The organism is Paraburkholderia piptadeniae (assembly GCF_900007165.1).
In the GTDB taxonomy this organism is placed as follows: domain Bacteria; phylum Pseudomonadota; class Gammaproteobacteria; order Burkholderiales; family Burkholderiaceae; genus Paraburkholderia; species Paraburkholderia piptadeniae.
Genome location: NZ_CYGY02000025.1, coordinates 113498 through 171168, shown reverse-complemented (window position 1 = coordinate 171168; position 57671 = coordinate 113498). Strand labels below are relative to the sequence as shown.

The 57671-nt window shown below is 63.3% G+C and carries 51 protein-coding genes and 1 pseudogene (2 of these 52 running past the window's edge); 31 read left to right on the top strand and 21 right to left on the bottom strand.

All coding sequences use genetic code 11. The annotated features are described in order from the left end of the window. The 14 genes from BN2476_RS13725 to BN2476_RS13660 form a co-directional block, all read left to right on the top strand. A protein-coding gene (locus BN2476_RS13725; RefSeq protein WP_087734710.1) for an SDR family oxidoreductase crosses the window boundary here: on the top strand, positions 1 to 300 show its end. The gene continues 486 nt to the left of window position 1, outside the view; the window shows 300 of its 786 coding nt (coding positions 487-786); the start codon falls outside the window, past its left edge; it ends in the stop codon at positions 298 to 300. After that, positions 290 to 1684, top strand: a complete 1395-nt coding sequence (locus tag BN2476_RS13720; RefSeq protein WP_087734709.1) for an MmgE/PrpD family protein — start codon at positions 290 to 292, stop codon at positions 1682 to 1684. Before BN2476_RS13725 ends, BN2476_RS13720 begins: the two co-directional genes overlap by 11 nt. 31 nt (positions 1685 to 1715) lie before the next feature. Further along, positions 1716 to 2639: an NAD(P)-dependent oxidoreductase gene (locus BN2476_RS13715; RefSeq protein ID WP_087734708.1), complete on the top strand. Its 924-nt coding sequence runs from the start codon at positions 1716 to 1718 to the stop codon at positions 2637 to 2639. A gap of 53 nt (positions 2640 to 2692) precedes the next feature. Beyond that, entirely contained in the window at positions 2693 to 3019 is a 327-nt protein-coding gene (locus BN2476_RS13710) for an NIPSNAP family protein (RefSeq protein WP_087734740.1), read from the top strand. 12 nt (positions 3020 to 3031) lie between these two features. Further along, positions 3032 to 3943 (top strand): NAD(P)-dependent oxidoreductase, encoded by a 912-nt coding sequence (locus BN2476_RS13705; protein WP_087734707.1) that lies wholly within the window; start codon positions 3032 to 3034, stop codon positions 3941 to 3943. 22 nt (positions 3944 to 3965) lie between these two features. Further along, positions 3966 to 5396 (top strand): aldehyde dehydrogenase family protein, encoded by a 1431-nt coding sequence (locus BN2476_RS13700; RefSeq protein WP_087734739.1) that lies wholly within the window; start codon positions 3966 to 3968, stop codon positions 5394 to 5396. Between the two features lie 159 nt (positions 5397 to 5555). Next, the gene (locus BN2476_RS13695; protein ID WP_087734706.1) at positions 5556 to 5951 is read left to right on the top strand and encodes a carboxymuconolactone decarboxylase family protein; all 396 of its coding nucleotides are present in this window, start codon (positions 5556 to 5558) and stop codon (positions 5949 to 5951) included. 73 nt (positions 5952 to 6024) lie between these two features. Then, positions 6025 to 7374, top strand: coding sequence for an MFS transporter (locus BN2476_RS13690; protein ID WP_087734738.1), 1350 nt, complete (start codon positions 6025 to 6027; stop codon positions 7372 to 7374). Positions 7375 to 7404: 30 nt separating this feature from the next. Further along, positions 7405 to 8337 (top strand): NAD(P)-dependent oxidoreductase, encoded by a 933-nt coding sequence (locus tag BN2476_RS13685; RefSeq protein ID WP_087734705.1) that lies wholly within the window; start codon positions 7405 to 7407, stop codon positions 8335 to 8337. Next, entirely contained in the window at positions 8334 to 8729 is a 396-nt protein-coding gene (locus BN2476_RS13680; protein ID WP_087734704.1) for a cupin domain-containing protein, read from the top strand. Before BN2476_RS13685 ends, BN2476_RS13680 begins: the two co-directional genes overlap by 4 nt. Positions 8730 to 8814: 85 nt before the next feature. After that, the gene (locus tag BN2476_RS13675; RefSeq protein WP_087734703.1) at positions 8815 to 9606 is read left to right on the top strand and encodes a carboxymuconolactone decarboxylase family protein; all 792 of its coding nucleotides are present in this window, start codon (positions 8815 to 8817) and stop codon (positions 9604 to 9606) included. 7 nt (positions 9607 to 9613) lie between these two features. Continuing rightward, positions 9614 to 9826, top strand: a complete 213-nt coding sequence (locus tag BN2476_RS13670; protein ID WP_087734702.1) for a hypothetical protein — start codon at positions 9614 to 9616, stop codon at positions 9824 to 9826. 12 nt (positions 9827 to 9838) lie between these two features. Continuing rightward, positions 9839 to 10597: a 2,3-bisphosphoglycerate-dependent phosphoglycerate mutase gene (locus tag BN2476_RS13665; protein ID WP_087734701.1), complete on the top strand. Its 759-nt coding sequence runs from the start codon at positions 9839 to 9841 to the stop codon at positions 10595 to 10597. Positions 10598 to 10654: 57 nt separating this feature from the next. Continuing rightward, positions 10655 to 11332, top strand: coding sequence for a GntR family transcriptional regulator (locus BN2476_RS13660; RefSeq protein WP_087734700.1), 678 nt, complete (start codon positions 10655 to 10657; stop codon positions 11330 to 11332). Between the two features lie 73 nt (positions 11333 to 11405). Here the strand turns inward: BN2476_RS13660 and BN2476_RS13655 are convergent, their stop codons facing one another. The 5 genes and pseudogenes from BN2476_RS13655 to BN2476_RS13635 form a co-directional block, all read right to left on the bottom strand. Further along, entirely contained in the window at positions 11406 to 12584 is a 1179-nt protein-coding gene (locus BN2476_RS13655; RefSeq protein ID WP_087734699.1) for a CaiB/BaiF CoA transferase family protein, read from the bottom strand. Positions 12585 to 12596: 12 nt separating this feature from the next. Then, positions 12597 to 13760 (bottom strand): acyl-CoA dehydrogenase family protein, encoded by a 1164-nt coding sequence (locus tag BN2476_RS13650; protein WP_087734737.1) that lies wholly within the window; start codon positions 13758 to 13760, stop codon positions 12597 to 12599. 31 nt (positions 13761 to 13791) lie between these two features. Then, positions 13792 to 14640 carry an HTD2 family dehydratase gene (locus BN2476_RS13645; protein ID WP_087734698.1) on the bottom strand — a complete coding sequence of 283 codons (849 nt, stop codon included), beginning with the start codon at positions 14638 to 14640 and terminating at the stop codon, positions 13792 to 13794. Positions 14641 to 14959: 319 nt separating this feature from the next. Further along, on the bottom strand, positions 14960 to 16621 hold the full coding sequence (locus BN2476_RS13640; protein ID WP_438942878.1) for a ShlB/FhaC/HecB family hemolysin secretion/activation protein: 1662 nt from the start codon (positions 16619 to 16621) through the stop codon (positions 14960 to 14962). A 383-nt stretch (positions 16622 to 17004) separates the two neighbouring features. Next, a pseudogene (locus BN2476_RS13635) lies at positions 17005 to 17463 on the bottom strand (collagen-like triple helix repeat-containing protein); the annotation flags it as partial. 328 nt (positions 17464 to 17791) lie between these two features. Here BN2476_RS13635 and BN2476_RS13630 point away from each other — a divergent pair. The 3 genes from BN2476_RS13630 (at position 17792) to BN2476_RS13620 (ending at position 21054) form a co-directional block, all read left to right on the top strand. Continuing rightward, positions 17792 to 19000 carry an NAD(P)/FAD-dependent oxidoreductase gene (locus BN2476_RS13630; RefSeq protein WP_087734695.1) on the top strand — a complete coding sequence of 403 codons (1209 nt, stop codon included), beginning with the start codon at positions 17792 to 17794 and terminating at the stop codon, positions 18998 to 19000. Positions 19001 to 19304: 304 nt separating this feature from the next. After that, a complete protein-coding gene (locus BN2476_RS13625; RefSeq protein WP_087734694.1) occupies positions 19305 to 20219 on the top strand; it encodes a LysR family transcriptional regulator in 915 nt (304 codons plus the stop codon). A 76-nt stretch (positions 20220 to 20295) separates the two neighbouring features. Further along, positions 20296 to 21054: a lipoyl protein ligase domain-containing protein gene (locus BN2476_RS13620; protein ID WP_235850815.1), complete on the top strand. Its 759-nt coding sequence runs from the start codon at positions 20296 to 20298 to the stop codon at positions 21052 to 21054. Between the two features lie 85 nt (positions 21055 to 21139). Here the strand turns inward: BN2476_RS13620 and BN2476_RS13615 are convergent, their stop codons facing one another. After that, positions 21140 to 21724, bottom strand: coding sequence for a hypothetical protein (locus BN2476_RS13615; RefSeq protein ID WP_087734693.1), 585 nt, complete (start codon positions 21722 to 21724; stop codon positions 21140 to 21142). Between the two features lie 208 nt (positions 21725 to 21932). Next, positions 21933 to 23000 (bottom strand): sugar-transfer associated ATP-grasp domain-containing protein, encoded by a 1068-nt coding sequence (locus BN2476_RS13610; protein ID WP_087734692.1) that lies wholly within the window; start codon positions 22998 to 23000, stop codon positions 21933 to 21935. Positions 23001 to 23578: 578 nt separating this feature from the next. On the opposite strand from BN2476_RS13610, the gene BN2476_RS13605 reads away from it, so the two are divergent. The 9 genes from BN2476_RS13605 (at position 23579) to fba (ending at position 33373) form a co-directional block, all read left to right on the top strand. Continuing rightward, complete coding sequence (locus BN2476_RS13605; RefSeq protein ID WP_087734691.1) at positions 23579 to 25063, top strand: form I ribulose bisphosphate carboxylase large subunit; 1485 nt, start codon at positions 23579 to 23581, stop codon at positions 25061 to 25063. Positions 25064 to 25077: 14 nt separating this feature from the next. Further along, the gene (locus BN2476_RS13600; RefSeq protein WP_087734735.1) at positions 25078 to 25497 is read left to right on the top strand and encodes a ribulose bisphosphate carboxylase small subunit; all 420 of its coding nucleotides are present in this window, start codon (positions 25078 to 25080) and stop codon (positions 25495 to 25497) included. 52 nt (positions 25498 to 25549) lie between these two features. Next, positions 25550 to 26428, top strand: coding sequence for a CbbX protein (cbbX, locus tag BN2476_RS13595; RefSeq protein WP_087734734.1), 879 nt, complete (start codon positions 25550 to 25552; stop codon positions 26426 to 26428). A 12-nt stretch (positions 26429 to 26440) separates the two neighbouring features. After that, on the top strand, positions 26441 to 27520 hold the full coding sequence (locus BN2476_RS13590; protein ID WP_087734690.1) for a class 1 fructose-bisphosphatase: 1080 nt from the start codon (positions 26441 to 26443) through the stop codon (positions 27518 to 27520). Positions 27521 to 27560: 40 nt separating this feature from the next. Further along, positions 27561 to 28439, top strand: coding sequence for a phosphoribulokinase (locus BN2476_RS13585; protein WP_087734689.1), 879 nt, complete (start codon positions 27561 to 27563; stop codon positions 28437 to 28439). Positions 28440 to 28475: 36 nt separating this feature from the next. Beyond that, positions 28476 to 30521, top strand: a complete 2046-nt coding sequence (gene tkt / locus BN2476_RS13580) for a transketolase (RefSeq protein ID WP_235850814.1) — start codon at positions 28476 to 28478, stop codon at positions 30519 to 30521. Further along, positions 30521 to 31186: a phosphoglycolate phosphatase gene (gph, locus tag BN2476_RS13575; RefSeq protein ID WP_160111713.1), complete on the top strand. Its 666-nt coding sequence runs from the start codon at positions 30521 to 30523 to the stop codon at positions 31184 to 31186. The genes tkt and gph overlap by 1 nt, the downstream gene beginning before the upstream one ends. A gap of 35 nt (positions 31187 to 31221) precedes the next feature. Beyond that, positions 31222 to 32238: a type I glyceraldehyde-3-phosphate dehydrogenase gene (gene gap, locus BN2476_RS13570; protein WP_087734687.1), complete on the top strand. Its 1017-nt coding sequence runs from the start codon at positions 31222 to 31224 to the stop codon at positions 32236 to 32238. Between the two features lie 88 nt (positions 32239 to 32326). Continuing rightward, positions 32327 to 33373 carry a class II fructose-bisphosphate aldolase gene (gene fba, locus BN2476_RS13565; protein WP_087734686.1) on the top strand — a complete coding sequence of 349 codons (1047 nt, stop codon included), beginning with the start codon at positions 32327 to 32329 and terminating at the stop codon, positions 33371 to 33373. 106 nt (positions 33374 to 33479) lie between these two features. On the opposite strand, the gene BN2476_RS13560 is transcribed toward fba, so the two are convergent. The 10 genes from BN2476_RS13560 to BN2476_RS13515 all read right to left on the bottom strand — a co-directional run bounded on the left by BN2476_RS13560 (position 33480) and on the right by BN2476_RS13515 (position 46084). After that, the gene (locus tag BN2476_RS13560) at positions 33480 to 35153 is read right to left on the bottom strand and encodes a phospholipase C (protein ID WP_087734685.1); all 1674 of its coding nucleotides are present in this window, start codon (positions 35151 to 35153) and stop codon (positions 33480 to 33482) included. 440 nt (positions 35154 to 35593) lie between these two features. Beyond that, positions 35594 to 36490: a hypothetical protein gene (locus BN2476_RS13555; protein WP_087734684.1), complete on the bottom strand. Its 897-nt coding sequence runs from the start codon at positions 36488 to 36490 to the stop codon at positions 35594 to 35596. A gap of 101 nt (positions 36491 to 36591) precedes the next feature. Continuing rightward, positions 36592 to 36843, bottom strand: coding sequence for a type 1 periplasmic-binding domain-containing protein (locus tag BN2476_RS13550; RefSeq protein WP_087734683.1), 252 nt, complete (start codon positions 36841 to 36843; stop codon positions 36592 to 36594). A gap of 68 nt (positions 36844 to 36911) precedes the next feature. Next, positions 36912 to 39332: a penicillin acylase family protein gene (locus tag BN2476_RS13545; protein WP_438942877.1), complete on the bottom strand. Its 2421-nt coding sequence runs from the start codon at positions 39330 to 39332 to the stop codon at positions 36912 to 36914. A 168-nt stretch (positions 39333 to 39500) separates the two neighbouring features. Beyond that, the gene (locus BN2476_RS13540) at positions 39501 to 39782 is read right to left on the bottom strand and encodes a DUF3459 domain-containing protein (protein WP_235850813.1); all 282 of its coding nucleotides are present in this window, start codon (positions 39780 to 39782) and stop codon (positions 39501 to 39503) included. Positions 39783 to 39845: 63 nt separating this feature from the next. Then, positions 39846 to 41147 carry a four-carbon acid sugar kinase family protein gene (locus BN2476_RS13535; protein WP_087734682.1) on the bottom strand — a complete coding sequence of 434 codons (1302 nt, stop codon included), beginning with the start codon at positions 41145 to 41147 and terminating at the stop codon, positions 39846 to 39848. Continuing rightward, positions 41144 to 42430 (bottom strand): ribulose-bisphosphate carboxylase large subunit family protein, encoded by a 1287-nt coding sequence (locus BN2476_RS13530; protein ID WP_087734681.1) that lies wholly within the window; start codon positions 42428 to 42430, stop codon positions 41144 to 41146. Before BN2476_RS13530 ends, BN2476_RS13535 begins: the two co-directional genes overlap by 4 nt. After that, the gene (locus BN2476_RS13525) at positions 42427 to 42966 is read right to left on the bottom strand and encodes a VOC family protein (RefSeq protein ID WP_087734680.1); all 540 of its coding nucleotides are present in this window, start codon (positions 42964 to 42966) and stop codon (positions 42427 to 42429) included. The genes BN2476_RS13530 and BN2476_RS13525 overlap by 4 nt, the downstream gene beginning before the upstream one ends. 91 nt (positions 42967 to 43057) lie before the next feature. Then, on the bottom strand, positions 43058 to 44968 hold the full coding sequence (locus tag BN2476_RS13520; protein ID WP_087734730.1) for a TRAP transporter large permease: 1911 nt from the start codon (positions 44966 to 44968) through the stop codon (positions 43058 to 43060). Between the two features lie 93 nt (positions 44969 to 45061). Next, positions 45062 to 46084: a TRAP transporter substrate-binding protein gene (locus BN2476_RS13515; RefSeq protein ID WP_087734679.1), complete on the bottom strand. Its 1023-nt coding sequence runs from the start codon at positions 46082 to 46084 to the stop codon at positions 45062 to 45064. Positions 46085 to 46291: 207 nt separating this feature from the next. On the opposite strand from BN2476_RS13515, the gene BN2476_RS13510 reads away from it, so the two are divergent. From BN2476_RS13510 to BN2476_RS13505, 3 genes are all read left to right on the top strand, one after another. Then, the gene (locus BN2476_RS13510) at positions 46292 to 47347 is read left to right on the top strand and encodes a LacI family DNA-binding transcriptional regulator (RefSeq protein ID WP_087734678.1); all 1056 of its coding nucleotides are present in this window, start codon (positions 46292 to 46294) and stop codon (positions 47345 to 47347) included. A gap of 30 nt (positions 47348 to 47377) precedes the next feature. After that, positions 47378 to 47653, top strand: a complete 276-nt coding sequence (locus tag BN2476_RS46465) for a hypothetical protein (protein WP_160111712.1) — start codon at positions 47378 to 47380, stop codon at positions 47651 to 47653. Positions 47654 to 47852: 199 nt separating this feature from the next. Further along, complete coding sequence (locus BN2476_RS13505; protein WP_087734729.1) at positions 47853 to 50258, top strand: phosphoketolase family protein; 2406 nt, start codon at positions 47853 to 47855, stop codon at positions 50256 to 50258. A gap of 116 nt (positions 50259 to 50374) precedes the next feature. Here BN2476_RS13505 and BN2476_RS13500 read toward each other — a convergent pair whose 3' ends face one another. After that, a complete protein-coding gene (locus BN2476_RS13500) occupies positions 50375 to 51313 on the bottom strand; it encodes a LysR family transcriptional regulator (protein ID WP_087734677.1) in 939 nt (312 codons plus the stop codon). 229 nt (positions 51314 to 51542) lie between these two features. Here BN2476_RS13500 and BN2476_RS13495 point away from each other — a divergent pair, with 229 nt between their 5' ends. Beyond that, on the top strand, positions 51543 to 53192 hold the full coding sequence (locus tag BN2476_RS13495; RefSeq protein ID WP_087734676.1) for a sulfatase-like hydrolase/transferase: 1650 nt from the start codon (positions 51543 to 51545) through the stop codon (positions 53190 to 53192). A gap of 51 nt (positions 53193 to 53243) precedes the next feature. Next, a complete protein-coding gene (locus BN2476_RS13490) occupies positions 53244 to 54371 on the top strand; it encodes a formylglycine-generating enzyme family protein (RefSeq protein ID WP_087734675.1) in 1128 nt (375 codons plus the stop codon). 92 nt (positions 54372 to 54463) lie between these two features. Here BN2476_RS13490 and BN2476_RS13485 read toward each other — a convergent pair whose 3' ends face one another. The 3 genes in view from BN2476_RS13485 to BN2476_RS13475 are tightly spaced (at most 52 nt apart) and all read right to left on the bottom strand, a layout consistent with a single transcriptional unit that may run on beyond the window. Then, positions 54464 to 55696, bottom strand: a complete 1233-nt coding sequence (locus tag BN2476_RS13485) for an NAD(P)/FAD-dependent oxidoreductase (protein WP_087734674.1) — start codon at positions 55694 to 55696, stop codon at positions 54464 to 54466. Between the two features lie 23 nt (positions 55697 to 55719). Further along, positions 55720 to 57246 carry an amidase gene (locus tag BN2476_RS13480; RefSeq protein WP_087734673.1) on the bottom strand — a complete coding sequence of 509 codons (1527 nt, stop codon included), beginning with the start codon at positions 57244 to 57246 and terminating at the stop codon, positions 55720 to 55722. Between the two features lie 52 nt (positions 57247 to 57298). Next, positions 57299 to 57671, bottom strand: the final stretch of a protein-coding gene (locus tag BN2476_RS13475) for a GlxA family transcriptional regulator (protein ID WP_235850811.1). The gene runs 731 nt beyond the window's last position; only the last 373 of its 1104 coding nucleotides appear in the window; its start codon lies off the right edge, out of view — the gene reads right to left on this strand; its stop codon occupies positions 57299 to 57301.

Sequence of the window (57671 nt, the reverse complement as noted above, 5' to 3'; positions counted from 1 at the left end):
CTGCTCGGCCTCACGCGCTCGGTGGCAATCGAAACGCTGAATCAGGGCATCACGTGCAACGCAATCTGTCCGGGCTCGGTGCTCACGCCGAATATCGACGGCCGCATCCATGCGTTGATGGACGAGCGCGGCTTGAATCGCAGCGACGCCGTGCGCGAGTTCCTCAAAGGCAAACAGCCGACGGGCGAACTCGTCGATGCCGCGCATGTCGGCGAGATGGTCGTGTTTCTGTGCGGGCCATCGGCGAGCCAGATCACGGGCGCGATGATGCCGATAGAAGGAGGCTGGCTTGCAGGCTGATTCCATCGAGACCCGCACGATGTGCGACGGCGGCAACGACGAACTGACCCGCGCGCTCGCGCGCTTCGTCGCGGACACGCAGTGGCAAGACCTGCCCGCTGCCGTGCGCAGCGAAGCGAAACGCGCGCTCGTCAATTACTTCGCGGTCGCTCTCGCGGGCTCGCATGATCCGACGCTCGACAAGGCCGTGTCCGTCTACGGCCGCTTTCGCGCCGATGACAATGCGACCATCATCGGCCGCAGCGAGCGCACCGACATGCTGAACGCAGCCGCGCTCAACGCGATGAGCGCCAACGTGTACGACTTCGACGACACGCACATCCCGACGATCATCCATCCGACGGCGCCCGTCGCCGCCGCGCTCTTTGCGCTCGCCGAGTCGCATGCAATGAGCGGCGAAACGCTGCTGCTCGCGTTCGTGCTCGGCGTCGAAGTGGAGTGCCGCATCGGCAGTGCGGTGTCGCCGGAGCACTATCAGCGCGGCTGGCACATCACGTCGACTTGCGGCGTGTTCGGCGCGGCGGCCGCTGTTGCAAAGGCACGCGGGCTCGGTGAAAGCGAAATCGTGTGGGCGCTCGGCAATGCGTCCGCGCAAACGGGCGGACTGGTCGAAACGCTCGGCACGATGTCGAAAAGCATCAGCGTCGGCAATGCGGCGCGTAACGGGCTGCTGTCAGCGCTGCTCGCGGAAGACGGCTTCTCAGGACCCGATGCGCCGCTCGAAGGCGAACGCGGCTTCGTGCGCGTAACGGCGTTGAAGCCGGCCTGGCATGCGCTCACGCAAGCGCTCGGGCGCGAGTGGGCGTTGCTGAGCAACACCTACAAGCCCTATCCATGCGGCGTCGTGCTCAACCCGGTAATCGACGCGTGCCTCGATTTGCGGCGCGACGCGCGCTGGTCCATCGACGATATCGAGCAGGTCGAGCTGACGGGTCATCCGCTGCTGCGCGAGCGCACCGACCGGCCGGGCGTGCGCACGGGCCGCGAATCGCAGGTCAGCGCACAGCATGCGGTGGCTGTCGTGCTGTCGCGCGGCAAGGCGGGGCTCGAAGAGTTCAGCGATGCCGCCGTCGCCGATCCGTCGCTGCGCGCGTTGGCGTGCCGGCTGCGTTTCGTCGATGACGCGTCGTGGCCCGTCGAATCGGCGCAAGTGACGATCGTGCTGCGCTCGGGCGAACGCCACTTGCATCGCGTGCATGCCGCGCGCGGCAGCCTTGCCGCGCCGCTTGCCAACGTCGAGCTTGCGGACAAGCTGCGTCGGCTCACGACATATGGCCGCTCGGGCGTCGACGCTCAACCGCTCGTCGACCGCTTATGGAAGTTCGAGCACGAGTCCGATGCGGCCGCCGTGGTGCGTCTCACGCGTGCCCGCGGCTCGGATTGACGCAGGGATCTTTTTATTCGCGAGGATTGTCATGTCGAGTAGTCAGGCATCAAGTCAGCAACGCGGACCATTGCTCGGTTTCGTCGGCGTCGGCACGATGGGCCGGCCGATGGCGCGGCGGCTGATCGAGGCGGGTCATGCCGTCGTCGTGTACGACCGCGATGACGCAGCCGTTGCGGAACTCGAGGCGATCGGCGCACAGGCGGCCGCATCGGTGCGCGAAGTGGCCGACAGCGCGCGTATCGTGTTCACGAGTCTGCCCACACCCGCGATCTTCAGGAACGTCGCGCTCGGCGACGGCGGTCTAGTCGAGGGCAGCGCGATCAAGATCCTCGTCGATCTGTCGACGGTCGGCTCGCGCATCGAAAGGGAAGTCGCCGATGGTTTGCTCGCAAAGGGAATCGAAACCGTCGATGCGCCCGTGAGCGGCGGTGCAGCGGGCGCAAAGAAAGGCACGCTCACGATCATGGCGGCGGGCAATCCTCTCGCGCTCGAAGAAGTGCGCGGCCTCTTCGATGTGCTCGGCAAGGTGTTCGTCGTCGGCGACAAAGCCGGGCAGGGGCAGTTGCTTAAGCTGCTGAACAACATGCTGTCGTCGACGGCGTTTGCGATCACATCCGAGGCATTCGTCGCGGGCATGCGCGGCGGACTGGACCCGGAGGTCATGATGTCGGTGATCAACGCGGGCAGCGGCAAGAACGGCGCGACGCTCGACAAGTTTCCGAAGCACGTGCTGCCGCGCACATTCGATTTCGGCTTTCCAGTCGGCAGCGTGTGCAAGGACATCGGCCTGGCCGTCGACGAATGCCAGGCGCTCGGCGTGCCGATGTGGGTGGGCAGCATCGCACGCCAGGTGTGGAACTACGCCGCGATGCAGGACGGCGCCGCGCGCGACATGACGGAACTCGTCAGGTACGTCGAACGCTGGTCGTCCGTCGACGGGCTCGCGGACTGATCCGCTTCTGTTTCTGACAATGCGAACGCAAGAACACAACCATGGAGAATCACATGATCGTTGAAATGCGCATCTATCACTGCGCGCCGACGCGCTTGCCGGCCTTGCTCGACCGCTTCACGAACACGACGCTGGGCTTCTTCGAAAAGCACGGCATCCAGCAGATCGGTTTCTGGACCACGCTGATCGGCCCGAGCAATCACGCGCTCACCTACATGCTGAAGTGGGAAAGCCTCGCTGAGCGCGAGCAGAAGTGGAACGCGTTCCAGGCGGACGCCGATTGGATCGCGAAGCGCGCCGCGACGGAAGCGGAGAAGCCGATTGTCGAGCGCATCGAAAATCACTTCCTCACGCCGACCGCGTTCTCCGCGCTGCGCTAGGAGACGGCCCTTATGACACAGCAACAACCCAGGCGCATCGGCTTCATCGGGCTCGGCATGATGGGCGGGCCGATGGTGCAATGCCTCGCCAACGCCGGCTTCGATCTGTACATCGACGATGCCGATGCCGCGCGCGCCGACACGCTTGCCGCGCAAACGGGCGCGCAGCGTCTGCGCAAGGACAATGCCGCGTCGCTCGACGCATTGATCACGATGCTGCCGAACTCGGCGATTGTCGAAAGCGTGCTGCTCGGCCGCGGCGCGGACGGCTGGGCGAGCCTGTTGGCGAAGGGCGCCGTCGTCATCGACATGAGCTCGTCGGAACCGGAGCGCTCGCGCAAGCTTGGCTCGGTGCTCGAAGAGCGCGGCCTCGCGTATCTTGATGCGCCCGTATCGGGCGGCGTCAAGAAAGCGAAGGAAGGCACGCTGGCGATTCTCGTCGGCGGCCGCGAAGACGTGCTCGCGCGATGCAAGCCCGTGCTCGAAGCGATGGGCAAGAGCGTTCTGCACATCGGGGGCGCGGGCTCGGGACACGCGGCGAAGGCGCTGAACAACTACGTGTCGGCGGCGGGACTGGCTGCGACGGTCGAGGCGCTGCACATCGCGCAACGCTTCGGCATCGAGCCCGACGCGATGACGGATGTGCTGAACGCATCGACGGGCCGCAGCAACACGTCGGAAAACAAGGTGAAGCAGTTCATGCTGAACGGCACGTTCGCCTCCGGCTTCGCGCTGCAATTGATGAACAAGGATCTGAAGATCGCGCGTGCGCTTGCGCAGTCGGTCGGCTATCCGATGACGCTTGGCGCGACCTGCACGGCGATGTGGGACGAAGCCGCGCAACATTCGACGCCCACGACCGATCACACCGAAATGTATCGCGTGCTCGATGTGTATCGCCTGCTCGATGGCGATGCGCGCTGATTTTTCTGCTCTGGAGCCAGCCATGTCACATGCACCGCAGTTTTATATCGACGGACGCTGGGCCGAGCCCGCGTCCCCACGATGGTTCGATATCGTCGATCCGTCGACCGAAGTGCCGTTCGAGCGGCTCGCGCTCGGCAATGCGCAAGACGTCGACCGCGCGGTGGCCGCCGCGCGCCGCGCGTTTCCCGCGTGGTCCGCGACGAGCGTCGCGGAACGCGTCGCGTTGCTGCGTCGCGTGCTGGGCATCTATGAGCGCCGCTACGACGAGTTCGCGGAGGCGATGCGTCGCGAGATGGGCGCGCCCATCACGTTCGCGCGCAACGGCCAGGCGGCACGCGGCCCGGCGCATCTGAACGCGCTGATCGACGTGCTCGAGCGCTTCGCATTCGAAGAGCAGCGCGGCAGCACGCGTGTCGTGCTCGAAGCGATCGGCGTGTGCGGGCTGATCACGCCGTGGAACTGGCCCGTCAATCAGATCGTCGTGAAGATCGCGCCCGCGCTCGCGGCCGGTTGCACGATGGTGCTCAAGCCGAGCGAGTATTCGCCGCTGAGCGCGTTGCTGTTCGCCGAAGTGCTCGACGAAGCGCAAGTGCCCGCAGGCGTATTCAATCTCGTGAACGGCGATGGCCCCGGCGTTGGCGAGGCGATTGCGAGCCACCCGGATATCGACATGGTGTCGTTCACGGGCTCGACGCGCGCGGGCGTGCTGGTCGCGCAGGCGGCCGCGCCGAGCGTCAAGCGCGTCGCGCAGGAACTGGGCGGCAAGTCCGCGAACATCCTGCTCGACGACGTCGATCTCGACGAAGCGGTGAAGCGCGGCGTCGCCGCGTGCTTCACGAACTCGGGCCAGTCGTGCTCGATCCCGACGCGCATGCTGGTGCCGCGTCACCTGATGAACGACGCGGCGCAGATCGCAAAGCGCGTGGCGGAAGCCTATCGCGTCGGGCCGACCGACGAGCCTTCGACGCAGCTCGGACCGCTCGTGAACCGCAACCAGTTCGAGCGCGTGCAGGCGTTGATCCAGAAGGGCATCGACGAAGGCGCGCGGCTCGTGACGGGCGGCACGGGATTGCCGGCGGGCATCGAGAAGGGCTATTACGCGAAGCCGACCATCTTCGCGGACGTCACGCCCGACATGACGATCGCGCGCGAGGAAATCTTCGGGCCGGTGCTGTCGATGATCGCGTACGACAGCGAAGAGGAAGCCATCGCGATCGCCAACGGCACCGACTACGGTCTCGCGGCTTACGTGCAATCGGGCGACATCGCGCGCGCCCGCAAGGTCGGCCGTGCGCTGCGCGCTGGCGGCGTCCACCTGAACTATCCGCCCACCGATTTCAACGCGCCGTTCGGCGGCTACAAGCGGTCGGGCAACGGCCGCGAGTGGGGCGAAGCGGGCTTGCGCGAGTATCTGGAAACGAAGGCGCTGGTCGGTTACGGCGCGGATTGACGCGCCGTGGTCCGCGACGGGAATTTCAAAGCGGACCAGAAGTGGGCCAAAAAGCGGCCAAAAAATTTTGCGTGTCTGGATTGTCGGACAATCATCGCGTCAGGCAGGCTGGGTGCGTAGAGCGGTTGAACGGGCAGAGCAACAGAGAGGACCTTGAAGATGGATAGCAACGAACGTTTCGAAAAGGGCTTTGAAAACCGCAAGGAAGTGCTCGGCGCGGGTCACGTGGAGAAGTCGTGGGCCAACGCCGACGAATTCAACCGGCCGATGCAGAAGTACGTCACGGAGTGCTGCTGGGGCGACATCTGGGGTGACAGGACGCTGCCGTTCAAGACGCGCAGCATGCTGAACCTCGGGATGCTCACGGCGATGAGCCAGCATCACGAGCTGTCCGTGCACGTGAAGGGCGCGCTGCGCAACGGCGTGACGAAGGAAGAGATCCGCGCGGTGCTGATGCAGGCGGCCATCTACTGCGGCGTGCCGCTCGCGCTGGCCGCGTTCCGCGTTGCGACGGAAGCGATCAAGGCGTACGAAGCGGAGACTTCGGCGGTCTGAATGCGGATTTAAGGATTCACGGATTCGCTCACACGAAAGCACCACACGGTGCCGACAAAGAATGGAGACATCGATGAAGACCCTCACTGCGACAGACGTCATACAGTCCGAACGCGAGCAGTCGATAGAAACGAAAAGACGCAATGCCATCAAAGGCGCGTTCTTCTCCGAGTACATCGACATGTTCGACATTTACCTGCCCGTCGTCGTCCTGTCGCCGGTGCTGGCGTTCTTTCAGCCGCCGCATCTGTCGAGCGGCATGGAGACGATACTCGCGTCGCTCGTGTTCATCACGACGCTGCTCGGGCGGCCGATCGGCGCGCTGCTGTTCGGGATGATCGCGGACCGCATCGGGCGCCGCAAGGCATCGATCTGGTCGGTGTCGGGCTTCGGCGTGGTCACGCTGCTGATCGCGCTGCTGCCGGGCTACGAGAGCATCGGCATCGTGTCGTACTGGCTGCTCGTGCTATTGCGCTTCGTCGACGGCATCTTTCTTGGCGGCGGCTACACGGGCGCGATGCCGCTCGCCATCGAGTATTCGAAGAAGGCGCAGCGCGGCTTTGTCGGCGGCTTCATCATCGCGGGCTTTCCGGCTGCATACGTGTCGATCAATCTCATCGCGATGCTGATGTTCGCGCTCTTTCCGCTCAACGGCATGCACTCGCCGTACGCGCAATGGGGCTGGCGCATTCCGTTCGTGCTGGGCGCGGTGCTCGCGGGGATTCTGGCGATGTACTACGTGCACAAGGTCGCCGAATCGGAGATCTGGGAAAGCGAAACGGCCGAGAAAGGCCCTCAGCCGGAGAAACTGCCGCTGACGGACCTGCTGCGCGGCAAGAGCGGACGCAACCTGCTTCAGGTGCTGATCATGATGACGGGCTTCTGGCTCACGCAAAACATCATCACGATCTTCCTGCCGACGGGGCTGCTCGTGAAGACGCTGCATCTGACGGGCTTCCAGATGACGTCCACGTTGATGATCACGTATTTCGTGCTGTTCTTCAGCTACATCGGCTCGGGAATGCTCGCGCAGGCGATCGGGCGGCGGCGCTTCTTCGCGATCGTCGGCCCGCTGATCGCAACGGTCGGCGCGGCCTTGCTGTATGTGATCGCGAACGTCGACGGGCTGTCGCTGACGACGATCATCGTGCTGGTCTGCGTGCTTGCCGTGCTCGTCACGTCGCCGTGGGGCGTGATCGTCACGTACATCAACGAACGCTTCGTCACCGATGTGCGCGCGACGGGCTTCGGCGTCGGCTTTAGTCTGTCGGTGATCATCCCGTCGTTCTACGCGTTCTACATGGACTGGCTGAGCGCGTTCATGCCGTTGCGGCTGACGTCGGTGGTGCTGCTGTGCATCGGCGGACTGATCGGCGCAATCGGCGCGCTGATGGGACCGGAAACGAAGGACGTCGACTTCTGACGAATGACTACCAGTAAGGGAATAGCGGAAATGAACAAGGAACGGATCGGATTCATCGGTCTCGGCAACATGGGCGGCCGCATGACGCGGCGTCTCGTCGAGGCGGGCATCGCCGTGCTCGGCTACGACACCGTGCCCGAGCGCGTGAAGGCAGCGGGCGCGCAGGTCGCGGCGACCGTGGCGGACGTGATGAAGTTCGCCGATGTCGTCATGCTGTCGCTGCCGGACAGCAAGGTTGTCGAAGCCGTGGTCGAAGGCGAGGGTGGCGTGCTCGCGAATTGCCGCGCCGGACAGATCGTCGTCGATCTGAGCACGGCGGCCGCGAGCTCGACGATACGGCTCGCGCAGCGCTTCACCGAATGCGGTGCGCAGTATGTCGACGCTGGCATCTCGGGCGGCGCGGCGGCCGCCGAGAAGGGCGCGCTGACGCTGATGGTCGGCGGCGACGCGAGCGCTGTCGCGGCGCTCAAATGGGCGTTCGCGCCGATCAGCGCGAAGGTCGCGCACATGGGCGACAGCGGCGCGGGACACACGACCAAGCTGCTGAACAACTTCCTCAATGCCGTGAGCCTCGCGGCGAGCGCGGAAGTCATGGTGGCGGGCAAGAAGGCGGGGCTCGATCTGCATCTGCTGCTCGACGTGCTCAACAGCAGCAGCGGCGTGAACTTCGCGACGCTGAACCGCTTTCCGAAGATCGTCGATGGCGACTATCTGGAAGGCGGGCTGACGGGCAAGCTGATGACGAAGGACGTGGTGCTCTATGTCGACCGCGCGCGCGAGCTGGGCGTGGTGTCGCTGAACGCGGCGGGGCCGCTCGCGAGCTTCGGCTTGGGCACGGCGCTTGGCTATGGCGATGTGATCAGCAACCGGGTCGTCGATGCGATCGGCGACGTATCGGGCGGCGTGCGGCTGTTCGACGGAAAGGTTTGCGACCAGGAAAAAGCAGAGGAGAAGCAGGCATGAAGGTATTTCACGGCAGGGCGGACGGCAAGATGTCGGAGCAGCGCGGCGAGACGTTTTCGGGCACCGTGTGGGCCGACCCCGTGATGCCGCCGACAGACGGCGTCACGATCAATACGGTGTTCTTCGCGCCGCGCGGGCGCACCTACTGGCATACGCACGAGCATGGCCAGGTGTTGCAGGTGACGGCGGGCAAAGGCTGGATCTGCAAGGAAGGCGAAGCGCCGCAGGAGATCCGCCAGGGCGACATCGTGTTCATCGGGCCGAACGAGCGCCACTGGCACGGCGCGAGCGACGGCAGCTACATGGTGCACATCGCCACGTCGATCGGCAAGGCGACGTGGCAGGAAGAAGTGGCCGAGGCCGATTATCCGAAGGGGCTCGACGCGCGCTGACGCAAAGCGCGGAATGCGGCCCATACCGTGTTTCGCGTTCCGCGCGAGCGGGCATTCGATCATCGCCATCATGAGGAACGAGTGAATGGATCAGGGAGCGCAGCCGGCGCGCGCGCAACGCGAGCCGCAGCAGATCAGGGACGACTTCGTGCGCGTGCACGGCGTCTGGAACGCCGCGTGGGACAGCATGCTTCGTCTCGATGCGGGCTTTGTCGATGCGTATGTGCAGTTCTCGGCGGTGCCGCAGCGTAGAAATCATCTCGACGACAAGGTGCGCGCCTTCATCGCGCTCGCCGCCGATGCGTGCGCAACGCAGTTGTATGGACCGGGCGTCGCGCATCATCTCGAGCGCGCGCTCGCGTTCGGCGCGACGGGCGAGGAACTGATGGAAGTGCTCGAATTGATCAGCACGATCGGCATACACACGAGCAATGTCGGCGTGCCCGTGCTGCTGGAAGTGCTCGAAGAGGAGGGATTGCGCGCCGGGCCTGCGCCGCTCGACGAACGGCGTCGCGCGCTGAAGGAAGCCTTCGAAAAGAATCGCGGCTATTGGCATCCGACATGGGAAGGTCTGCTCGAACTCGACCCCGATCTGTTCGAGGCTTATGTCGCGTTTTCGTCGGTGCCGTGGCACACGGGCGTGCTGAGTCCGAAGGTGAAGGAGTTCATGTATTGCGCGTTCGACGCTTCGCCGACGCATCTGTACGTACCGGGGCTCAAGCTGCACATGCGCAACGCGCTGCGCTACGGCGCGACGGCGGAGGAACTGATGGAACTGCTCGAAATCGTCAGCACGACGGGTATCCATGGCGCGGAACTCGGCGCGCCCCTGCTAGAGGCGGCGCTGGCGAAACGGCGCATCGCTGCGGAGGCCTGATACGCCGATGAAACACCACAGCACGAATCTCCTGCGCGGTATGGTGCACGATATGGTGCGCGGCCCGGCGCGCGATCCCGCGCGGCTGCCAACGACGCTGCGCGCACGCGAGCCGGACTCGACGTTCCGCGCGTTCCAGGCGGCGCCGCTGTCGCGGCTGGCGTCGAACGGCAACGAGCACGCGCACGTCCGCACGGCCGCGATTCTGGGCTACAACTAGACGAGGTCAAGCATGGCGGATTGCGCAACGCTCGTGGTCTTGCGCCACGCCCAGTCGGAATGGAATCGCACGAACCGCTTCACCGGCTGGATGGACGTGCCGCTGTCGGCGCACGGCGTCGAGCAGGCGACGCACATCGGCGAGCAGATGCGCTCGCTGTCGCTGCGTTTCGATCTGGCCGTCACGTCGGTGCTGAGCCGCGCGGGACACACGCTCGATCTGATCCTCGGTCGATGTGGCGCGCCGAGGCGGCCCGTCGTGCGCTCGTGGCGGCTGAACGACCGCCATTACGGTGCGCTCACGGGCATGGACAAGGAAGCTGCCGCTGACTCCTATGGCGCGGCGCAGGTGCGCGCGTGGCGGCGCGGTTTCGCTGAAGCGCCGCCGCCGCTCGATGCCGCGCGGCAGCAGGCCATCGTCGCGCAATTCACCGGCGCGGCGCTGCCACATCCCGATGCGTTGCCGCGCACCGAAAGCCTGCGCGATACGCTCGCGCGCGTGCTGCCGCTCTGGGACGCAACGGTGACGCCCGCGTTGCGCAACGGCGAATCGGTGTTGATGGTCGCGCACGGCAATGCGTTGCGCGCACTGTTCAAGCATCTCGACGGAATCGACGACGCGCGCATCGCCTCGCTCGAAGTCGCGCACGCGGAACCGCTCGTGCTCCGCTTCGACGACGCGTTGCGAATCGTCTCGCGCACCGGACTCGGTTCGCTGACGCAAGCTGGGCGCGCGTCCGCCGACCCGAATTTATGCTCGCCGGACGCCTGAAAAGGGCGGCGGTGAAGTATCATAGTGATTGGGTTTTTGTCGGACGGGAAGACAATAATGTCGACTGATATCGGGTTGGTCCGGCCGGAGACACTGCGTCACCAGGTCGAAAACGTGCTGCGCCAGGCCATCATGAGCGGGCGCTTTGCGCCGGGCGCGCGTCTGATCGAGCGCGAGCTTTGCGAGACGCTGGGCGTGAGCCGGACCTCCGTGCGCGAGGCGTTGCGCAAGCTGGAGGCCGAAAAGCTCGTGCGCAACGTGCCGCACAAGGGGCCCGTGGTCGCGGTGATGTCGCGGGAAGAGGCCGCCGAACTCTACGCGTTGCGCGCGTTGCTCGAAGGCTTCGCGGCGCACGAATTCGCGCGGCTCGCCAGCGACGAAGCCATCGCCCAGTTCGGCGAGGCCGCGAAGATGCTGCGTGCCCAGGCGACCGCCCAGGACCAGAACGGCGTGCTGAAGGCTAAGGCGGCGCTCTATGACGTGCTGCTCGACAACTGCGGCAACCATCTCGTGAAGGAAATATTGAACAGCCTTTACTCGCGCGTGAATCTGCTGCGCGCGACGTCGCTGATGCATCCCGACCGGCTGCCGAGCAGCCTGCGCGAAATCGACAAGCTTCACAAGGCGTTGAAGGCGCGCGACGGGGACGAGGCGCAGGAGCTTGCCCGCCAGCACGTATTGAACGCGGAAAAGGCGGCGTTGCGGATGCTGGGCGAGCAGGGCGACGACGCTTAGGCCGTGACGTGTCGAAGGGTCGAACAGGGCTGCGCGCTTCGCTCGCGCGGCGGCCCATGCAATGCGATAGCGCTCAGATCGCGCCCGCGTCGCGCAGACGCTCCACAGCCTGAGCGTCGAAGCCGAGTTCACGCAAGATCGCATCGGTGTGCTCGCCCGGTGCGGGAACGGCGTCCATGCGCGGCTCGTCGGCGGCTGTCATGCCAGGCGGAAACAGCGCGGGAATCACGCCCGCCGGCGTTTGAACCTGCGTCCACCGCTGCCGCGCTTCGAGTTGCTCGTGTTGCCACACATCGTGCATGTCGTTCATGCGCGCATTGGCGATCCCCGCTTCATCCAGCCGCTCGATCACTTGCGCCGCGCTCAGGCGCGAAAACGCTTCGACGATGATGCGCGTCAGTTCCTCGCGATGCTGCGCGCGGCGGCTGTTGGTGCTGTACCTGTCGTCGGTCTGAAGCTCCGGGCGGCGAACGACGATCTCGCAGAACTGCTTCCATTCGCGCTCGTTTTGTAGGCCGAGCATGACGGTCTTGCCGTCGCCCGCCATGAATGGACCATACGGAAAGATGGTCGCGTGCGATGCGCCGGCCTGGCGCGGCGGCGTCTGCCCGTCGATTGCGTAATAGAGCGGGTAGCTCATCCATTCGACCATGCTCTCCAGCATCGAGACGTCGATACGCTTGCCGCGCCCCGTTTGCCCGCGTTCGATGAGCGCGGCAAGGACGTTCGTGTAGCCGTACATGCCAGCGGCGATATCCGCGATCGAGCAGCCGGCCTTTGCAGGCGTGCCTTCCGATCCCGTGATGCTCAGGAAGCCTGCTTCGCTTTGAATCAGCAGGTCGTAGGCTTTCTTGTCGCGCATTGGGCCGTTCGCGCCATAACCGGAGATGTCGCACACGATCAGGCGCGGATACCGCTTGCAGAGCGTGTCGTAATCGAGCCCGAGGCGTTGCGTCGCGCCGGGCGCGAGGTTCTGCACGAACACATCGGCATCGGCGAGGAGCTTGTGCATGACATCGAGCGCTTGCGGCTGCTTGACGTCGAGCGTGATGCTTTCCTTCGAGCGATTGGTCCAGACGAAATGCGACGCGAGTCCCGATACGCGTTCATCGTAGCCGCGCGCGAAGTCCCCGTTGCCAGGGCGTTCGATCTTGATCACGCGCGCGCCCATGTCGGCGAGCTGACGCGTGCAGAACGGCGCGGCGATCGCCTGTTCGAGCGTGACGACCTTGATGCCTTGCAGCGGACGCATGATCGCGCTCCTTCAGAACGAACGTGGAAGACCGAGGATGTGCTCGGCCACGTACGACAGAATCAGGTTCGTCGAGATCGGCGCGACCTGATAGAGACGCGTCTCGCGGAACTTGCGCTCGACGTCGTATTCGGCCGCGAAGCCGAAGCCGCCGTGAAATTGCAGGCATGCGTTGGCCGCTTCCCACGATGCATCGGCGGCGAGCAGCTTCGCCATGTTGGCTTGCGCGCCACAAGGCCTGTGCGCGTCGAATAGCGCGCAGGCCTTGAAGCGCATCAGGTTCGCCGCTTCGATATTGACGTACGCGCGCGCGATCGGAAACTGCACGCCCTGGTTCTGCCCGATGGGCCGGCCGAACACGACGCGCTCCTTCACGTACGCGCTGACCTTGTCGATGAACCAGTAGCCGTCGCCGATGCATTCGGCCGCGATCAGCGCGCGTTCGGCGTTCAGGCCGTCGAGGATGTACCTGAAGCCCATGCCTTCTTCGCCGATCAGATTCTCGGCGGGGATTTCCAGATTGTCGAAGAAAAGCTCGTTGGTCTCGTGATTCACCATGTTGGGAATCGGCTGAACGGTGAGGCCGCGCCCGATCGCCTCGCGCAAGTCGACGATGAAGATCGACATGCCTTCGCTCTTCTTCTTGACGCCGGCAAGCGGCGTCGTGCGCGCGAGCAGGATCATCAGATCGGAGTGCTGCACGCGCGAGATCCACACCTTCTGCCCGTTGATCACATAGCGGTCGCCTTTCTTGTCGGCCGTCGTCTTGATCTTCGTGGTGTCGGTGCCCGTGGTCGGCTCGGTGACGCCCATCGACTGCAGGCGCAGTTCACCCGACGCGATCTTCGGCAGATAGCGCTGCTTCTGCTCGGCGGAGCCATGGCGCAAGAGCGTCCCCATGTTGTACATCTGGCCGTGGCACGCGCCCGAGTTGCCGCCCGAACGGTTGATCTCCTCCATGATGATGGAGGCTTCCGTCAAGCCGAGACCGGAGCCGCCGTATTCCTGAGGGATCAGCGCGGCGAGCCAGCCCGCCTTGGTGAGCGCATCGACGAACGCTTCCGGATAGCCGCGCGCTTCGTCGATCTTGCGGAAGTATTCGTTGGAGAGCTGGCTGCACAGAGCGCGCACGGCTTCCCGGATGTCCTGATACGCGTCGTCGTTGGTGTCGATCATGTCGATCATGCATTTGCCTGTGTGTTCGTCGTCAGGAGAGCGTGGCGCGAGCGGTCATGCCGAGCCAGCCTTCGTGATCCTTCGACCAGAGCTCGACCGTCTTGCCGTCCGCCGAAGGCTGGCCGCACAGATGCAGCGCGTTGCCCGCAAAGCATGGGCGCATGGCCCTGTACGAGAAGTCGAGAACGGCGGCATCGGGCCGTTCGCGGCGCAGCAGGTCCATCAGCAGCGTGGCGATGAGCGGCCCGTGCACGACGAGGCCCGGATAGCCCTCCGTTTGCGTTACGTAAGGCGTGTCGTAGTGGATGCGATGCGCGTTGAAGGTCAGCGCGGAGTAGCGAAAGAGGAGCGTCTCGTCGGGCGTGAGCGTGCGCTGCCACGCGGCATCGGCGGGCGCGGCGGTGGGTGTGGCAGTGGGTGCGGGCGCACCCGACGCTGACAGTTCGCGATAGACGATGTCGTGCTCTTCTTCGATCGCGAGCGTGCCGCGGCACTCGATCCGATGGCCGACCGTGACGAAGCCGAGCTTGCCCGTGCGTCCCTGTTTTTCGCGCACGTCGAGAATGCTCGATGCGCGTGCGATGCGCTCGCCGACGATGACGGGCGCGGCAAAGCGCAGCCGGCCGCCCGCCCACATGCGGCGCGGCAGGCCGAGATCGGGGAGAAAGCTGCCTTTTCGCGGGTGGCCGTCTTCGGCGATCAGCGACTGCCTGACGATGGGCCTGAAGAAGATCCAGTGCCAGAGGGGCGGAAGCGCATCGCGCTCGGCGGGGGCGGAGTCGTAGTCGAGCGTGGCCGCGAGCGCCGCTACTGAGGTGGGCGCGACGATGTCGACGGCGCTTTCCGTGCGCTTTTTGTTCGGTGCGGAAGGGTCGTCCATGTGAAGTCTCCGTCGCTGGCGTGTGCCAGCGTATCTGTTATCGACGGGAAAGTTTGGAGTATGTTCCCATGTGTACAGTCGATGTGCAGAGTCCGGCGTCGAATCCATTCGCACTCGCTGCCGCCAGCACCGAACTGGCCAGTGTGAAGCCTGCCGCCCACGCATCATCGTATCGCGCACGAACGCAGCGAATGTCAGCGCGACAGGCTGTACCGTCGATGGTACGCGAGGGCTGATCGCAAACGGTGGAAGAGTAGGAAGCCCGGCGGAGTTCGACAGGATGCGACCATCGACGAGCAGCTTGCGCGAGCGCGCGCGATCAATACAGCTGATACGAAAACGTCGCGTTCACGCGCGGGCTGCGCGATGCGCTTTCGATCGGCGCATCGCCGACTGCTATTGCGATCGACAGATCGAGGTTGTAATGCCGGCTGTCGCTGAGCCGCACGCCGATGCCGACCGACGAGAGCCGGCCCGGCGACGGCGTGCTGGCGTGCAGAGACACCCGCGCCATGTCGTACGCGAGGTACGGCGTGATCGTCTTCAGATAGGTGTAGCCCAGCGAGAACGCCCGGTTGATTTCAAGCGACACACCCCAACCCGAATCGCCCGCCGTCTCGCCCGCTTCGTAGCCCAGTGCATAGCGCTGCGCGCCGAACGTGATCTGCTCGGATGTCGGCAGCGAATCCGCGCTGTACTGACCGGTGAGCGACAGCGACGTGCCGATCCTGAACGGCCAGTCGTTGGTCTGTGTCAGCGTGGCGCCCGTGCGCACGAACGTCAGCGAGACGGGCGTGGGCAATGCGGTCGTCGCTGCGCCGACAGTAATGTCCTGCGATTTCGACGCGCCGAGAATGTCGAATCCCTTCGCGACGTTGAACGCGATCTTTTGCACCTGCCCCGTCGAGACGCGCACATAGTCGAGCTGCGCCTGCAGCACGCGGACCTGCGTGCGCGAATCCAGCGTGACGCCCGTGATTTCGTTCCTGTACCGGTTGTCGTCGTTCGATGCATAGCCGGACAGGGTGCCGAGCAGGCTGTGATCGTTGTCCAGCAGCAGCGGATACGAAGCGGACAAACCGAGCTTGTCGTTAGTGACGGTGCGGTGGACGTATGACGGCAGGCCGGGATTGTCGGTGGGTTCGCTGCGGTACGTGCTGGCATCGAGGTGCGTGACGAGACCGTTGCTGCCAACGGGCAGCGCGCCGCTGAACGCGAAGTAGGTCCGCTTGTCGCGTCCCGGCGGCGCGAGCGCCGAGACGCTCAGTTGTTCGCCGAGCGACGTCAGGCCGGTTTCCGTCGCCGTGATGATGCCTTGCACGCCCGGATGATTGAAGTCGATTCCCGCGCTGACGTTGAACGGCTTGCGATCGACGTTCAGTTCCAGCGTGGTCGCGCCATCGGTGGTCTGCGGCGGTGGCACGTTGGCCTTGACCGTTATGCCCGGCAGCATGCCGAGCGTGTTGACGTAGCGTTCGAACGTCGCGCTTCTGAGCGGACGGTCCGCAGTGATATGCGCGGCGACGGCGCGAATCTTCCGCTCCATTGCGCCGGGCTTGCCCGTCACCTTCACGCTGCCGACATAACCCTCGACGACGGTCACGCGCACGACGCCGTTGTCGAAGTTCTGCGCGGGGATGAACGCGAACGACAGCGCGTAGCCGCGTTCCTGATAGAGCTTCGTTACGCCGTCGGCGGCCTCGATCAGCTGGGCGATTGTGATGTCCTTGCCGGCGAGCGGCGTGAAGCGGCGGACGATCTCGTCGAATGGCACCGACTTCACGCCTTCGACCTGAAAGCGCGTCGGCGTGAGGTGCCGTGCGAGCAATTCCTGCAACTGCTGCGCGGGCGCGACGTGGACCGTGACGTTCGGCCCTTGCTTCGGCGCCGCGATTTGCGGCAGGGCATCGAGCGGATTGCCGGCTGAACGCGTCTGCGCTACCGCGACGCCGCTGGCCGTCGCGGCAGCGAGCAGCAGCATCCCCCCGAGGACTCTCGTTCTCATTATTCTTCCTTTCGGGCTTTGTTATGGGTCTTTCGATGCTTGCGCCGGTCGCGCCCGTCCCCGCGCTCATGCATCGACGAGATGTGCGGTAACGGATGGAGTCGCGTGCTGGCCCGGTTCACTTGCGCGGATCGGACAAGTGGCGCGGCAGACGACGTATCGCGATGTCGTCACGTGCGATTCGTGCGAGGCCTCACTCAGCACGCGAAGCCGGGTGAGGCGAAGGCTCGCGCGTTGTGCCGAACACGTTCGCATTTGCCAGCTCGATACTTTTCACGCGCTGGAATGCGCACGCACGACGCGAAGCGGCATGGTCCCATCCGTCGAGCCCATGCCGCTGTCGCCAAGGATGCCGATGCCTACTTGAGCAAGCTGCCCGCCACCGTCTTCACAGGCGCGAGCAGGCCGCCCGACTGGCTGCTCGTGCCGCTGCCCGAGCTTCCCGAGAGCGTCGCCGTCGCGCCGGCGTTCAGCGCTGCCGTGAGCGAGGCCGACTGCGTGCCGGTGCCCGTGCCCGTTGCCGTCGACACGAGGTTCGTGACGGGCGCAAGCGGATTCGCGGTGCCCGTGCCCGATCCGCCGAGGAGCGTCGTGCCGGCCGTCGCGACCGTGTTGCCTGTCGCGGCAACGACGTTGCCGACGCCGGTCGTGACCGGGTTGTTGCTGGTCGAAGCGATCGTCCTGCCGGCCGATCCGACCGTGTTGCCGAGTGCCGTCACCAGGTTGGTTGCAGGCGCACCGACGGATGAACTGCCGACTGTCTGCGTGAGCGAGCCCACCGTGTTCGTGATCGGCGTGATGACCGAGCTTGAAGTGCCCGCGAATGCAGTTCAATTGACGGCGCCGCCCCGATCGATGCAATGTCATGCGCTTCAGCCCAAATGCGGCGCGAGCCTGCACGTGATAAGGCATCGCGCGAAGAGCGACCCGGCTCGCCGCATGTCACACACGTTCTGTTGCTGGATTGTTGCCGTCTGGGCAACACGGTGAACGCATCCGCGGCGCTACTCGTGCTCGATGCACAAACCTAGAATTCGTTCGACGTGGGGACGCGAGCAATCGCATAAGCAATGCCTCCTATGTCGATCATGCTCAGTCATTTCGGACTGTCGTCGACTCCGCAACTTTCTAACCGAAGGTAATGTCATGTCGCAAAAGATCCTGATCGTGGGTGCCGGCTTTGCCGGGGTGTGGGGCGCACTGGGCGCAGCACGCGTGCTCGACGCAGCTGGCGTAACGAGCAGTGACGTCGAAGTCACGTTGATCTCGCCGAAGCCGGAGTTGCAAATCCGGCCGCGGATGTATGAAAGCGAGCCGCAGAAGATGGCCGCGCCGCTTCTGCCTCTGCTCGATGCCATTGGCGTGAAATTTCTCGAAGGCAGCGTCGACGAGATTTCCGTAAAGGACAAGACGTTGAGTGTCGTGTCGGCCAACGGACAAAAGCGCTCGCTCGCATACGACCGGCTGCTGTTGACCAGCGGCAGCAAGCTGAACAGGCCGCCGATTCCGGGCCTCGCGGACCACGCTTTTTCTGTCGATCGCATCGAGGATGCGGTGGCACTCGACAACCACTTTGCGGAGTTGGCGAAGCTGCCGGAATCACCCGCTCGCAATACCGTCGCAGTTGTCGGGTGTGGCTTCACGGGTATCGAGGTCGCGACCGAATTGCCCAAGCGGCTGCGTGAATCGTTCGGTGCTAACGCGGCGGTTCGCGTTGTCGTGATCGGCACGCAAGACGCGATTGGTCCGGATCTTGGGCCGAATCCCCGTCCGTTCGTCGCTGAAGCGTTTCAATCGCTGGGCGTCGAAACGGTGCTCGGCTCGGGCGTCGTGTCGGTCGATGCGGACGGCGTTCGCACTGCATCGGGCACGCGCATCGAAGCGAAGACGGTGATCTGGGCAGGCGGCATGCGCGCAAGCTCGTTGGCCGCGCAAGTATCTTCGCATGTCGATCCGCTCGGGCGCGCCGAAGTGGCACCGGATCTGCGCGTGCCGGAAGCACCCGACGTATTCGTCGCGGGCGATGTTGCACGAGCGCTGGCCGACGATGACGGGCACTACGCGCTGATGTCGTGTCAGCACGCCATCGTGATGGGGCAATTCGGCGGACACAATGTCGCCGCGGATTTGATCGGCGTACCGACTCTTGAATATCGGCAGCCGTTCTACGCCACTTGCGTCGATCTCGGCGAGTGGGGCGCGATCTATTCGGAAGGTTGGGATCGACAGATCAAACTCACCCACGCCGAAGGCAAGGCACGCAAACAGATGATCAATACAAAGTGGATCTATCCGCCGGCGCCGAATCGCGCAGAAGCATTGGCAGCGGGGAATCCGCAAGCGTCCTTCGGCTAGAAGAACTACAGCGTTCAGGTGCGGGCAAAAGGCTTTGGTCGAGGCCTTTATGCCCGCATAAACGCGTACCTTGAAATCTGCAATCGAGCTTCAATAGAATCGCGTGTGCGGTTCGGCAGTTCCATCATCAGCCCATTCCTCTGCCGGAAACAGGCAAATCCAATTCCGCTGCCGCCGCCTGCAATGACGGCGGCTTTGCATGCGCGCCGTTTCATTCCACTCACCGTTGTCCTCAAGCCGACCCGCCTTTACTTTTGCGGAGAAACTAATCTATAAAGGAGACACTCTTGATTCCAGATCAAATATGAAAGTCACCCTCGACGAACTGCAGACCTTTGCGACAGTAGTCGATACCGGCTCCATCACAGCCGCAGCCGAGCAACTGAATCAGACCGTGTCGGGTGCGAGCCGGACGCTGGGCCGACTCGAGGAAAAGCTGCAAACGACGCTGCTGCGCCGGACCACGCGGCGCCTCGAATTGACGGAGGAAGGAAAAGCCTTCCTTCAAAATGCACGTGAGATCATCGGCGCAGTGGAGAACGCCGAAGAACAACTCGCTGCGCGCCGGGAGCGGCCTTCCGGACGCTTGCGTGTCGATGCCGCCACCCCTTTCATGCTTCACGTGATCGTGCCTCTCGTGGCGGGCTATCGGGCGCGTTATCCGCAGATCGAGCTGGAACTGAACAGCAACGAAGGTATTATCGATCTGCTCGAACGGCGCACCGACGTCGCGATCCGGATCGGCAAACTCAAAGATTCGACCTTGCACAGCCGTCCCGTCGGCAGCAGCCGGATACGGGTGCTGGCCACGCCTGGGTATCTGAAAGCACAGGGTCATCCGAAACGCGTGGACGATCTCGCGAAGCACTCGCTGCTCGGGTTCACGCAGCCCGAGTCGCTCAATGTATGGCCGTTGATCGGACCGGACAACGAGCCTTATCGAATCGAACCGACTATCGCGTCGTCCAGCGGCGAAACGCTGCGGCAACTCGCGCTGGAGAGTGCGGGTATCGTCTGCCTGTCCGACTTCATGACGGCCCGCGACCGTCGAGAGGGCCGGCTCGTTCAGCTTTTCCCACGGCAGACACAGGATGTCCGTCAACCCATCAATGCCGTCTACTATCGCAACACGGCGATATCGGCGCGGATCGCTTCCTTCGTCGATTACCTGGTCGAGGCCGTCAAGGCGACGGAGTTCGCACGCTCGCCTGCGCATTGAAGAACGGGCACGCGTGAGGAAGCGCGAGCATCGTTCATAATCGCTCTGTTGCGATCTTGTCGAACCACCTCCCGCAATGATGAAGACCACGCCATTCGAATTCGTCGAGTCCGATCCATCCGGGACTGACCCGTTGCAAGAAGAGCTGGCGCTGCTGGACCTGGCGGCGCAAGGTCGCCGGGCTGCCCAGCTATGGGAAGCGCCCGTGTCGCTGGTGGTGCCGCGCAGCTATCTGCGCTATTCGCAGTTCGAGACGGCTCGCGCGACCTTCGCCGGGCGCGGCTGTCCCGTCTGGCTGCGCATGACGGGCGGCGGCCTGGTTCCGCAGGGGCCCGGCATACTCAACCTGAGCCTCGCGTATGCGGTGACGCGGCCACCCGGCGCGTTGAGCGAGGCGGTCTATCTGCATCTGTGCGAGGTCGTCGGCAGTGCGCTGCGCTCTCTTGGCGTTCCAACTCACTGGCAGTCGGTGGATGGTTCGTTCTGCGACGGCCGTTTCAACCTCGCCTGGGGGCCGGCGGAACAGGCTCGCAAGATCGCGGGCACCGCCCAGTACTGGCGGCGCGCGCCAGCCAACCTGCAAACCGACGACAATCAACGACACCTTGTTCTTGCACATGCCGTGCTATTGGTGAGCGCTGATCTCGAAGAGATCAATCAGCGGGCCAATGCCTTCGAGAACGAAGCCGGCAGCGGCCGTCACTATGACGCGCGCAAGGTGGTCAGTGTGCAGGAAGCGATGGGGGATGCCGCCGTTGTCCAGAAAGGGGCGTTGATGTCGATGGTTTCGCATGCGCTGAAGGAAAGCATCGACGGCATCGCATTGCCTCAATAGTCCGAAGAGCGCGACACCTGGAGCGTGTCAGGAACGCTGAAGCACTGGCACTGCATGAAAGAACATGTGCATGGTTGTCCGCTGACTACTTGCTCGTTCCGGGCGTGACGGATATCGCAACCGCTTCGGTGTGCACAACTTCAACCTGATCGCCCACGCGAATGTTCTTCAGTTGCTCGGGGTCCACCAACACATCCATTGGACCCTGCGGCCCCCTTATCGTGACGTGATTCCGCGTTGCATCCACGGCAACGACATCGCCCACTACCGTTATCTCACGACTGATGATGCCGCCCGGTTTGGTCCCGGACGCGGCCGGCTGCAAGGTCTGCCGCTCGCTGGAAGAGCGTGGGCCAGTTGTTTTTCTTAGACTCAGCGACCTCGCCTCCTGGTACTCGGTGGTAACCACATCGCCGACCTTGAGCTGATCGAAGTTGCGCACTTTGTCGCCCGCCGACAGTTCTTCGACCCGACCGTTCTTGTCCTTGAGCTTGACGGTCCGGGTAGCGGGATCGATGGAGACAACCGTGGCAACGACCGTTGTCGTTCCTGTCACGGTGCTCTTGTCGGGGCCCTGTTTGATCTCTACAGACGGCTGCTGTTGCTGGGCAAATGCCGGGCAGCCCGTCATGGCGACGGCGATCGCCACAAGGAAATACTGGATCTTCATTGCCGTGCTCCTCGGGATGGCGGTGGCTCAGCACCGCCCAATGCGGAAGTTGCCTCACTCAATTGGACTTTCTCACATCCCGCCACGGCGTGCATAGGGACATGTCCCTGGCCTGATTGCCGATCCCGTTCGTCACCCCGTTCCTCACCCGTTTCGCCTGTCAGTCGACGGTGACGGGGGCCCGCAGTGCGCGCACCGGCTCACCGCTTCAACCCCGGAAATGAGCGAATTGCAGATGCTCCCATCCGAGGTCCGAGAAACACGGGCCTTGAGTCGCTTCGCCAAATTTGATGTCGTTATGTTCGGCGTTCCATTCGAGTACTTTCACGTTTTCATTGGTGTCGACTGTCACGTCCCATCCGATGCAGCAGACGAACGGTACTTTCGCGTGAAGCTCCAGTACCTTGGCGACGCATTCGGAGAACGCCGGAATCCTGACACCCTGGAATTCTATTTTCGTGTCCGGATGCGCCCGTACATCTGTCCAGTCGCTCAGATAGCCGCGCGGGTCCAGCTCGCCAGTCAAGGCATTGATCGGTATGTTGACCTCGCTGCCCGTCTGTACGTGCGTTTCGCCGGCTCTGCCTAGTCGCAGGAAGCACGCGCGAAGCGAAATCCCGCCTGCCGGCTCGACGACCGTGGTGAGGCGCAACGTCGCGACGGGACCGCGGGTGAAAAGGTTGAATACCTCGTGTTGCCTGATGAATGCCTGAAATACGCCATTCCCGCTTGACCGGATGGATTGCGGGTCGAACGACTGCCTGTCGATGACGAATACGCCTTTTCCCTGGCCGGATTGATCCAGTTTAAAAGCGATCTTGTCCGTTTCTCTGAAAAGAATACCGAGAAGATCCTGATCGGATATCACCGCGTTTTCCATCGTATAGAAAAAACCATTGGCGAAATATCCGAGATCGGGAAATGCCTTGTCGCGGAATATCAGCTGCGATGCCGATTTCAACGTCGAAATCTTTCCGTACCAGCCTTTTGTGCGCGGTACTACGACCGCTCCATAATAGTTGTCCGGTATCCAGCCTTCCTTGAATGAGCCGTTCACGGCCGCATAGACGCGCAACCACGGCGCGTAGATCGCGTCGCCGAAGACGTCCCGTGCGTAGCTGTCGGTTTGCCTGACTACAGTGGGGCTGATCTTCCCGTGCAGCTTTTCGATCGTTCGAAGAATCTCTCTGGCCTGGATCGCGTGGTCCCGATGAAATTTGTATTTCGCCAGCTTTTTCACTGACGCTTTAGCGAGCTGTTCGAAATCGACTGGCATTCAGGATGATCCGTCTGATCGGCAAGGAAAAGGGAACAGGCGGCTCGCATGTGCTCAGGCATTAAACGAATCTTTTGGACATTCACGCAAGCCATTCAAACCTGCGCACACGAACGATGCGTGGGCCTCATCCATTCGGCATGGTCTAAATGAAAGCTTAGTGATAAATCGCGAGCAAAGAAAATTTAGTCCCTAAATGTCGTGGCTTTGACCGATATGGCGGAATTCAGTACGTCTGCCTTTCGATGTGACATCCGTTCGCAGAAGGCTCTCGGCCATACGTAGATGGCGGGTTGCGGCGCTGCAATATGCCAAGGTACTTCGCTCGCAATCCCAGACACCGCTTGACGTTGATGTGTGTCACCCGTGCCCGGATTGTTCGGACGGTTACGCTTGCGCGTGTTCGAGCATGAAGCAGCGAAACGCTTCGGCAGGAGGCCGCGAAAACGCGAAGTTGCCGGAGCGTGACGCCCTCATTAAGCAACGCTTAATCGAGACCAAAGAATAAATGAATTCCTAACGATTACCAGGCCGCATAACCTTGTTTTCCATGAGGTCAGCCAACGAGGAGCGAGACGATGACCATTCCCGTGGAAAGCAGCGTGATCACCGATGCCAAAGAGCGTTATGCGGCGGGTGTACTCAAGTACAGGCAGATGGGGTACTGGCAGCCGGATTATCAACCGAAGGATACCGACGTCATCGCATTGTTCCGCATCACGCCGCAGCCGGGCGTGGAGCCCGACGAGGCGGCGGCGGCCGTGGCGGGCGAATCGTCGACGGCGACGTGGACGGTGGTCTGGACCGACCGGCTCACCGCCTGCGAGAAGTATCGCGCGAAGGCGTACCGCGTCGATCCCGTGCCGAACACCGGCCCGGGCACGCCGACCGAGCAGCAGTACTTCGCGTACATCGCATACGAACTCGATCTGTTCGAGGAAGGATCGATCGCGAACCTGACTGCGTCGGTCATCGGCAACGTGTTCGGCTTCAAGCCGCTGAAGGCGCTGCGGCTCGAAGACATGCGTATTCCCGTTGCGTACGTGAAGACGTTCAAGGGGCCGCCGACGGGCATCGTCGTCGAGCGCGAACGTCTCGACAAATTCGGCCGCGCGTTGCTCGGCGCGACGATGAAGCCGAAGCTCGGCCTGTCCGGAAAGAACTATGGGCGCGTCGTGTATGAAGCGCTAAAGGGCGGCCTCGACTTCTCGAAGGACGATGAGAACATCAATTCGCAGCCTTTCATGCACTGGCGAGACCGCTTTTTGTTCTGCATGGAAGCGGTCAAGCGCGCGGAAGCGTCGAGCGGCGAAATCAAAGGGCATTACCTGAACGTCACGGCCGCGACGATGGAGGACATGTACGAGCGTGCCGAATTCGCGAAGGAACTCGGCTCGTGCATCGTGATGATCGATCTCGTCATCGGCTGGACGGCGATCCAGTCGATGTCCAACTGGGCGCGCAAGAACGACATGATCCTGCACATGCACCGTGCCGGTCATAGCACCTACACGCGGCAGAAGAACCACGGCGTGTCGTTTCGCGTGATCGCGAAGTGGCTGCGTCTCGCGGGCGTCGATCATGCGCACGCGGGCACGGCGGTCGGCAAGCTCGAAGGCGATCCGCACACGGTGCAGGGCTTCTACAACGTGTGCCGCGAATCGCGCAACGAGGTCGATCTGCAGCGCGGCGTGTTCTTCGAGCAGGACTGGGCCGCGCTGAAGAAAGTGATGCCCGTCGCTTCCGGCGGCATCCACGCGGGCCAGATGCATCAGTTGCTCGCGCTGTTCGGCGACGACGTCGTGCTGCAGTTCGGCGGCGGCACGATCGGCCATCCGATGGGCATCCAGGCGGGCGCGACCGCGAACCGCGTCGCGCTCGAAGCGATGACGAAGGCCCGCAACGAAGGGCACGACATCGCGAACGAAGGACCACAGATTCTCGAAGCCGCCGCGCGCTGGTGCACGCCGCTGAAGCAGGCGCTCGACACGTGGCGCGACGTCACCTTCAACTACACGTCGACCGATACGCCCGACTTCGTGCCGACCGCAACGGCATCGTAGAGATGGAGAACGACATGCGACTCACTCAGGGAACGTTTTCTTTTCTGCCCGATTTGACCGACGACGAGATTCGCGGACAGATCGAATATGCGCTGCGCCAGGGATGGGCCTGTTCCGTCGAATTCACCGACGATCCACATCCGCGCAATTCGTTCTGGGACATGTGGGGCCTGCCGATGTTCGACCTCAGGGACGCGGCGGGCGTGATGCTCGAAGTCGATGCGTGCCGCAAGGCGAAGCCACGGCACTACGTGAAGGTCAATGCGTTCGATTCGACGCCAGGCTTCGAAACGATGCGGCTGTCGTTCATCGTGGCCCGCCCGGATCACGAGCGTGGCTTCTGCCTCGTGCGCGACGAAGGCGAGGCGCGCACGATCCGCTACCGGCTGCGTCCGTATGCGGACGACCGGCCGGAGGGCGAGCGCTACGAGTAGCGCCCGAGCCGATCGCCCCGCATAGTCCAACCCGTTGACGAGACTCGACGCCATGAGCACCGAAAACGCCATCGACCTGCAAGCGATAGTGCGCGACGCGCAAATCCACGACGTGCTGGAACGGCTCGATCGCGAGCTGGTCGGGCTCACGCCCGTCAAGACGCGCATCGGCGAGATTGCCGCGTTCCTCGTCGTCGAGCGCGCGCGAAAGGAGCTGGGCATGGCGACCGCGGCGCCGTCGCTGCACATGTGCTTCACGGGCAATCCCGGCACCGGCAAGACCACGGTGGCGATGCGCATGGCGGAAATCCTGCATCGGCTCGGCTATGTACGAAAGGGGCACGTCGTGGCCGTCACGCGCGACGATCTCGTCGGGCAGTACATCGGCCACACGGCGCCGAAGACCAAGGAGGTGATCAAGCGGGCGATGGGCGGTGTGCTCTTCATCGATGAAGCGTATTACCTGTACCGCCCGGAGAACGAGCGCGACTACGGCCAGGAAGCGATCGAGATCCTGCTTCAGATCATGGAGAACCAGCGCGACGATCTCGTCGTGATTCTCGCGGGCTACAAGGACCGGATGGACACGTTCTTCGGGAGCAATCCGGGCATGACGTCGCGCATCGCGCATCACATCGACTTTCCGGACTATACGGACGAGGAGTTGTTCGAGATCGCGGAGCTGATGCTGCGCGACATGCACTACAGGCTCGATGCGGACGCGAAGGTTGCGCTGCGCCAATACATCGGGCGGCGCAAGAGCCAACCGAACTTCGCGAATGCGCGCTCGATTCGCAATGCACTCGATCGTGCGCGGCTGCGCCAGGCCAACCGCGTGTTCTCGTCGGCGGGGACCGTGACGCGTGACGCGCTGGAGACGATCGTCGATGCCGACATTCGCGCAAGCCGCGTGTTCCGCAACACACGATAGAAGGAGGCAGACATGCAGCACGGCCGAACGACCCTCTCGAAGTTCATCATCGAAGAGCACCGCCGCCATCCGGCGCAGGACGAGCAGCTGACGGCGCTTATCAACGATATTCAGACCGCGTGCAAGTACATCGGCACGCGCGTCGCGCGCGGCGCGCTCGATGGTGCGATCGGCGCTGCCGGCGCGAAGAACGTGCAGGGCGAGACGCAGCAGAAGCTCGACGTGATTTCGAATGAAATCATGCTGTCGTGCTGCGAATGGGGCGGGCAGCTCGCGGGGATGGTCTCGGAGGAACTGGAGCACGCGTACGAGATTCCCGCCGAGTATCCGCGCGGACGCTATCTGCTGCTGTTCGACCCGCTCGACGGCTCGTCGAACATCGACGTCAATCTGACCGTCGGCACGATCTTCTCGGTGCTCGAAGCGCCGCCGGGCATTACCGAGCCGCGCGTCGAAGATTTCTTGCAGCCTGGCAGCAAGCAGGTCTGCGCGGGCTACGCGCTGTTCGGTCCCGCCGACATGATCGTGCTGACGCTCGGACGCGGCGTGCACGGCTTCACGCTCGATCCGCAGATCGGCGCGTACATCCTGACCCATCCTGATCTGCATATCGGCGAGGACACGCAGGAGTTCGCGATCAACGCGTCGAACCGGCGCTTCTGGGAACCGCCCGTGCAGCGCTACATCGACGAGTGCGTGAAGGGCCAGGCCGGTCCGAGGCAGAAGGACTTCAACATGCGCTGGATCGCGTCGCTTGTCGCCGAGGTGCATCGCATCCTGATGCGCGGCGGCGTGTTCATGTACCCGAAGGACTACAAGGACCCGACGAAGCCGGGGCGCCTGCGGCTGCTCTATGAAGCCAACCCGATGGCGATGATCGTCGAGCAGGCGGGCGGGCGCGCATCGACAGGACGCGGACGCATTCTCGACGTGATGCCGGAGGCGCTGCATCAGCGCGTGCCAGTGATCCTCGGCTCGCGGCGAGAAGTCGAGCGGCTCGAACGATATCACGTCGAGTACGACAGCGGCACCGACGAGCGCTTCGAGTCACCGCTGTTCAACACGCGCTCGCTGTTCCGCGCAACGCAGTGACACGCCTGGCCTCCACGATATCGAACAGAAGGGAAGAGACATGTCGACTAAACATCCGATTGTCGCGATAACGGGTTCGTCGGGTGCGGGCACGACGACGATTACGCGATCGTTTCAGCACATCTTCCGGCGCGAGAAGGTCAAGGCGGCGATTATCGAGGGCGATTCGTTCCATGCGTTCGATCGCCAGCAGATGCGGCAGAAGATGAAGGAAGCCGAAGAGACGGGCGATCAGCACTTCAGCCATTTCGGGCCGGAGGGGAATCTGTTCGGCGAGCTCGAACAGCTGTTCGCCACTTATGGCGCGACGGGCACGGGCAAGAGCCGCAAGTATCTGCACGACGAGGCCGAGGGCGCGGCGCACGGACAACCGCCGGGCACGTTCACGGGGTGGACCGACGTCGATGAAGGCACCGACCTGCTGTTCTACGAAGGACTGCATGGCGCGGTGGTCACGAATCGCGTCAATGTCGCGCAGCATGCGGACCTGCTCGTCGGCGTGGTGCCGATCATCAACCTCGAATGGATTCAGAAGCTGCATCGCGACAAGAACATGCGCGGCTATTCGCAAGAAGCCGTCGTCGACACGATCCTGCGCCGGATGCCCGACTACGTGAGCTACATCTGCCCGCAGTTCTCGCGCACGCATGTGAATTTCCAGCGCGTGCCCGTCGTCGATACATCGAATCCGTTCACGTCGCGCGATATCCCGTCGCTCGACGAAAGCATGCTCGTGATTCGCTTCGCCAATCCCAAAGGCATCGACTTTCCGTATCTGCTGTCGATGCTGCACGACTCGTACATGTCGCGTCCCAACACGATCGTGTGTCCGGGCGGCAAGATGGGCCTCGCGATCCAGCTGATCTTCACGCCGATGATCCTGCGCCTGATGGGCAACCGCGAGCAGGCAACGATGTGAAGGCGCGTGCCGATGTCATGAAGGAGGACTCTCGCAATGAATGATTCCGCTCACATGCGTCTGGAGGCGGCGGCGCCGCAGAGCCGGCGCCGTCTCGCGAACGCGCTTCGCTTCCTCGCAATCGATGCCGTCGAGGCCGCGAAATCGGGCCATCCGGGCATGCCGATGGGCATGGCCGACATTGCCGAAGTGCTGTGGCGCGATCATCTGCGGCATAGCCCGGCCGATCCGTCGTGGCCCGATCGCGACCGCTTCGTCCTGTCGAATGGTCATGGCTCGATGCTGCTTTACGCGGCGTTGCATCTGTCGGGCTACGATCTGCCGCTCGACGAACTGAAGCGCTTCCGGCAATTGCACGCGAAAACGCCCGGGCATCCGGAAGTCGGCCTCACACCCGGCGTCGAGACGACGACGGGCCCGCTCGGGCAAGGGCTTGCGAACGGCGTCGGCATGGCGTTCGCGGAGAAGCTGCTCGCCGCGCGCTTCAACCGCCCAGGGTTTCCCGTCGTCGATCACCACACGTATGTGTTTCTCGGCGATGGCTGCCTGATGGAAGGGGTCAGCCACGAGGCCGGTTCGCTTGCGGGCACGCTCGGGCTCGGCAAGCTGATCTGTTTCTATGACGACAACGGCATTTCGATCGACGGTCACGTGAGCAACTGGTTTACCGACGATACCGCGGCACGCTTTCGCGCATACGGCTGGAATGTGATCGGTCCGATCGACGGCCACGACGCAACCGCCGTCGATGCGGCGATACGCGACGCGCACGGGAACGCGAAAGCGAACGACGCGCGTCCGAGCCTGATCGTGTGCCGCACGACGATCGGCTGGGGCTCGCCGAACAAGGCGGATACGCACGAAGTGCACGGCGCGCCGCTCGGCGCGGCCGAAATCGCGGCGACACGCCACGCGCTCGACTGGGATCATCCGCCGTTCGAGATTCCCGATGACGTACGCGCGAACTGGAGCCAACGCGAACGCGGCGCGGCACGCGTGCGCGAATGGAACGCGATGCTCGAAGCGTATCGCGTCGAATATCCGGACGAAGCCGCGGAGTTCGAGCGAAGGATGCGCGGCGAATTGCCGGCGGACTGGACACGCATTACGCAGCAGCTTGTCGAGGTTGCGCGTGGCGTCACCGGGCCGACCGCGACGCGCAAGTCGTCGCAGATCGCGCTGGACGTGCTGGTCCCCGAACTGCCCGATCTTTTCGGCGGCTCAGCGGATCTGACGGGCTCGAACCTGACGGCCGTCAAGGCGTCGCGAAGGTTCGTGCCGGGGCAGGCGATCGATCCGCACGCGAACTACCTGTCATACGGCGTGCGCGAGTTCGGCATGATGGCGATCATGAACGGGATGGCGCTGCACGGCGGCTTCATTCCGTACGGCGGGACGTTCCTCGTGTTCTCCGACTACGCGCGCAACGCGATACGTATGAGCGCGTTGATGAAGCAGCGTGTCATCCACGTGCTCACGCACGATTCGATCGGCCTCGGCGAGGACGGTCCGACACATCAGCCGATCGAGCATCTCGCGAGCTTGCGACTGATCCCGGGCCTCGACGTGTGGCGACCATGCGATACCGTCGAGACCGCTATCGCGTGGCAGATGGCGATCGAGCGCGCGAACGGCCCGACGTCGCTCGTCGCATCACGCCAGAATCTGCCGCAAGCGACGCGCGACGACACGCAACTCGCGCTCGTGCGCAGAGGCGGCTACGTGCTGAGCGAAGCGACGGGCAGCTCGCCCGACGTGGTGATCATCGCTACAGGATCGGAAGTCGCGCTCGCACTTGCCGCACAACGCCAGCTTGGCGAGCAGGGCGTGCGTGCGCGTGTCGTGTCGATGCCGTCGACATCGGTGTTCGACCGGCAGGATGCCGCGTATCGCGCGCAAGTGCTGCCGCCGGGCGTGCGCCGTGTCGCGGTGGAAGCCGCGCACAGCGACTTCTGGCACAAATACGTCGGGCCAGATGGACGTGTGATCGGCCTTGCGTCGTTCGGCGAATCGGCTCCGGCAGGCGAGTTGTATGCGCACTTCGGCGTGACGGTCGAACGCGTCGTCGAGGCATGCGTGTGATGAAAACGCGGCTCGTCACGTTCGATCTCGATGGAACGCTGATCGACACGGCGCCGGAACTTGCGCTGGCCGTCAATCGTGTGCTCGACGGGTACGGCTATCCCGCTGTCACGCTCGATACCGTCATCGGTCACATCGGAAACGGCACGCGTGTGTTGATGCAGCGCGTGCTGACGGGCCTCGGCGTCGAAGCCGATATCGTACTGGACCAGATCATGCCCGTGTTCGACGCGCACTACGACGCGATCGCCGGCACCACTGCGCAGCCGTATCCGCGCGTGCACGATGCGCTCGCGCGGCTGCGGTCCGCCGACATGCACATGGCCGTCGTCACGAACAAGGACTACCGGTTCGCGCAGCGCCTGTTGCAGCAAGCCAAACTCGCGCCGTATTTCGACGTGGTGCTCGGCGGCGACAGCCTGCCGTACAGGAAACCTCATCCGCTGCCGATCCGCTATTGCCTCGATCATCTGAAGGTGCCGGGGCACGCGGCGGCGCATCTCGGCGATTCGCGTACCGATGTGCAGTCCGCGCGCCGCGCAGGGGTCGCGGCATGGGTCGTGCCCTACGGCTACAACCACGGAGAACCGATTGCAAACGCGCGACCGGACCGCGTATTCGCGACCATCGACGAGATGGCCGATCACGTCGTCTCGCTGCACTGAGCGATTCGACATGAACTCACGATAAAGGAGTCGACATGCCCATCAACGTGGCGATCAACGGTTATGGCCGCATCGGCCGCAACATCCTGCGAGCGCTGTACGAATCGAAGCGGACGGACGAAATTCGCATCGTCGCGATCAACGATCTCGGCGATGCGGGGATCAACGCGCATCTGACCCGCTTCGACACCGTGCACGGTCCGTTTGTCGGCACCGTCGACGTGGACGGCGATGCATTGGTCGTCAACGGCGACCGTATCAAGGTGCTGTCCGTGCGCAATCCGGCGGAGCTGCCGTGGCGCGAGCTCGCCGTCGACGTCGTGCTCGAATGCACGGGCCTCTTCACGAGCAAGGAAAAGGCCTCTGCCCATCTTGCAGCGGGCGCGCGCAAGGTGATGATTTCCGCGCCGGGCGGCAAGGACGTCGACGCGACGGTCGTCTACGGCGTCAACGACGGAGTGCTCAGGCAGTCGTTCACGGTCATCTCGAACGCATCGTGCACGACCAATTGCCTCGCGCCCCTCGTCAAGCCGCTGCATGCGGCGATTGGGATCGAGCACGGCTTGATGACGACGATTCATTCGTACACGAACGATCAGGTGCTGACCGACGTGTATCACACGGACCTGCGCCGCGCTCGCGCCGCCACGCAGTCGATGATTCCGACGAAGACGGGCGCGGCCGCCGCCGTCGGCCTGGTGATCCCGGAACTGAACGGACGGCTCGACGGCTTCGCGATTCGCGTGCCGACGATCAACGTGTCGGTCGTCGATCTGACTTTCACGTCGATGCGGCTGACGAACGTCGACGAAGTCAACGCGATCGTCAAGGAGGCTGCGCAAGGCGAGCTGAAAGGCGTCCTCGGCTACAACGACGCTCCGCTGGTGTCGGTCGATTTCAACCACGACGCGCGCTCGTCGATCTTCGACGCGACGCAGACGCGCGTGACGGGCGGCACGCTGGTCAAGGTGCTGAGCTGGTACGACAACGAGTGGGGCTTCAGCAACCGCATGCTGGACACCACGGTCGCGTGGATGAAGGCGGCGCAATGAAAGCGCCGCGGCCGAACGATTTGTCGTCGAACGCGCCTTTGCGCGCGAGCGACTCGCAAGCAATCGCGTCATCATCAGGAGACTTGTCATGGCACTCATCTCGCTGCGCCAACTGCTTGACCATGCCGCCGAGCACGGCTACGGCGTGCCGGCTTTCAACGTCAACAACCTCGAACAGATCCAGGCGATCATGGAGGCCGCCGAGGACACGCAAAGCCCCGTGATCCTGCAGGCTTCCGCCGGCGCGCGGAAGTATGCGGGCGAGCCTTACCTGCGCCATATGGTGCTCGCCGCGACCGAATCGCATCCCGACATCCCCGTCGTGCTGCATCAGGACCATGGCGGGAGTCCGTCCGTGTGCCAGATGTCGATCCGTTCGGGCTTTTCGAGCGTGATGATGGACGGCTCGCTGGAAGAGGACATGAAAACCCCTTCGAGCTACGAATACAACGTGCGCGTCACGCGCACTGTGTGCGAAATGGCGCATGCCGTCGGCGTGTCCGTCGAGGGCGAGCTTGGCTGTCTGGGCTCGCTCGAAACGGGGGAAGCCGGCGAGGAGGACGGCGTCGGCGCGCAGGGCAAGCTGTCGCACGACATGCTGCTGACGGACCCTGCACAGGCGCGCGATTTCGTCGAGCGCACAGGCGTCGATGCGCTGGCGATCGCGATCGGCACCTCGCACGGCGCGTACAAGTTCTCGCGCAAGCCGAGCGGCGATATTCTCGCGATCGACCGCATCGCGCAAATTCACGCGCAGATTTCGGACACGCATCTGGTGATGCACGGATCGTCTTCGGTGCCGCAGGAATGGCTGGAGATCATCCGCAAGTTCGGCGGCGAGATCAAGGAGACGTATGGCGTGCCCGTCGAGGAAATCCAGCGCGGTATTCGCAGCGGCGTGCGCAAGGTCAACATCGACACCGATATCCGTCTCGCGATGACGGGCGCGATGCGGCAGGTCTTCGCGGAGCAGCCGTCGGAGTTCGATCCGCGCAAGGCATTCGCGGCTGCCAGAAAGGCTGCGCGCGGCATGTGCGCCGCGCGCTTCGAAGCGTTCGGCTGCGCGGGGCAGGCGCCGCGGATCAAGCCGGTTGCGCTCGAGCAGATGGCCGAGCGCTATGCGGTGACGGCCTGACGTCAGAAAACGCTTGATTGAATGGAAGCGTGCGCCCGCCCTGCTGCACCGCCAGCGGGGAAGGGCGCACTCCCTTCATGCGTTGATGCTCAGCCGTGTTTCGGCATCAGATCTTCGGCGGCCGCTCGACCTGCACGCCCGTCGTCGGATCGAGGAAGAGCTTGCGTTGATAGCGGCCTTCGCCACGGCGGTTGAAGTCGAACATGCCGATGATGCTGCCCGCCTTCGCGTCGAACGATCCGCCACCGATACGCTGCCCATCGAGCCAGTTGTCTTCGATGAAGCGCACCACCGACGACTGATCGATCTGCGTATGGTCGACGAAGTTCTCCTTCGCCCACGGCGAGATCACGACAAACGGAATGCGCGTGCCCGGACCGCAGCGGCCGTTCACGGGTTTGCCCTTCACGCCATTGTCCGCCGAGCCCGTGCCGCAGATTCCAGCGCCATTCAACTGGTCGGCGACCGAATCGTACGATGCACTCGTCGGCATCGCGTAAGCGTGGTCGTACCAGCCGTCCGAGTCATCCCATGCCACGATGACGGCCGTATCCTTCCAGTCCTTTTGCTGCTGGAGGAAGTTGACGACCTTCGTCACGAAAGCCTGCTCGTCGAGCGGGTCCGAATACCCAGCGTGGCCATCCTGGAAGGCCGGTGCCTTGAGGAAGCTCACTGCCGGGAAATTGCCAGCGTTCACCGCGTTGAAGAAATCGTCGGTATCGTACTGGTGATTGGCGGGGTCCGCGCTGTGGCTATCCTGCTGCATGCTGTGCCCGATCGCCTGGATCGAGCTCGGGCGCAAGTGTTTCGGATTGGCCGTCGACGCGTAGTACTGGAACCAGTTGTGGTGGGGAATATAGTCGGCTGTGGCGGAGCCGACGACCGTCGATAGCGTGCTGCGCTTGCATCCCGTCGTGCCGTTGCTGTTGACCGTCGCGAGGTTGAAGCCGCCCATGAAGCCGCCCCACGTGATGTTGCGCGCGTTCAGCAGGTCGCCGATATTCTTGCCCGTCATCAACGCGGTATCGGTCGCACTCGAGCAACTGTCGTAGGCCGGGTCCACGTCATTGATCATCGTGAAACCGCCTTGCCCGTCGTTCACGTAGTACGAGCCCGAGGCGGAAGGCTGCTTCGTCGTCAGCACAGCCTGCATGCCGTTGGTCTGCCCTGAGACGACTTCGAGTGCACCCGGCGTCGACGGTCCGTAGGTCGACGTATAGGCGTTGTCGCTCATCGCGAATCGTTGCGCGTAGTTCCACAGCGCGGTGACCGTGTTGCCGTCGAAATAGCCCATCACCTGGCCCGTCGTGCCGAATGCACCGGCACCGCCGCTCGAGCCCTTACCCGTGTACTTCGGGAAGAGATCGGCAGCACCTTTGTCGTACGCTTGCTGCTCGGCCGTGTACGCGTGATTCTGGTCGGCAGTCGACGCCTGCGTACGGTCGAGACGGAACGGATTGGCGGCGCCTGTTCCGTTGGCCGCATTCGTGAAGTTCGGGTTGTTCGTGAGCAAGGTGCCCGAGAGGCCGTTCACTTGAGGCGTGCCGGGCAGCGCGTCGAATGCAGGCTCACCAGACGGATTGGTCGCATGCGGATAGGTCGCGAAGTAATGATCGAACGAAACGTTCTCGCCGTAGATCACGACCAGATGCTTGATCGGAGTAGCCGTATGAACTTCGTCCGGCCGGTTTTTGTCATGCTCGTCGGAGGCGCTCCACGCTACGGTCGATGCGAATGCTGCGGCTGTGAGCGAACCAAGTGCTATCTGACGCCATTGCATTTCAGGCTCCTGTTTGGATTCGTATTGGCGGGAATGACCGCGAAGCCCAGGCGCAGGGAGAATCAAAGACGCATCACATCGCTGACGCCGTTGAGATGGGGGAGGCTACGCGGCAGTGGGGTTCAGGAAAGCGAAGTCATTAAAGCATCGACGTATGAATGCCAAGCGTCAGAGTCCTTACGGAATATTTTCGGCCCGGAAAATCGGGCGTCAGAGTACGCGTGCTCTTTGAGAGCGCATCGCAGAAACGGGCCTGTTTTGTAGCTCTTTGGCGATATGCGATAGCTGCGTGTGATGGGCGAATAGATGCACGGGACTATCACTTTTAAAGAGAGGATGGCCAATAGGGTCAATTGTTGCCACTCGTCCCATCGCACAAGATCGGGCACGCGTTGCGCCTTTTCAGTTGAGAGTCTGCCCAGGTCGGATCGACGGTTGCGCTAGCGGCGAACGGTCATGGGTCGCCACTCGGTCTTATCCTTCGGGGGAGTCCAGCTTGCGTCGGCGGAGTCGGGGATGGGTTGATACGCGCCGTTGGCTGTCCGTTCCAGAAAGCGGCACCAGTTTTCGGGCATCTCGGGCCAATCGATCTGAAGGCAAAAGTGGCCATCCTCGGTCACGCTCCACTTGCCGCTAGCGCTGTGCGACTGAAGAAAACCGCCACCTGCCCAGTAAACCGTCAGCGTACCGTCGGCGCCATTGACCCATTGTCTCAGGGCGCCGGAAGTGTTTGTCCTCAGTATGGTGGCGCCACGCATCAACGGAATCAGTTGCTCCCTCGTCAACCGCGCAGGCGCTGTACTCTGATTCCCGCTATGCGACGATGTCGGCGCAGGCGTGGTCGCGACGGTGGGAGAAGAAGACACAGCGGATGACGCAGGGGCCAGTTTCGCAGCAGGCGTCGCAGATGCGCCGCCTTGCGATGGCGAGGGTTCGGACGCGGCTGATTGCACGCCATGCTCCGTCCGCGTGGTGGCGGCCGGGCTGGAGGACGCCTGTGATTGGCTCGCTGTCGGCCGCGCCATCGACGCTGCGGCGGCGGAAGCAGCCTTTGGATTGGGCTTCGGCCTAGCCGTCGCGGCGCGGTGCTGCTGCTCGGCCTTGTGTTTCTTTTGTGCCTCTTCTTCCTTCGTCTGGGCATCCTGGTCCAGAAAAAAATTCACAGGCTGGATCAGGACACCCGCACTGAGTGGCGTAACCGGGACGCGCCCAGCCGCCTCTTGCAATTGCGGCGGCCACCGCACGCGATCGTGCTTCGCGACGACCGTCGAGTCGGCGCAAAGCAGTGCGAGCAGCCCGGATAGCGCGCACGCACGAGTTCGACGAGTGAACTTCATTTGTATCCACCCTCCCGGTCGGCAGTTGACGCACGAATTGCCTGCCCGTTGTCGAAAAATATCGCAGGAGGGCGGTTAACGCCAAGCGTTGCTTTTGGTCCTTACGGTTTATGGGGCAACAATTGCGCGCCGGCCGCGTCCAGCGCGTCGCGAAAGCCGCGTTCGCGATCACGGATCGTGCTTGCGTGCCGCGTGGCGCCGATCAGCGCGATATGCCGGCGGCCGCAGCGCACCAGATAGTCGGCGGCGCGTCGGCCGCCGTCGTAGTTGTCGCTCGACACCTGATCGGTGAGATAGCTTTCGCGCGCGATTGATAGCACGACGGGTGCTTGCGTCGACGCGATCTCGCCCAAGAGGGGCTCGCGCAACCGACGAGTGAACGGTTGCGCGAACCACCTGATTGCGTCATAGCGTTATCGTGTCATTGCGTCCGCGCGCCGGGCACGAGATGAATCCGCTTTTCCGTCGCCCTTTCGACGGAGGCGCGGGTATAGAGCAACGGGAAATACTCCCCATTCAGCCACATCTGCGCAAGGTCGCGATAATGCGGGCTGTCCGGGTCTCCCGATTCTCCGGGCAGATTTACTGCACGCGAGTTGTCCCAGTTGCCAACGTCGACGATCACGCGAAACGACGGCCCGTTGGTCTGCCGGAAGTCGCTCGCGCGGTACGTCGACTGGTTCGGCGTGTACGCGCTGCCGCCTTTGCCGATCGGCCCCACGTTGAGCTTCGCGCGCATGTCGCTGTCGACGAGCTCCGCGAACGGATGCGCATTGAGGTTGGTTTGCAGCTTGCCCCACTGCCATGCGTTCGCATCCGCGCCTTGCAGATGCACCATTTCGCCATACGCATTGTGCAGGCTCGCGAGTAGCACAGCATCGCGTTTTGCCGGCGCGTTATCGCCGAAGCGCGTCTCGGGATGCTCGAGCGTGTCGAGCATGACGGCCGTGTCGGGCGCGGCGAACGAATCGGCGGCTTCCTTCGACAATACTGCCTGCTTGAACGCGCGTCCTAGATGACGGCTCAGCCACACTTCTTCGAGCGCCGCCTGCGGGGATTCCGCTCGCATCTGCGCATCCCAGCCCTTGAGCATCGAGAGCGCGGCGCGCGTATCGGCGTCGTCGCTCGCAAGCGGCGCAAGCAGCGCGACGAGCCGGCGCGCGGGAATCGATACGTCGTCGTTCTGCAAGCGCTCGCTATCTTCGATCGATACCTTCGGCAATGCCTTCAGCACTTCATCAATGCGCTGATGCCGCGACCCGTTGGTCCATTCGAAACCGAGCTTGCGCTCCTTGTACGGATAGCCGGCGGGCAGGTTCATCTCGTTGGACGTCGTGAAGTAGCCGTCGCTCGGATCGAAAGCGGAGGGCATGTCGTCGCGCGGCCAGAATCCGGCCCACTCGTAGCGGCCATCGCCCGGCACGGGCATCAGGCCATCCCAGTTCGGACGCTTTGGAGAGAGACCGCTTGGCACCCAGCCGATGTCGCCATGCGTGTCCGCATATACCTGGTTCACGGTCGGCGCGCCCCATGTCGAAAGATCGCGTTTGAATTCCGTGAAGTTCTTCGCGCGCATGTAGCGCATCGAATCGAAGTACGGCGACATGCCGGGTGCGAGCCACGCCGTGCGCACGGCAAACGCGCGATGCTTCGCGCTCTCGGTATAGATCACGGGGCCGTGCCGCGTGAAGGCAAGGTTCGCTTTGACGGGCGGGCTGCCACGCACGGCGATCGTCTCGTGCACAATGCGCATCGGTTCCCAGCGGCCTTTATAGCGATACTCATGCGGATTCGCCGGATTCAGCTCGTAGACGTACAGGTCTTCCTGATCGATGTTGAAGATCGTGAGGCCGAACGCGATCGTGCCGTTGTGTCCGATCGACACGCCGGGCGCCGACGGCTCGCCGCCGCCGATGATATCTAGCGTCGGCGTGCTGATCTGCTGAATGTAGCGCAGGCTTGGCGCGGCGTATGCGCGATGTGGATCGTTGGCCATGATCGCGCGGCCCGTCGCCGATTTGCCCGGCGCGATCACCCAGTTGTTGCTGCCTTCCGTCACCTCTTCGGGATTGTCGGCGGCCGCAATCACGGTCGTCGATGCATCCGCGCTCTTGAGCGAATCGCGGGTCACGTGCACGCTTTGCGTGGCGAGCGTGAAGACCTTGAGCACATCGTCGGGCAGACACGGATCGAGTCCTTCGGGCATCTGCGGCTGCCACGGCGGCTGCAAACCAAAGCGCACGGAGTCGGCGGCGAGCGAGCTCTTGCACGCGACCTTTGCGCGCGCCACTTCACTCGTCAGATTGCGCGTGAGGCCGTGACTGCGGATGCGCACCACATCATCGGCCGACCACTTCGCGGGCCAGTAGCCGACCTTGCGAAATTCGTAGGGCAAGCGGTCCGGGTGCGCGGCAAGCCAGTCGATATACGCGTTCACGCCCGCGGCAAACCGCGTCGCGACGGGTTTCGCATCGGGACCATAGCGCTTCCATTCCGCCGACATGTCGCCGCGATAGAGAAAGAGCCGAGTCGCCTTGTCCTGCTCGACATAGGCGGGGCCGAATACTTCGGCTAACTCTCCCAGGCCGCGACGACGCCACAAGTCGATCTGAAACATGCGGTCGCGCGCCGCGTTGAAACCCTGCACGAAAAACGCGTCGTGCTCGTTATCCGCGAAGATATGCGGCACGCCCCATTTGTCGATGAGGATGTCCGTCGGATGCGTCAGTCCTTCGACAGTGATCGTTTCCTCTGGCGCGGTGTCGGCGCGAGCATGTTGCGAGGGCAATGTGCCAAGCGCCGCGCATGTAAAAATGACTGCGAGAGTGTGTCTTGCGTTCACTTATTTCCTCCTTATCGTTGGAATGCAATGTCTACTTGGGCGTATCGAATGTACCGGAGATCTTCGTATTTGCGCTAATGGCGTTTTACGTCTGCGCGATCGGCGTTCGTTTGCGGGCGCAACATTTTTCACGCCTAGAGGCGCTAGCAGAACGAAGCGGATAGAAAATCACAAAGACGCGATGAGCGCATCGCCCGCCGCAAGCCGATTGGCATCTTCGACAAGCGCTTCAGGGTTACGGGCCGCAAGCGTCGATAACAACACCACGCCCGCGTGCGTTTGCACGGCGGCATCCTCGACACCAATATTCAGCGCGATGAACAACCGTTGATGGTGGTAGTGCCGCTCATCAGTCAGCACATTGCCGTTTGCGGCGACATTCTCGATGGTGCCATGCACGAGCGCGGCGTTGTTGCGCCGCAAGGTCAGCAGGCGGCGATAGAGCGACAACATGCTCGACGCATCGCGGTCCTGATCGCGCACGCTCGTGACGATCCAGCCAGGTTTAGACCGTCAACCCGTGATCAACCGCTCAAAGACATCCGTGCCGCCCATCTGTCCGCCCTTGAACATGATCTCGGTGCCGTCGAGCGAAGACTCGTCGGCATGCAGGCGGCACACCGTGACGCCCGTCGTCAGCGGCGCGCGATAGGAAAGGCCCCATGCGTCGAGCGCCTGTGCCGCGTGGCTCGACGTATCGCCGCCCGCAATGCCGATGCGCCGTGGGCGAGCGGCCCGGACCACGTCGCGCAGAAGTGCTGCCGTCGCATGCGCGGTCTGCGCGCGGCTTGCTTCGTTTTGATTTTGCGCGCGCCGCGTGAAGGCGAGCACGTGCCGGCCTTCGCGCAACATATCGACGATGGGCGCCGCGTCGAATCGCAACGTGTCGCCGTTGCGCCCAAGCGGATCGAGTTCGATTTTCCAGTACGAGTGAGCCGCTTCGATCTGCGCGGCCGTCAACGGCGACAGGCTGCCCGCGAGCGCAAACACAGGACTTTGCGCGCGGCCGAGCGCTTGTGATTCGGCATCCGCATGTGGCGAATTCGAAGTCGCCGCGGAACACCATGCCTGCGCGACGCTGCTCGCGCCAACGGCAAGCATCGGTGCGCGGCGCGAGCGTTCATCGATCAACCGGCCGATCGTCGCGAGGTCGTCGTTACGCAGCACGTCAAACAGTATCGCGGACGCTCCCGCCGACAGCCTCGCATCGACCATTGCATTGGCTTCGGCGAACGGCAACGCATACGCACGCCAGTCCACCAGCGCCACGTCGCGCATTCCTTGCTGTTCGAGATGCGCACGCAGATCGGCTTCGTTCATCGGCGTGACGGGATGGCGGCTCATCGTCGGATGACGGTCGATCCGATGGACTTCGCGCGTGCCGCTTCCCGCCGCCGCGAACAGTTGCCCGAACGCGCAGTAGCGCAGCAGTCCAGGCTGACCGCCGACGATGGGCACGAATGGATTCGCGAAATGACGGCGCAGCGTGGCGATGGCCGTCGCGATGTTGCCGGTTTGCGGCGCGCTGTCGAATGTCGAGCAGACCTTGTAGTGCATCACGCGCACGCCGAGCGCGGCAAAGCGCGCGCCGACCCGCGCGAGTTCGTCGGCCATCGCGGCGGGCGGCATTGCGCGCGCGGCACCCGCCATGCCGATCGCGTCGAGTGGACCGACGCTGTCAAGGCGCATGCGGGTCGGCGGCGCGAGGAACAGCAGTGTCCGGAGACCGGCGCGGGCAAGATGCGACAGCGTGTCGGTCGCGCCTGTGAAATCGTCGCCGTAGAAGCCATACGGCGCAGAGCTCGATGCGCTCATGTGCGCGCACCGAAGAACGCGATCGCGGCGCGCAGTTCCGGCGCATGGGCGGCATGGTCGTTCAGCGGCGTGCCGGATTGCGCGGTATCCCACGCATGGCGAACGCTGCGCACGCCGGCCGCCGGTCCGTCCGGATGCGCGAGAATGCCGCCGCCCGACATGAAAAGCAGATCGGCGCTGCCTGTCGCGTCGAACGTCGCGGGCACGGTGCCCGCCCATTGGCCGGACGAGAACGCGGGCAGCACGCGATCGTCGAGACCGTCGGCGAGAGGCGTCGCGCAATCGCGCGCGGACCCGGTGACTTCCGCATCGCTTTGCGCGAACTTGCCCGCGAGCCCATGCACGTGCATGTGATCGACGCCCGCGAGCCGCCACAACGTCTGATACGCCTGAAAGCCGATGCCGAGCGCCGCATCGCGCGACATCATGCCAAAGCCGTTTCGATGCGCGTGCAGAACGAGCGGCGTCGAGCGGCGCAGTGTCTGGATCGCGGAGAACCCGCACCAGTTGATGCTCGCCATCACGCAGTCGCCTTGCTCGCGTTCGACGAGTTCCGCGTGACGCCGCATCGCATCCGTATCGTCGGTGATGTTGAACGCGATCATCACGCGCTTGCCCGTGCGCTCGCGGAACGCGCGGACTTCGCGCATCACGGCGCGAACACGTTGGTCGAGGGGCGCATGCGATGGATTCGCGCAGACTTCATCGTCCTTGATGAAATCAATGCCGGCTTCGCAGAGCGTGCGCACGAGTTGCGCGGTCTCTTCCGCCGACAGCCCGACGTTCGGCTTGATGATCGTGCCGACCATCGGCCCTTGTAGCACGCCCGTCAGCCGCCGCGTGCCGGCGACGCCGTGCGCGGGCAGATCGAAGCGCTCGCGATAAGCGCGCGGCACGCGCAGCGACAGAAGCCGCATGCCCGTCACTTCGCCGAGATCGTACAGATTGCCGGCGACTGTAGCTGCGAGCGTCGGCAGATTGGCGCCGATGTTCGCGACGGGAAACGACAGCGTCACGCGCGCGCGCCTGAACGGCCCGTTCATGTGTTGCCGCATGAGCCATGCGCTCGGCAGCGATGCGTGAGGCACGGGCTCCCGTTCGTCGATGCGCAGCACGCTTGCGCGGCTGCGCGCGCGCAGTTCGTCGCTTTCGCCGGCGACGCGCACGAACGTGCCGCTCGACTGCTCGCCCGCCATCGTGTCCGCCACTTTCGCGAGATCGAGCGGCGTCTCGATCAGGTAATCGGCTTCGATGCTGTCGTCGCGTGATGAGGGCGCGCTCATAGCGTGCTCAGATCGGGAAACGGACGCACCGCATCGCGGCCGTCCCAGTTCAGCGACGCCTCGCGGATCATGTCGAATAGCCTGCCTTTCGGGCCTGCGATTTCCGACAGCTCGATCACCGTGCCCGGATGCTGCTCCGTGTCGAAGTAGACGAAGCGTCCGTTCTTGCCGACGTTGCCGCTCATCGCCACCGTGAAGCCCTGCTTCAGCAGACGTTCGAGATCGGCGTCGAACGAAGTCGTCCAGTACGCGTTGTGTTGCAAGCCCGTATGGCCCGCTGCGAGAAAGTCGCGATACATCGACGGCGCGTCGTTGCGCGTCTGGATCAGCTCGACCTGCAAGTCGCCGGAGTTCGCGAGCGCAACCGAGTTGTGCACCTCGTAGCGCTCGCCGCGATAGCGATAATCCTCGATGGGCACGCGTTCGTTATAGAACCACGGACCGACGCCGAGCACGCGGCTCCAGTGGTCCATCGCTGCCTCGATGTCGCGCACGACATAACCGGCCTGACGGATCTCGCCAAAAAAACGACTCATGAAGACACTCCCAATGCCAGAGAAGGGATTGCGATGGAACTGCGAAATAGTTGGAAATGGTTGATGCGAACGGCCGGGAAACGACGGGCGCTCAGAGAAAGCCGGTCGATATCCACGGCAAGAACGCGACGAGCATCAGCCCGAGCACGAGCGCGCTCATATAGCCGACGATGGGCCGCATGCCGGCATCGGGATTGATGCGGCTGACCGCGCACGCCGAGTAGTAGCCGACGCCGAATGGCGGCGAGAACAGCCCGACGCCCATCGCGAGAATCACGACGATCGCGTAATGCACTTCGTTGACGCCGGCGGCGCGCGCAATCGGAAAGAGCAGGGGGCCGAACAGCACGATCGCCGGTATGCCTTCGAGCACGCTGCCGAGCACGATGAACACGACGATCGACAGCGCGAGAAAACTCCATGAGCCGCCGGGCAGCGCCGTCATCAACGATGCGAGATCCTGCGAGAAGCCCGACTGCGTGAGCGCCCACGCCATCGCCGTCGCGCAGCCGATGATGAAGATGATCGCGCCCGACAGCGTGGCCGCGTCGATCAGCATGCGCGGCAGACGCGACCATGCAAAGCGCTGGTAGACGAAGAGACCGATCAGCACCGAATACGCAATGCCGATCGTCGATACTTCCGTCGCCGTCGCGATGCCTTCCACGACCGCGCCGCGAATCACGAACGGCAGCGCGAGCGCGGGGAACGCGACGACGAACATGCGGCCGATCTCGCGCCCGTTGAAGCGCTGCGCGTGGCTCAGGTCCTCCTTGCGATAGCGCAGCCACACGACGAAGCACAGCATCAGCGCGAGCACCAGCGCGGGCAGCATGCCCGCCGTGAAGAGCGCGGAGATCGACAGGCCCGTGACCGAGCCGATCGTGATCAGCACGATGCTGGGCGGCACGGTTTCCGTTTGCGCGCCCGCCGTCGACAGCAGCGCGACGAGATCGCCTTCGTCCGCGCCGCGCCGTTTCATTTCGGGGAACAGCACGGGCGCGATCGCGGCCATGTCGGCGACCTTCGAGCCCGAGATGCCCGACACCAGGTACATCGTGCCGATCAGCACATACGACAGCCCGCCGCGCACATGACCGACGAGGCTTGCGAGAAACTGGATCATCGCGCGCGCCATGCCCGTCATCTCGATCATCAGGCCGAGGAACACGAACAGCGGCACGGCGAGCAGCACCAGATGCGACATGCCTTCGTCCATGCGGCCGACGATCACTTCGAGCGGCGTATCGGTCGTGAGGCTCAGATAGCCGAACGTCGCGAGCGCGAACGAAAAGCAGATCGGCACGCCTGAGAAGATGCCGATCGCGACCACACCGACGAAGAAGATCAGCAGGTTCGCCTTGCCGAGATCGGGCAACGCGGGCGCGGCCCACGCGATGACGCCCGCCACGATGGCGACGAACGCGAGCGCAATCGCGATGTCACGCATGCGGCCCACCTGCGCGAGCCGGATCAGCCCGACGAGCAGCATCAGCGCCGCGCCGACGGGCAGCGCGAACGCGCGCCATGCGTCGCTGATCTGCAACGCGGGCGTGAGGATCACGATCTCGGCGGCGGCGAAGTCGTACGCGGGCCACAGCACGAGCGCGAGCAGCGCAATCGACAGCACGATCGCGAGCGTATCGACGAGCGCGCGCCGCTGCGGCGACAGGCGGCTGACGAAGGCCGTCATCCGCATGTGCTCGCCGCGCCGCAGCGCGAGCACTGCGCCGAGCATCGACATCCACAGGAACAGCATGCCCGCCAGTTCGTCCGACCACACAAGCGGCTGATGCAGCGCGTAACGGAACACGACGCCCGCCAGCAGCACGACGATTTCGACGGCGAGCAGCAGCGCGCACGCGCCTTCGACGAGCGCGATCAACGCGCGGTCGAAGCGGCGCAGCCAGCGCCTCGGACCGCTTGCGGCGAGCACTGTGTCGAACGATGAAGCGGCCGTGGCATCGGCGATGGCTGCATGCGGCAGCGCCTGATCCGTCATGTCGATCTCTCCAGTCCGCGATGCGCGCGGCACGTTACGCTCCTGCATGTGCCGCGCGGCATCGCGCGCGAAGTTGCGCGAGCTTGTGTGAATTCAAGCGAGCTTGCCCGTGTAGCTTTCCAGCAGCGACCACGCTTCGTTGCCGAAGCGCCCCTTCCAGTCGGAGTAGAAGTTCGCTTGCCGCAGCGCCGCGCGGAACGTGTCGGGCGAAGGCCGGTTGATCGACAGTCCCTTGCTTTGCAGATCGGCGACGGCGGCATCGTTGAGCTTGCGCACGTCGTCGCGCTGGCGCAGTGCGGCCTGGTTGAACGCATCGGACGTGATGCCTTGCAGGTCTTTCGGCAGCTTCTGCCACGCGCGCTGGTTCAGCACGAACCAGAAGCCGTCCCAGATGTGATTCGTCAGCGAGCAGTACTTCTGCACTTCGTACAGCTTCGCCACTTGCACGATGGGCAGCGGATTTTCCTGCGCATCGACGATATGCGTCTGCAGCGACGAATAGACCTCGCTGAACTGAAGGCTCGTCGGCGCGGCGCCCAGGCCCTTGAACATGTCGATGCTCAGCGGACTGACGGGCACGCGAATCTTGAGGCCGTGCATGTCCGATGCGTTCGCAATTGCGCGCGAGCTGGACGTGGTCTCGCGAAAGCCGTTGTCCCACATCTTCTCGAACGACTCGAGACCGGCTTTCGACATCGCCGCGCGCACGTAGGCGCCGAGCTTGCCGTCCATCGCGCTCCACACCTGCGAGTAGTCGCTGAACGCGAAGCCGATTGCGTTGATCGCGGCAACGGGCGCGAGCGTCGACACGACGAGCGCGGACGGCGTGAACATTTCGATGCCGCCGCTGCGCACCTGCGCGAGCATGTCGGTATCGCCGCCAAGCTGGTTGTTCGGGAAGATGCGGATTTCCATCCGCCCTTTGGACTGCTCCTTCACCTGGTCCGCCGCTTCCTTCGCGCGGATGTTGAGCGGATGCGTGAGCGGCAGGTTGTTGCCGTACTTGAACACGTACTGTGGCGCAGCGGCACGGACGATGGCGGGAAAGCCGAGCGCACCGGCGACGGGCGCGGCCGCCGCAGCGCGCAGCAGCGAGCGCCTGACAAGATTGGTCATTCGAATGTCTCCTGGTTTTGTTTGGTGTGTGCCGCTGTGGCATCATGCTCAATCAAAAACCATCAAGATTTACACAGGCGCCGATGCGTCTTTTTCGTTACGCTCTGTGCTGTCTGCATGATGTTGCTGCAAGACTAGGGACGGCCAGGCGCCGTGTCAAACCGCAATCCTGATTGTTTTTGATGGACTACGCCCTCAGAAATCAGCATGGCTGACGCGCCCATTCCACTTTTTCCGCCGCGTGCGCGGATCGCGGACATCGCCGCCGCGGCGGGTGTTTCGACGGCGACCGTCGATCGCGTATTGAACGGCCGCGACGGCGTGCGGCCGATGACGGCGCGTCGCGTGATGCAGGCCGCCGCGCAGGCGGGCTATGTGATCGATGCGCAGCCGCCCGAGACCAAAACCGCGCGGCCCTTGAAGATCGAATTTCTGGTGCCGGCCGGCACGAACCGCTATCTGCGCATGCTCGGCGATTACATCGAGTTCGCGCACAACCAGTGGGCCGCGCAAGGCATGCGCTGCCGCGTGCATTATGTGGAGAGCTTCAACCCCAACGAACTCGCTGCGCGTCTGTTGCACTATGGCCAGCGCGCCGATGGCGTGGTCTTCATGGCGCTCGAACATCCCGTGGTGCGCGATGCCGTGAACGCGCTCGCCGAGCAGAACGTGCCCGCGATCACGCTGATTTCCGATCTGTCGAATTCTCGCAGGCTGGCTTATGTCGGCATCGACAACCGTTCGGCGGGGCGCACGGCGGCGCTGCTGCTGGGGCGCTTCATGGGGCCGCGTCCGTCAGGCAAGATCGCGATGCTTGCGGGCAGCCTCAACTATCGTGGGCACGAGGAGCGCGAGATCGGCTTTCTGCATCTGATCGAATCGACGTTTCCGCAAGTGAAGGTGATCGGGCTGCGCGAAGGGCAGGACGATAGCGAGCGCAACTACGTGCAGACGCGCAATCTGATCGCGCAGCATCCCGATCTTGCCGGGATTTACAACAGTGGCGGCGGCTCGGATGGCGTCGCGCGCGCGATCGTCGAGGCAAAGACCGAGCAGAAGATTCTCTTCGTCGGACATGGACTCACGCCCGATACGCGCGCGTTGCTGATCGACGGAACAATGGACGCGCTCATTACGCAGACGCCGCAATCGATGGTCGGCAACTCTCTGAAGATTTTCCGTAACGTGCACGAAGGCCGCGATGCGCTCGACGGCGTGAAGCCCGTGCAGTTCAGCATCGTGTTGCGCGAGAATCTTCCCTGAAGCAATGTTCGGCGCAGAGGAGAGGCCGCCATGCAATCGGGTTATGCAGCCGCCGCCGTCGCGTCTGCTTTGGTCGTCATATACGTTCATTCAACCATCCCGCGCTATACGCTCGGGGGATCGAGAAGGGTGATCGCGCATCTGTCGCTGCTTGTCGTGGGCATTCTTTTCGGTGCCGTGAGCGCGATGGTATTCGGGTCGGTCGCTTCGCCGTGGCTCGTATTGGTCGTCGGATTCGGCGTGGTTCATGTCCCGGCGGCGTGCGTGCTGGCGATTAAACATCTACGCCATTCAGGAAAAAGCTGAGCGGCACGGCTGCGGCAAAGCTTGCCGAATCGATGAATGCGCACACGAGCGCAGGTCGTCGCGTGGCCGTCAAAAATGAAAAATTCCATATTGCCGCCTATGATACGAAGGTCCGACGCGGCCGGGTGCATCGCCAGATGCGTCAACGAGCAGTGGCCGTGTTGCGCACGCGGAAACCACGACTATGGAGATGCTCGAAATGGACGATGTTCTCCTCGATGCCACCCCGTTGAGCGCCGACGAACTGCACGACATGGACCGGTATTGGCAGGCGTGCAACTATCTGTCGGCCGGCATGATTTACCTGCGCGCAAATCCGCTGTTGCGGGAGCCGCTTGCGAAAGAGCACATCAAAAGACGGTTGCTCGGCCACTGGGGCTCCGATCCCGGGCAAAGCTTCGTGCTCGTGCATCTGAACAGGGCGATTACGCGGCAGGACCTGAATGTCATTTTTATTTCCGGGCCGGGCCACGGCGCGCCGGCGACGTTGGCGCACAGCTACCTCGAAGGGCGCTACTCGGAGATCTATCCGGACCGTGCCGAAACGGAAGAAGGCATGGCGCGCTTTTTCCGCCTGTTTTCGTTTCCGGGCGGCATCGGATCGCACTGTACGCCTGAAACGCCGGGCTCGATTCACGAAGGCGGCGAGCTGGGCTACAGCCTTTCGCATGCTTACGGTGCCGCGTTCGACAACCCCGATCTGATCGTCGCGGCGATGATCGGCGACGGCGAAGCGGAGACAGGACCGCTCGCCACGTCATGGCATTCGAACAAATTCCTCAATCCCGTCCGCGATGGCGCCGTACTGCCCATTCTTCATCTGAACGGCTACAAGATCGCTAATCCGACTATTCTCGCCCGCATTCCACATGAAGAACTCGCCGCGTTGATGACGGGGTACGGTCACAAGCCGTATTTCGTCGAAGGCGACGATCCGCAGACGATGCATCAGCAGATGGCCGCGACGCTCGATCGTTGCATCGAAGAAATCCGGGCGATCCAGACGCGCGCGCGTACAGACGGCGACCTCAGCCGTCCGCGCTGGCCGATGATCGTCCTGCGGTCGCCGAAAGGATGGACGGGCCCGCGCGAAGTGGGCGGACACAAGGTGGAGGGTTCATGGCGTTCGCACCAGGTCCCGATCGCGGACCCGGAGAGCAATCCGGAGAGCCTCAGGCTCATCGAAGAATGGCTGCGCACCTATAAGCCGGAGCAACTGTTCGACGAGTCGGGGAGACTGGTCGAAGAACTGCGCGCGCTGGCGCCGCGCGGCGACCGCCGGATCAGCGCGAATCCGCATGCGAACGGCGGGGCGTTGTGCAAGGCGCTCGATCTGCCGCGCTTCGAAGATCATGCCGTCGACGTCAAAGACCCCGCCACGACCTATCTGTCTCCGACGGGTGTGCTCGCGAAATACCTGTGCGACGTGATGCGCCGGAACATGACGGGCTTCCGCGTGTTCGGACCTGACGAAACCGCGAGCAACAAGCTGTCGGCGATCTACGAGGCTTCGAAAAAGACGTGGCTTGCGCTCACGGAGGAAAGCGACAGCGACGGCGGCGAACTGGCCGCCGACGGTCGCGTGATGGAAATGCTCAGCGAGCATACGCTGGAAGGCTGGCTCGAAGGCTATACGCTGACCGGCCGCCACGGACTCTTTGCGACTTATGAAGCGTTCGTGCATGTGATCGATTCGATGTTCAATCAGCACGCGAAGTGGCTCGAAAAAGCGAAGCGCGAATTGCGCTGGCGGCAACCCGTGCCGTCGCTCAATCTGCTGATCACGTCGCTCGTATGGCGGCAGGATCACAACGGCTTTACCCATCAGGACCCCGGCTTTCTCGATGTGGTGACCAACAAGAGCCCCGACGTCGTGCGCATTTATCTGCCGCCCGATGCGAACTGCCTGCTGAGTGTCGCCGATCATTGTCTGCGTTCGCGCGATTACGTGAACGTGATCGTCGCCGACAAGCAGCCGCACTTGCTGTATCTGGACATGAAGGCCGCGATCACGCATTGCACGAAGGGCGTCGGCATCTGGGACTGGGCATCGACCGATCAGGGGCAGGAGCCGGATGTCGTGATTGCGAGTGCCGGCGATATCGCGACGATGGAAGCACTCGCTGCCGTCGAAATCCTCAAGGGGCTCTTTCCGGATCTGAAAATGCGCTTCGTGAATGTGGTCGATCTGTTCCGGCTGATGCCGGAGACCGATCATCCGCACGGACTGTCGTCACGCGACTTCGATTCGCTGTTCACCACGAACAAGCCGGTGATATTCAATTTCCACTCGTATGCATCGCTCGTTCACAAGCTCACGTATCGCCGTGCCAACCACGTGAACATTCACGTGCATGGCTATGCGGAGAAGGGCAACATCAATACGCCGCTCGAACTGGCGATCATCAACGGCATCGACCGCTTCACGCTCGCTATCGACGTGATCGACCGTGTGCCGGCGCTGCGTGGCGTGGGCGACCATGCAAAAGAACGCTTGCGCGATCGGCGGATCGAACACGTCACGTATGCGCATGCCGAAGGAATCGATCGCGAAGAAATTCGCAACTGGACGTGGAAGGGCGACGACGCGGTTAAACAGGTGTGAGTGTTGAAAACGGGAAGGCGCTGTCGGCGGTTATCGATCTTATGAGGCGATAACAAAGCAGGACTTCGACCATTGGGATGGCGAGTTGCATCGCGCGCTCGCCATTTCTGCGGAGTTCATCGACTCTTTTTTCGATTCTTCGTCGCGCGTTCTTCCAGACGTTCGTTGCACTCGACAATGGTTTCGATCGCCTTTTCGGCGCTGGGCGATAGGGTGCGATGCGCCAGACTCACAATCGCGAATCGCGTCGTAAGTTCCTTCGAGTCTTCGAAGTCGATCGTTCTCAGGGCTCCGCTGTCGAGTTCTCGCCATACCGCCGAGAAAGGACCGTATATCACCATATCGGAGTCTGTGGCCAACTCCTTGAGTATGTGAAAACTATTGCATTCGACCGCGAACATAGACTGTTCAAAGGGCTTGCGTTGCATCAGCTTGCGCAGATTCTCCAGCGTGTGTTTCGGGGCCGGCACCGAAGCCATCCGAAGTTCTCGCAGCATCGAAATCCTGCGCCGGCTCCTGGCGAAAACAGGGTGTTCCGGCCTCGCGAACCATCCGCACTGGCAGGACGGTAACGACCTGATCGCCAGTTCCGGTGACGGTGACACGGCGGATTCCACCGTGATCATGAAATCAATGGTCTCTGCGTGGAGCCGGTCGAGGAGTGCGCTCCAGTCGTCGACACTGACATGCACGGACAGGCGCGGGTGAGACCGGGCGAGCGCGGCGATCGTGTCGCTCAATAGCGCCGCAGCGGGAATCGGGCCAGCGCCGATCATGACTTCCCCAAGCTCATGGTTATTGAAGAGCTTCACGTCGCGATCAAGCGCCCGAATTTCAAACAGCGCTCGCCGTGCACGCTCGACAACGAGCCTTCCACCGGGCGTCAGGACGATTCCACGAGGATGACGGTCGCATAGCCGCATGCCGAGTTCGTCTTCCAGCGACTGAATGCTTCGCGTGAGCGCAGATTGGGTCAAGTGCACTTTTTCGGCGGCTCTTGCGAATGCGCCTTCGTCTGCAAGGGCAACAAGGTGTTCGAACTGGCGCAGGTTCACTATGAGTTCCGCTCAACGATGGCATTCGTAATTTGCAATGGAAGTATAGCCCGGTCTCGTCTAGATTTGGAGGCTGGGAAATAGGGGGCGTCCGCGACGTACCCAGGCGATGCTCGCTGCTTGCACAACGGATAAGCGCAGGCATTCGCCCGCCGCAGATAGAGCCGAGACAAATGCATGTACTGATCGTACTTGCCCATAACGAATTGCAGGAGACAACGTGAAACGGATGATGATCCCGGTGTGGTTAATCGCTGCACTCTGGGGAGCGATTTGGGCAACCCAGGCGGTCGCTGCGTCAACGATTACCGGGCCGACGAGAGTGACCGGCCAGCCCGGCTACAACCAGCCCAATCAGTACCTCACCGCCCAGACAGTCAACCTGGCGGATAACATGGAGCCGGTCATCAACAATCCGGACCAGGCCGCCGAAGCCCGGCAGAAGCTCACGGCGTTGGAGAAGCGGGCCGGCAAACGTCCGAATGTGGTTATCTTCCTGCTCGACGATGTCGGCTACAGCGACTTTGGGTTTAACGGTGGGGGACCGGCCGTCGGCAACGATACGCCGGATGTCGACCGCATCGCGAGCCAGAGCCTGATTCTCAGTTCCGCCTACTCGCAGCCGAGCTGCTCGCCCACTCGCGCAACGATCATGACTGGCGAGAACATGGCGCACCACGGCATCCAGATTCCCGTCATGTACGGTCAGCCGGGTGGCCTCGCTGGAATGACCACGCTTGCCGCGCTCATGTCGCGACAGGGCTACACCACGCAGGCGGTCGGAAAGTGGCACATGGGCGAAAACACTGCGTCGCTGCCGCAGAACGTCGGCTTCGACGATTTCCGGGGCTTCCTTTCCGTTTCCGACATGTACACGGAGTGGCGCGATCCGCAGTACAACCCCGAGGTGGCGCTGAGTCCGCAACGCTATAACTACATCCTCAATCTGCCTTTCAACAAGAGCGACGTGCATGCCGTCAAAGGCGGCCAGCTCGAAAATCTGTACGAGATCAACGCGGACAACATCAAGAATCTCGACCAGAAGTGGCTCGACTACACCGTCGGTTTCCTGAACCGGCAGAAGGACGCCGCGAAGCCATTCTTTCTGTACTACGCACCGCGCGCGTGTCACTACGACAATTACCCGAACGACTACTACCGGGGAAGGTCCGCGGCGCATACGAACTACGGCGACTGCATGGTCGAGGTGAACGACATATTCAGGAAGCTGGTCGATACCCTGGAAGCAAATGGCGAACTGGATAACACGATCATTTTCTTCGGCTCCGACAATGGCCCGGAGCAGGAGATCCAGCCGGCTGCGAAAACGATGTTTCGCGGCGGCAAGGGCTCGACGTGGGAAGGCGGGGTACGCAGCCCGTTCTTTGTGTACTGGAAAGGCATGATCGCGCCCCGCAGATCGGACGGCCTCTTCGACTTCGCCGACATGTTCAACACGTCGCTGTCTCTCGCGGGGCTGCCCGGCGCGGAGCTTGGGAAAGCCGTACCGTCGACGACGTATATCGACGGCATCGACCAGACTTCATTCCTTCTCGCCGACAAGGGCGTGTCGAACCGCAAGAGCATCTTCTACTTCTGGAACGACGAAGTCTCTGCCGTGCGCGTGGACGAGTTCAAGATGATGTTCAAGGCGCAGCTGCCTGATACGGTCAACCGCATGGGCTACAACGGTGGATTCGCAGGCACGGTCGGGCAGGCGTGGACTGCCATGGTGTTCAATCTGTATAGCGATCCTAAGGAAGAGGAATCGGTTCTTGCGCGTCACACCCCGCTGGAAGTCTTCTTGCTCGCGGAATATCGGCGCTATCTTTCGGTGCTGAAGAAGTACCCGCCGAGGCACCAGTTGTCCGTCAAATAGGCATGCGTTGGCGTCGTCGCAGAAGTCGGCGTCACGTTGGAAGGATCTTGAATGAATCTGGTAAATCGCAGTAGGCGCTTGTGGTGGGCGCTGGCATTGACCGTTGTCGTGTCCGGAGCCGGCCTCGCTGGCTACCGGTGGAGCCTGATGCCAGCCCCTCTGACAGTCGGCGACGGCAGGACCGGCCCGAAGGACATGGTCTGGATTCCGGGCGGCAAGTTCACGATGGGGAGCGAACATCCCCATGCAGTGCCCAACGAACGTCCCGCGCACCGCGTGAAGTTGAGTGGATTCTGGGTCGACCGGCACGACGTGACGAACGCGCAGTTCGCGCGCTTCGTCGCGGCGACGGGCTACGTCACCACGGCGGAGAGAAAGCCGAAGTGGGAGGACCTCAGGATTCAATTGCCACCAGGCACCCCAAAGCCTGACGACAGTGTCCTTCAGCCCGGTGGCCTGGTATTCACTGGGACGGACGCGCCCGTCCCGCTCGACGACTACACCCGCTGGTGGAAGTTCGTGCCCGGCGCGAACTGGCGGCATCCCGCTGGTCCGGGCAGTTCGATCGTCGGGAAGGGTAATCACCCGGTCGTGCAGGTTTCATATGAGGATGCGCTGGCATACGCGAAGTGGGCTCACAAACGCCTGCTCACCGAAGCGGAGTGGGAATATGCGGCTCGGGGCGGGCTCGAGCAGGCCGATTACGCCTGGGGCGCCGAGTTCTCGCCTGGCGGAAAGAAGATGGCCAACACATGGGAAGACAGCGCGCGACCGTTCCCCGTGACGGCGGTACGCAACTCAAGCGAAAAGGTTCAAGTGGGCACGACGGCGGTAGGCACGTATGCCCCTAACGGCTACGGTCTCTACGATATGGCAGGCAACGTGTGGCAATGGGTGGGAGACTGGTATCGCGCGGATGCATTTCGTATCGAGGCAGCAGGCGGGCGGATGATCACCGATCCGGCGGGTCCGGCGAACAGTTTCGATCCCGATCGGGGGGCGCTTGCGCACGCGCCTGCCCGGGTCACAAGAGGCGGTTCGTTCTTGTGTAGCGAGACGTATTGCGTGAGCTATCGGACCAGCGCACGGCGTGGAACCGATCCAATGAACAGCATGTCACACCTCGGATTTCGCCTTGCCATGGACGAAAGCGAATGGCAGCGCGAATCGGGTCGATAGTTCGGGTAGCGATCGGCTGCTGAAGTCCGTTTCGGTCCGCAAGACGGGCGGCGGTAGTCCCTGATTGCGAAACGCAGCAAACCCGTCTGCGCCTAAAAGCGATCGACGCGAAACGGAAACGGATTCGCAATCGGTTCGGCGCCCACCATCATCTCGGCGAGCAAACGCCCTGTAATGGGGCCGAGCGTCAACCCGTGGTGCGCGTGGCCGAACGCGAACCACAATTCCTTGTGACGTTTCGCCGGTCCGATGATCGGCATCATGTCAGGCGTGCAGGGACGCCGGCCGAGCCAGGGCCGCTCGTCGAGTCTCGTGCCGAGTGGAAAGGTCTTGCGCGCGATGGGTTCGATTGCGTCCAGCTGCACGGGCGTCGCAGGCGCGTCGCATGAGGCCAGTTCGGCGCCGGTCGTCAGGCGGATGCCGCGCGCCATCGGCGTGATCATGTAGCCGATCTCCGTATCGAGCACCGGCTGGTTCAGGCGCGCGCCGTCGACTGTCGAGTAATGCATGTGATACCCGCGCTTGACGGCGAGCGGCAGACGGTAGCCGAGCCGCGCGCTGACGGTATCCGACCACGGGCCGAGCGCGACAACGGCTGAATGCGCGTCGATGCGGCCAGCTTCCGTATTCACGCTCCATTGCGGTTCGAGCGTCATCGCATCGCCGATGAAGATGCGGCCGCCCAATTGCTCGAAATAGCGCGCATAAGCAGTGACGAGCGCATTGGGATCGCTGACGGAATCGGCATCGGTGTAGCGCAGTGCGCCCAGCAATGCGTGACTCAGCGACGGCTCTTCGCGTCGCAGCCGCGCTGCGTCGAGTGCCTCGAATGCGACGCCGTATTCCGCGTTCCATCGCTCGACCTGGCGTAGTTCCGAGTCCTGCTTGCGCGCGCTGCGAAAGACTTTCAGCCAGCCGCCCGTGCGCAGCAAGGCCTGCGCGCCCGATGCCGCGATCAACGCGCGATGCTCGCTGACGCAATGCTCGATCAGCGTCGAGTACGAGCGCGCGATCGCCGCGTGCCGGTCCGCGCGCGAGTGATGCCAGTAGCGGTACAGGAATGGCAGCAGCTTCGGCATGGCGCGCGGGTGGTAGCGCACGTCGAGCGAGCGGTTACGCGCATAGCGCAGCAGTGTCGCCGGATCGCGAGGAAACGCGTAAGGGTAGACGCCTTCGCGCTGGATCAGTCCCGCGTTGCCGAACGACGTCTCGTCGCCGGGCGCCTTGCGGTCGACGAGCGCAACGGACAATCCGCGCTGCCGCAGATGCACGGCCACCGACACGCCTACCATGCCCGCGCCGAGTACGACGGTATCGAACTTCATCGCAGCGTTTTCCTTGCCGATGATTACATGGACGACATGCTCGCATCACCGTCGCCCGTCGAGTTGAAAATGGGCGGCGCGGTGACGATCGACTTCAACGCTGGATTCGGCTGCGTGAGACGCGCCAGATCGGGGCGCGGACGGCGCAATGCGGGCTCCTTGTCGAAGGCTTTCTCCATCGCACGCGCGACGGCCAGCGTCTTCAGATCGCCATGATACGGCCCGACGAGCTGCAAACCGAACGGCATGCCCGCATGATCGACGCCGCATGGCAGCGACAGCGCGGGATGTGTCGTCAGCGTCACGACGTAGGTCAGCGCGAGCCATCGATAATAGTTCTCCTGTGCGCGTCCGTTGATCTGCGCCGCGTACAGTTCGCGCCACGGAAACGGCGAAACGGGCGTAGTCGGCGACACGATGACATCGTAGCGCTCGAACGCGGACTGAAAGCGCCTGAAGATGCGCGTCTGTTCCGCCTGCGCCCACGCGCTGTCGGCGAGCGTCATCGCCGCGCCCATTTCGTAGTTCGCTCGCGTGTTCGGTCCGAGCGCGCCCGGGTCGCGTGCATACACATCGCGCAAACCCGCGACGAAGCTCTCCGCACGGATCACGTCGAACGAGCGGTGCACGTCGCCGAGATCGAAGCTGACGGGCTCGCACGTGTTCACCATCCTGGCGAGCGCGGCGATGCGCGAGCGGAACAGCGCGCGAATATCGTCATCGACATCGCACGTGCCGAAGTCTTCCGTGTAGCCGACGCGCAGCGTCGCGAGATCGAGTGTGGGCAGCGCGGCGAAAGCGGGCGAATCGGTTTCGTAGCTGAGCGGATCGCTCACCGACAGGCCCGCCGTCGCCGCGAGTTGCAGTGCCGTCTCGTCGACATCGCGGCCCATCGGACCGACTACCGAAATCGGCGTCCAGCCGAGCAGCCGACGCGAGTTCGGCACAAGTCCTGGAGAGGGGCGGAAGCCGACCACGCCGCACTTCGATGCAGGTATGCGCAGCGAGCCGCCCGTATCCGAGCCGGTGCAGACGGGCAGCATGTCGCACGCGAGCGCCGCCGCCGAGCCGCCCGATGAACCACCTGCGTTCAGTTCGGTGTCGAATGGATTGCCCGTCGCGCCCCATACCGGGTTGCGCGTGTTCGCGCCGGCGCCGAGTTCCGGCACGTTCGTCTTGCCGACGAGAATCGCGCCCGCCGCGCGCAGCCTTTCGACCAGCGTGACATCGCGCGATGGCACGTGGCCGCGCGACATCGGCGAGCCGTAAGTGGTGAGCAGGCCCGCCGTGTCTTCGAGATCCTTCACGCCGAGCGGCAAGCCATGCAGCAGTCCGAGCGGCTCGCCCGCGAGCACCTTGCGCTCGGCGGCCTTCGCGGCTTCGCGCGCATCGTCGTAACAGGTTGCCGTGATCGCGTTGACGGCGGGGTTGATGGCTTCGATCCGCTCGATGCAGGCATCGAGCAGTTCGACGGGCGAAATCTCTTTCGCGCCGATCATCCGGCGCAGCTCGACGGCATTGCGGCTGACGAGATCGTCGTGAGCAGACATGATTCGAAATCCTCGAGGCGAAGTAAGGTAGGGTAAGCGCTTCACAAGGGCCTCAGACGTTCGCTCTCGACGCACGCTCCTGTCCCGGCGTGATGGAAAAGGCCTTGCGATAACACCGTCCGAGATGGGAGGCGCTTGTGAATCCGCACTGCAAGGCGATATCGAAGATCGACGAGGTCGATTCGTGCAGCAGTTTTTGCGCGGCCTTCAGGCGTACGTCGAGATAGAACTGCGACGGCCCCATGCCGAAGTGCTTCAGCCACATGCGCTCGATCTGACGCGGCGAAATGCCGACCAGCGAAGCGATGGTCTGCACGGGCACGGGCCGTTCGATATTCTGTTCCATCAACGTGATCGCGTTGACGATGCGCCGGTCCTCGATGCCGTAGCGCCACTGAATCGCCATTTTCTGGCTTTCCTGCGAT

Excerpts from the sequence above, each read along its gene's own strand:
- BN2476_RS13680 (WP_087734704.1), top strand. The coding sequence starts at position 8,334 with ATGAAGGTATTTCACGGCAGGGCGGACGGCAAGATGTCGGAGCAGCGC.
- BN2476_RS46465 (WP_160111712.1), top strand. The coding sequence starts at position 47,378 with ATGCAATCGGGTTATGCAGCCGCCGCCGTCGCGTCTGCTTTGGTCGTC.
- BN2476_RS13480 (WP_087734673.1), bottom strand. The coding sequence starts at position 57,246 with ATGTCTGCTCACGACGATCTCGTCAGCCGCAATGCCGTCGAGCTGCGC.
- BN2476_RS13600 (WP_087734735.1), top strand. The coding sequence starts at position 25,078 with ATGCGACTCACTCAGGGAACGTTTTCTTTTCTGCCCGATTTGACCGAC.
- BN2476_RS13610 (WP_087734692.1), bottom strand. The coding sequence starts at position 23,000 with ATGCCAGTCGATTTCGAACAGCTCGCTAAAGCGTCAGTGAAAAAGCTG.
- BN2476_RS13560 (WP_087734685.1), bottom strand. The coding sequence starts at position 35,153 with ATGCAATGGCGTCAGATAGCACTTGGTTCGCTCACAGCCGCAGCATTC.
- fba (WP_087734686.1), top strand. The coding sequence starts at position 32,327 with ATGGCACTCATCTCGCTGCGCCAACTGCTTGACCATGCCGCCGAGCAC.
- BN2476_RS13715 (WP_087734708.1), top strand. The coding sequence starts at position 1,716 with ATGTCGAGTAGTCAGGCATCAAGTCAGCAACGCGGACCATTGCTCGGT.
- BN2476_RS13615 (WP_087734693.1), bottom strand. The coding sequence starts at position 21,724 with ATGAAGATCCAGTATTTCCTTGTGGCGATCGCCGTCGCCATGACGGGC.
- BN2476_RS13660 (WP_087734700.1), top strand. The coding sequence starts at position 10,655 with ATGTCGACTGATATCGGGTTGGTCCGGCCGGAGACACTGCGTCACCAG.
- BN2476_RS13690 (WP_087734738.1), top strand. The coding sequence starts at position 6,025 with ATGAAGACCCTCACTGCGACAGACGTCATACAGTCCGAACGCGAGCAG.
- BN2476_RS13625 (WP_087734694.1), top strand. The coding sequence starts at position 19,305 with ATGAAAGTCACCCTCGACGAACTGCAGACCTTTGCGACAGTAGTCGAT.
- BN2476_RS13695 (WP_087734706.1), top strand. The coding sequence starts at position 5,556 with ATGGATAGCAACGAACGTTTCGAAAAGGGCTTTGAAAACCGCAAGGAA.
- BN2476_RS13505 (WP_087734729.1), top strand. The coding sequence starts at position 47,853 with ATGGACGATGTTCTCCTCGATGCCACCCCGTTGAGCGCCGACGAACTG.
- tkt (WP_235850814.1), top strand. The coding sequence starts at position 28,476 with ATGAATGATTCCGCTCACATGCGTCTGGAGGCGGCGGCGCCGCAGAGC.
- BN2476_RS13520 (WP_087734730.1), bottom strand. The coding sequence starts at position 44,968 with ATGACGGATCAGGCGCTGCCGCATGCAGCCATCGCCGATGCCACGGCC.
- BN2476_RS13675 (WP_087734703.1), top strand. The coding sequence starts at position 8,815 with ATGGATCAGGGAGCGCAGCCGGCGCGCGCGCAACGCGAGCCGCAGCAG.
- BN2476_RS13485 (WP_087734674.1), bottom strand. The coding sequence starts at position 55,696 with ATGAAGTTCGATACCGTCGTACTCGGCGCGGGCATGGTAGGCGTGTCG.
- BN2476_RS13555 (WP_087734684.1), bottom strand. The coding sequence starts at position 36,490 with ATGAAGTTCACTCGTCGAACTCGTGCGTGCGCGCTATCCGGGCTGCTC.
- BN2476_RS13590 (WP_087734690.1), top strand. The coding sequence starts at position 26,441 with ATGCAGCACGGCCGAACGACCCTCTCGAAGTTCATCATCGAAGAGCAC.
- BN2476_RS13650 (WP_087734737.1), bottom strand. The coding sequence starts at position 13,760 with ATGATCGACACCAACGACGACGCGTATCAGGACATCCGGGAAGCCGTG.
- BN2476_RS13510 (WP_087734678.1), top strand. The coding sequence starts at position 46,292 with ATGGCTGACGCGCCCATTCCACTTTTTCCGCCGCGTGCGCGGATCGCG.
- BN2476_RS13525 (WP_087734680.1), bottom strand. The coding sequence starts at position 42,966 with ATGAGTCGTTTTTTTGGCGAGATCCGTCAGGCCGGTTATGTCGTGCGC.
- BN2476_RS13620 (WP_235850815.1), top strand. The coding sequence starts at position 20,296 with ATGATGAAGACCACGCCATTCGAATTCGTCGAGTCCGATCCATCCGGG.
- BN2476_RS13665 (WP_087734701.1), top strand. The coding sequence starts at position 9,839 with ATGGCGGATTGCGCAACGCTCGTGGTCTTGCGCCACGCCCAGTCGGAA.
- cbbX (WP_087734734.1), top strand. The coding sequence starts at position 25,550 with ATGAGCACCGAAAACGCCATCGACCTGCAAGCGATAGTGCGCGACGCG.
- BN2476_RS13585 (WP_087734689.1), top strand. The coding sequence starts at position 27,561 with ATGTCGACTAAACATCCGATTGTCGCGATAACGGGTTCGTCGGGTGCG.
- BN2476_RS13630 (WP_087734695.1), top strand. The coding sequence starts at position 17,792 with ATGTCGCAAAAGATCCTGATCGTGGGTGCCGGCTTTGCCGGGGTGTGG.
- BN2476_RS13670 (WP_087734702.1), top strand. The coding sequence starts at position 9,614 with ATGAAACACCACAGCACGAATCTCCTGCGCGGTATGGTGCACGATATG.
- BN2476_RS13700 (WP_087734739.1), top strand. The coding sequence starts at position 3,966 with ATGTCACATGCACCGCAGTTTTATATCGACGGACGCTGGGCCGAGCCC.
- BN2476_RS13535 (WP_087734682.1), bottom strand. The coding sequence starts at position 41,147 with ATGAGCGCATCGAGCTCTGCGCCGTATGGCTTCTACGGCGACGATTTC.
- gph (WP_160111713.1), top strand. The coding sequence starts at position 30,521 with ATGAAAACGCGGCTCGTCACGTTCGATCTCGATGGAACGCTGATCGAC.
- BN2476_RS13530 (WP_087734681.1), bottom strand. The coding sequence starts at position 42,430 with ATGAGCGCGCCCTCATCACGCGACGACAGCATCGAAGCCGATTACCTG.
- gap (WP_087734687.1), top strand. The coding sequence starts at position 31,222 with ATGCCCATCAACGTGGCGATCAACGGTTATGGCCGCATCGGCCGCAAC.
- BN2476_RS13705 (WP_087734707.1), top strand. The coding sequence starts at position 3,032 with ATGACACAGCAACAACCCAGGCGCATCGGCTTCATCGGGCTCGGCATG.
- BN2476_RS13645 (WP_087734698.1), bottom strand. The coding sequence starts at position 14,640 with ATGGACGACCCTTCCGCACCGAACAAAAAGCGCACGGAAAGCGCCGTC.
- BN2476_RS13515 (WP_087734679.1), bottom strand. The coding sequence starts at position 46,084 with ATGACCAATCTTGTCAGGCGCTCGCTGCTGCGCGCTGCGGCGGCCGCG.
- BN2476_RS13710 (WP_087734740.1), top strand. The coding sequence starts at position 2,693 with ATGATCGTTGAAATGCGCATCTATCACTGCGCGCCGACGCGCTTGCCG.
- BN2476_RS13490 (WP_087734675.1), top strand. The coding sequence starts at position 53,244 with ATGAATCTGGTAAATCGCAGTAGGCGCTTGTGGTGGGCGCTGGCATTG.
- BN2476_RS13605 (WP_087734691.1), top strand. The coding sequence starts at position 23,579 with ATGACCATTCCCGTGGAAAGCAGCGTGATCACCGATGCCAAAGAGCGT.
- BN2476_RS13495 (WP_087734676.1), top strand. The coding sequence starts at position 51,543 with ATGATGATCCCGGTGTGGTTAATCGCTGCACTCTGGGGAGCGATTTGG.
- BN2476_RS13640 (WP_438942878.1), bottom strand. The coding sequence starts at position 16,621 with ATGCTGCTGCTCGCTGCCGCGACGGCCAGCGGCGTCGCGGTAGCGCAG.
- BN2476_RS13655 (WP_087734699.1), bottom strand. The coding sequence starts at position 12,584 with ATGCGTCCGCTGCAAGGCATCAAGGTCGTCACGCTCGAACAGGCGATC.
- BN2476_RS13685 (WP_087734705.1), top strand. The coding sequence starts at position 7,405 with ATGAACAAGGAACGGATCGGATTCATCGGTCTCGGCAACATGGGCGGC.